This is a genomic window from Bartonella sp. AP72JLCBS, assembly GCF_042195705.1.
Classification (GTDB): Bacteria; Pseudomonadota; Alphaproteobacteria; order Rhizobiales; family Rhizobiaceae; genus Bartonella.
Genome location: NZ_JBHIOU010000003.1, coordinates 115,344 through 173,014, shown reverse-complemented (window position 1 = coordinate 173,014; position 57,671 = coordinate 115,344). Strand labels below are relative to the sequence as shown.

The 57,671-nt window shown below is 37.4% G+C and carries 42 protein-coding genes and 2 pseudogenes; 14 read left to right on the top strand and 30 right to left on the bottom strand.

From position 1 onward, the window contains the following. Window positions 1-190: 190 nt before the first annotated feature. From pgeF to lgt, 3 genes are all read right to left on the bottom strand, one after another. Window positions 191-982, bottom strand: a complete 792-nt coding sequence (gene pgeF / locus ACFILO_RS03010) for a peptidoglycan editing factor PgeF (protein WP_375677802.1) — start codon at window positions 980-982, stop codon at window positions 191-193. A 102-nt stretch (window positions 983-1,084) separates the two neighbouring features. Then, entirely contained in the window at window positions 1,085-2,164 is a 1,080-nt protein-coding gene (locus tag ACFILO_RS03005) for a class I SAM-dependent methyltransferase (RefSeq protein WP_375652300.1), read from the bottom strand. Further along, window positions 2,139-3,017: a prolipoprotein diacylglyceryl transferase gene (gene lgt / locus ACFILO_RS03000; RefSeq protein ID WP_375677801.1), complete on the bottom strand. Its 879-nt coding sequence runs from the start codon at window positions 3,015-3,017 to the stop codon at window positions 2,139-2,141. The genes ACFILO_RS03005 and lgt overlap by 26 nt, the downstream gene beginning before the upstream one ends. 304 nt (window positions 3,018-3,321) lie before the next feature. Between lgt and ACFILO_RS02995 the strand changes: the two genes are divergently transcribed. Continuing rightward, window positions 3,322-3,567, top strand: coding sequence for an accessory factor UbiK family protein (locus ACFILO_RS02995; protein WP_273791228.1), 246 nt, complete (start codon window positions 3,322-3,324; stop codon window positions 3,565-3,567). 404 nt (window positions 3,568-3,971) lie between these two features. Next, window positions 3,972-4,472, top strand: a complete 501-nt coding sequence (locus tag ACFILO_RS02990) for a YbjN domain-containing protein (RefSeq protein ID WP_375629408.1) — start codon at window positions 3,972-3,974, stop codon at window positions 4,470-4,472. A 45-nt stretch (window positions 4,473-4,517) separates the two neighbouring features. Here ACFILO_RS02990 and ACFILO_RS02985 read toward each other — a convergent pair whose 3' ends face one another. Both ACFILO_RS02985 and ACFILO_RS02980 read right to left on the bottom strand, forming a co-directional pair. Next, the gene (locus ACFILO_RS02985; protein WP_273791227.1) at window positions 4,518-5,858 is read right to left on the bottom strand and encodes an ATP-binding protein; all 1,341 of its coding nucleotides are present in this window, start codon (window positions 5,856-5,858) and stop codon (window positions 4,518-4,520) included. Between the two features lie 8 nt (window positions 5,859-5,866). Then, the gene (locus ACFILO_RS02980; protein WP_375612976.1) at window positions 5,867-6,571 is read right to left on the bottom strand and encodes a response regulator; all 705 of its coding nucleotides are present in this window, start codon (window positions 6,569-6,571) and stop codon (window positions 5,867-5,869) included. A gap of 144 nt (window positions 6,572-6,715) precedes the next feature. Here ACFILO_RS02980 and ACFILO_RS02975 point away from each other — a divergent pair, with 144 nt between their 5' ends. Beyond that, window positions 6,716-7,366 (top strand): MBL fold metallo-hydrolase, encoded by a 651-nt coding sequence (locus tag ACFILO_RS02975; RefSeq protein WP_375612975.1) that lies wholly within the window; start codon window positions 6,716-6,718, stop codon window positions 7,364-7,366. A 70-nt stretch (window positions 7,367-7,436) separates the two neighbouring features. Here the strand turns inward: ACFILO_RS02975 and ACFILO_RS02970 are convergent, their stop codons facing one another. Beyond that, window positions 7,437-8,060: a BA14K family protein gene (locus tag ACFILO_RS02970; protein ID WP_375671836.1), complete on the bottom strand. Its 624-nt coding sequence runs from the start codon at window positions 8,058-8,060 to the stop codon at window positions 7,437-7,439. A 472-nt stretch (window positions 8,061-8,532) separates the two neighbouring features. Beyond that, window positions 8,533-8,931: pseudogene (locus tag ACFILO_RS02965) on the bottom strand (sensor histidine kinase); the annotation flags it as partial. 4 nt (window positions 8,932-8,935) lie between these two features. On the opposite strand from ACFILO_RS02965, the pseudogene ACFILO_RS02960 reads away from it, so the two are divergent. Then, window positions 8,936-9,247: pseudogene (locus ACFILO_RS02960) on the top strand (MBL fold metallo-hydrolase); the annotation flags it as partial. A 69-nt stretch (window positions 9,248-9,316) separates the two neighbouring features. Here ACFILO_RS02960 and ACFILO_RS02955 read toward each other — a convergent pair. The 3 genes from ACFILO_RS02955 to ACFILO_RS02945 form a co-directional block, all read right to left on the bottom strand. Beyond that, window positions 9,317-10,102, bottom strand: coding sequence for a BA14K family protein (locus ACFILO_RS02955; protein ID WP_375612973.1), 786 nt, complete (start codon window positions 10,100-10,102; stop codon window positions 9,317-9,319). 630 nt (window positions 10,103-10,732) lie between these two features. After that, the gene (gene uvrB, locus ACFILO_RS02950; RefSeq protein ID WP_375677800.1) at window positions 10,733-13,042 is read right to left on the bottom strand and encodes an excinuclease ABC subunit UvrB; all 2,310 of its coding nucleotides are present in this window, start codon (window positions 13,040-13,042) and stop codon (window positions 10,733-10,735) included. A gap of 258 nt (window positions 13,043-13,300) precedes the next feature. Beyond that, on the bottom strand, window positions 13,301-13,615 hold the full coding sequence (locus tag ACFILO_RS02945; protein ID WP_375612971.1) for an SH3 domain-containing protein: 315 nt from the start codon (window positions 13,613-13,615) through the stop codon (window positions 13,301-13,303). A 338-nt stretch (window positions 13,616-13,953) separates the two neighbouring features. Between ACFILO_RS02945 and greA the strand changes: the two genes are divergently transcribed. Next, window positions 13,954-14,427, top strand: a complete 474-nt coding sequence (greA, locus tag ACFILO_RS02940; protein ID WP_007347010.1) for a transcription elongation factor GreA — start codon at window positions 13,954-13,956, stop codon at window positions 14,425-14,427. 17 nt (window positions 14,428-14,444) lie between these two features. Then, window positions 14,445-15,503, top strand: a complete 1,059-nt coding sequence (locus ACFILO_RS02935; RefSeq protein ID WP_375677799.1) for a glycosyltransferase family 4 protein — start codon at window positions 14,445-14,447, stop codon at window positions 15,501-15,503. 1,222 nt (window positions 15,504-16,725) lie between these two features. On the opposite strand, the gene ACFILO_RS02930 is transcribed toward ACFILO_RS02935, so the two are convergent. Beyond that, window positions 16,726-18,120, bottom strand: a complete 1,395-nt coding sequence (locus tag ACFILO_RS02930; protein WP_375677798.1) for a TrkH family potassium uptake protein — start codon at window positions 18,118-18,120, stop codon at window positions 16,726-16,728. A gap of 310 nt (window positions 18,121-18,430) precedes the next feature. Here ACFILO_RS02930 and trxB point away from each other — a divergent pair, with 310 nt between their 5' ends. Together trxB and ACFILO_RS02920 are read left to right on the top strand one after the other, a co-directional pair. Continuing rightward, window positions 18,431-19,387 carry a thioredoxin-disulfide reductase gene (trxB, locus tag ACFILO_RS02925; protein ID WP_375631666.1) on the top strand — a complete coding sequence of 319 codons (957 nt, stop codon included), beginning with the start codon at window positions 18,431-18,433 and terminating at the stop codon, window positions 19,385-19,387. A 42-nt stretch (window positions 19,388-19,429) separates the two neighbouring features. Beyond that, the gene (locus ACFILO_RS02920; RefSeq protein WP_273791217.1) at window positions 19,430-20,335 is read left to right on the top strand and encodes a LysR family transcriptional regulator; all 906 of its coding nucleotides are present in this window, start codon (window positions 19,430-19,432) and stop codon (window positions 20,333-20,335) included. A 1,162-nt stretch (window positions 20,336-21,497) separates the two neighbouring features. Here the strand turns inward: ACFILO_RS02920 and ACFILO_RS02915 are convergent. The 3 genes from ACFILO_RS02915 to carB form a co-directional block, all read right to left on the bottom strand. Further along, window positions 21,498-22,700, bottom strand: a complete 1,203-nt coding sequence (locus ACFILO_RS02915) for a pyridoxal phosphate-dependent aminotransferase (RefSeq protein WP_375612967.1) — start codon at window positions 22,698-22,700, stop codon at window positions 21,498-21,500. A gap of 322 nt (window positions 22,701-23,022) precedes the next feature. Further along, window positions 23,023-23,232 carry a cold-shock protein gene (locus ACFILO_RS02910; RefSeq protein ID WP_012754908.1) on the bottom strand — a complete coding sequence of 70 codons (210 nt, stop codon included), beginning with the start codon at window positions 23,230-23,232 and terminating at the stop codon, window positions 23,023-23,025. A 247-nt stretch (window positions 23,233-23,479) separates the two neighbouring features. Further along, the gene (gene carB, locus ACFILO_RS02905) at window positions 23,480-26,965 is read right to left on the bottom strand and encodes a carbamoyl-phosphate synthase large subunit (protein ID WP_375612966.1); all 3,486 of its coding nucleotides are present in this window, start codon (window positions 26,963-26,965) and stop codon (window positions 23,480-23,482) included. An 817-nt stretch (window positions 26,966-27,782) separates the two neighbouring features. Here carB and ACFILO_RS02900 point away from each other — a divergent pair. Continuing rightward, window positions 27,783-28,307: a methylated-DNA--[protein]-cysteine S-methyltransferase gene (locus tag ACFILO_RS02900; protein WP_375611196.1), complete on the top strand. Its 525-nt coding sequence runs from the start codon at window positions 27,783-27,785 to the stop codon at window positions 28,305-28,307. Here the strand turns inward: ACFILO_RS02900 and ACFILO_RS02895 are convergent. The 9 genes from ACFILO_RS02895 to thiC form a co-directional block, all read right to left on the bottom strand. Then, window positions 28,304-30,625 carry an ATP-binding protein gene (locus ACFILO_RS02895; RefSeq protein ID WP_375677797.1) on the bottom strand — a complete coding sequence of 774 codons (2,322 nt, stop codon included), beginning with the start codon at window positions 30,623-30,625 and terminating at the stop codon, window positions 28,304-28,306. The genes ACFILO_RS02900 and ACFILO_RS02895 overlap by 4 nt on opposite strands. A gap of 285 nt (window positions 30,626-30,910) precedes the next feature. After that, entirely contained in the window at window positions 30,911-33,538 is a 2,628-nt protein-coding gene (pepN, locus tag ACFILO_RS02890) for an aminopeptidase N (RefSeq protein ID WP_375677796.1), read from the bottom strand. A gap of 73 nt (window positions 33,539-33,611) precedes the next feature. Beyond that, window positions 33,612-34,451, bottom strand: a complete 840-nt coding sequence (locus tag ACFILO_RS02885; RefSeq protein WP_375631677.1) for a uracil-DNA glycosylase family protein — start codon at window positions 34,449-34,451, stop codon at window positions 33,612-33,614. Window positions 34,452-34,897: 446 nt separating this feature from the next. Then, complete coding sequence (locus ACFILO_RS02880) at window positions 34,898-35,656, bottom strand: hydroxymethylpyrimidine/phosphomethylpyrimidine kinase (RefSeq protein ID WP_375677812.1); 759 nt, start codon at window positions 35,654-35,656, stop codon at window positions 34,898-34,900. Continuing rightward, entirely contained in the window at window positions 35,647-36,252 is a 606-nt protein-coding gene (locus ACFILO_RS02875) for a thiamine phosphate synthase (RefSeq protein ID WP_375677795.1), read from the bottom strand. Before ACFILO_RS02875 ends, ACFILO_RS02880 begins: the two co-directional genes overlap by 10 nt. Then, a complete protein-coding gene (locus ACFILO_RS02870; protein ID WP_375677794.1) occupies window positions 36,249-37,022 on the bottom strand; it encodes a thiazole synthase in 774 nt (257 codons plus the stop codon). The genes ACFILO_RS02875 and ACFILO_RS02870 overlap by 4 nt, the downstream gene beginning before the upstream one ends. Before the next feature lie 4 nt (window positions 37,023-37,026). Next, window positions 37,027-37,224: a sulfur carrier protein ThiS gene (thiS, locus tag ACFILO_RS02865; RefSeq protein WP_273791115.1), complete on the bottom strand. Its 198-nt coding sequence runs from the start codon at window positions 37,222-37,224 to the stop codon at window positions 37,027-37,029. A gap of 3 nt (window positions 37,225-37,227) precedes the next feature. Then, a complete protein-coding gene (locus ACFILO_RS02860; RefSeq protein ID WP_375622230.1) occupies window positions 37,228-38,178 on the bottom strand; it encodes an FAD-dependent oxidoreductase in 951 nt (316 codons plus the stop codon). Continuing rightward, window positions 38,175-40,010: a phosphomethylpyrimidine synthase ThiC gene (gene thiC, locus ACFILO_RS02855; protein ID WP_375631687.1), complete on the bottom strand. Its 1,836-nt coding sequence runs from the start codon at window positions 40,008-40,010 to the stop codon at window positions 38,175-38,177. Before thiC ends, ACFILO_RS02860 begins: the two co-directional genes overlap by 4 nt. A gap of 1,799 nt (window positions 40,011-41,809) precedes the next feature. Between thiC and ACFILO_RS02850 the strand changes: the two genes are divergently transcribed. Beyond that, window positions 41,810-42,784 carry a tail fiber protein gene (locus ACFILO_RS02850; RefSeq protein ID WP_375631689.1) on the top strand — a complete coding sequence of 325 codons (975 nt, stop codon included), beginning with the start codon at window positions 41,810-41,812 and terminating at the stop codon, window positions 42,782-42,784. A gap of 1,119 nt (window positions 42,785-43,903) precedes the next feature. Here ACFILO_RS02850 and ACFILO_RS02845 read toward each other — a convergent pair. The 5 genes from ACFILO_RS02845 to ACFILO_RS02825 all read right to left on the bottom strand — a co-directional run bounded on the left by ACFILO_RS02845 (window position 43,904) and on the right by ACFILO_RS02825 (window position 50,242). Beyond that, on the bottom strand, window positions 43,904-44,737 hold the full coding sequence (locus ACFILO_RS02845) for a heme ABC transporter ATP-binding protein (protein WP_375611204.1): 834 nt from the start codon (window positions 44,735-44,737) through the stop codon (window positions 43,904-43,906). Next, on the bottom strand, window positions 44,734-45,831 hold the full coding sequence (locus ACFILO_RS02840) for a FecCD family ABC transporter permease (protein ID WP_375617630.1): 1,098 nt from the start codon (window positions 45,829-45,831) through the stop codon (window positions 44,734-44,736). Before ACFILO_RS02840 ends, ACFILO_RS02845 begins: the two co-directional genes overlap by 4 nt. Before the next feature lie 5 nt (window positions 45,832-45,836). Next, window positions 45,837-46,739 (bottom strand): hemin ABC transporter substrate-binding protein, encoded by a 903-nt coding sequence (locus tag ACFILO_RS02835; protein ID WP_375638086.1) that lies wholly within the window; start codon window positions 46,737-46,739, stop codon window positions 45,837-45,839. 18 nt (window positions 46,740-46,757) lie between these two features. After that, window positions 46,758-47,801 (bottom strand): hemin-degrading factor, encoded by a 1,044-nt coding sequence (locus tag ACFILO_RS02830; RefSeq protein ID WP_375677793.1) that lies wholly within the window; start codon window positions 47,799-47,801, stop codon window positions 46,758-46,760. 263 nt (window positions 47,802-48,064) lie between these two features. Then, window positions 48,065-50,242, bottom strand: a complete 2,178-nt coding sequence (locus ACFILO_RS02825) for a TonB-dependent hemoglobin/transferrin/lactoferrin family receptor (protein WP_375631695.1) — start codon at window positions 50,240-50,242, stop codon at window positions 48,065-48,067. A gap of 242 nt (window positions 50,243-50,484) precedes the next feature. Here ACFILO_RS02825 and ACFILO_RS02820 point away from each other — a divergent pair, with 242 nt between their 5' ends. Further along, on the top strand, window positions 50,485-51,255 hold the full coding sequence (locus tag ACFILO_RS02820; RefSeq protein WP_375631808.1) for an energy transducer TonB: 771 nt from the start codon (window positions 50,485-50,487) through the stop codon (window positions 51,253-51,255). Window positions 51,256-52,256: 1,001 nt separating this feature from the next. Here ACFILO_RS02820 and ACFILO_RS02815 read toward each other — a convergent pair. Beyond that, window positions 52,257-54,347 carry a lytic transglycosylase domain-containing protein gene (locus ACFILO_RS02815; RefSeq protein WP_375652289.1) on the bottom strand — a complete coding sequence of 697 codons (2,091 nt, stop codon included), beginning with the start codon at window positions 54,345-54,347 and terminating at the stop codon, window positions 52,257-52,259. 250 nt (window positions 54,348-54,597) lie between these two features. On the opposite strand from ACFILO_RS02815, the gene dapA reads away from it, so the two are divergent. Continuing rightward, entirely contained in the window at window positions 54,598-55,482 is an 885-nt protein-coding gene (dapA, locus tag ACFILO_RS02810; RefSeq protein WP_375612952.1) for a 4-hydroxy-tetrahydrodipicolinate synthase, read from the top strand. Between the two features lie 18 nt (window positions 55,483-55,500). Continuing rightward, a complete protein-coding gene (gene smpB / locus ACFILO_RS02805; protein ID WP_012231306.1) occupies window positions 55,501-55,977 on the top strand; it encodes an SsrA-binding protein SmpB in 477 nt (158 codons plus the stop codon). A 48-nt stretch (window positions 55,978-56,025) separates the two neighbouring features. Here smpB and ACFILO_RS02800 read toward each other — a convergent pair whose 3' ends face one another. After that, window positions 56,026-56,694 carry a uracil-DNA glycosylase gene (locus tag ACFILO_RS02800; RefSeq protein WP_375613048.1) on the bottom strand — a complete coding sequence of 223 codons (669 nt, stop codon included), beginning with the start codon at window positions 56,692-56,694 and terminating at the stop codon, window positions 56,026-56,028. Window positions 56,695-57,264: 570 nt separating this feature from the next. On the opposite strand from ACFILO_RS02800, the gene rpoZ reads away from it, so the two are divergent. Next, window positions 57,265-57,663 (top strand): DNA-directed RNA polymerase subunit omega, encoded by a 399-nt coding sequence (gene rpoZ, locus ACFILO_RS02795; RefSeq protein ID WP_273791104.1) that lies wholly within the window; start codon window positions 57,265-57,267, stop codon window positions 57,661-57,663. The last annotated feature ends 8 nt before the right edge of the window (window positions 57,664-57,671 follow it).

Here is a 57,671-nt window from a genome sequence, read left to right as displayed (position 1 = left end):
TAAAAAGAAGTATCATCTTGCCTTCAATCATTATAACCAAACATTGAAAATGATCATAGCGAAGGCTATCATATTTTATGGGCTGCTAGATAATTTCGTGAAAAAAGCAAAGTACAATGGGATTTATTTTTACATTTGGGTAAAAAGTTTAGTTTTGCAGTTTTGGTATTGTTCTCAAGCATAAAGGGGCTCATCTTTTGTTTTTCAGCATAATAGCAGAAATCTGCCGTCCGTAATCGGGTTCGTTGCGGTGTATTGCACGGCGATAGGAGAAAAAACGCTGTTCATCTTGATAGGTACAAAGCTCTACACAAGAAGCATTAACACCTGCTTCTTTGAGTTGGTTTATAATAAATGCCCATAGATTAAAATAAAAGCGATTTATTTTGTCTGTTTTTAAAAAATATTTTTGGTATTTGCTGTGGTAATCAATAAATTGGTCGTAAAATTCATTTGTTACTTCATAGTGATAGGGGCCAATACAAGGTCCAAGGACTGCTGTTATTGATTGTCTTTTGGCTCCTTGTTTTTCCATAACAGCAATTGTTTTCTCGATAATTCCATTTAAGCTTCCACGCCAGCCAGCATGAGTTGCAGCGATGACTCTAGCTTGTGGATCAGCAAACAGAATGGGTCCGCAATCTGCTGTAAGAACCCCAATAACGAGTTCTGGGGTGGTTGTAACCAGAGCATCAGCTTGAGGAGGTGCACCGATAGTTGCTTGATGAGCTACGACAACGTTACAGGAGTGTATTTGATTAACTGTGACTAAATTTTGCGCTTCAATAGAAAAATAATTGGCAATCAAAAGACGATTCTGTACAATATATTCAAGTTGATCATTTGAACCTTTCCCAACATTAAGACTATGATAAAGATTTTTTGAAATACCACCTTGACGTGTAAAAAATCCATGTTTTATTCCATGGGGGTGTAAAGTAGAAAGATTTTTTGCAAGAATGGGATGAGGAATAGATTTCATAAAAGTTCCTTATGGAGATTATTTAAAGTGAGGATGGAGATGTTCATATTTGTCAATGAATATTTCAGATAATGATGTGCTTATTGACAAAAGCGCCGATCATTAAAATTGGGGAGGTATGGAGATATTTTTATCACTGAAATGTAAAACTTTAAATAATTTTCCCATCTGATCTGGACTAGCGAGCCGTTCGATGTCTTGGCGGATTTTGTCTTGCAAAGGAGCACTTTTGCCAACTCCAAGCTGGTTTGCGCGCTCCAGTAGCCCCATTTTAAAAAGAAATTCTCCTTGCTCTAAGATTTCAGCAAAACAGCCCTGTTCAAGAGCTATGTTTTTTAAAAAAGAAAAATCAACATGGGATGTTAAATCATGTTCACCAGGGGCATCAAAAACATCACGAAATCTATGTTTTGAGAGTGCTTGCAGGGTATCGCCAAAGGCAAGCTCACAAGCACCATAGTCGATAAGTAAAGCAGAACCTGTCACTTGCACTAAATGGTGGCTGATTTGTTGCATGAATTGATGCCGTAAGGGGGCATGTTCAAAAATTGTTCCGTCAGGCACTTTAGAACAATAGGTTTGTAGACAAGAAGAGGGAAGTTTATGCGGGGCAGCAATAAAGATGAAATCTCCATTTTGATTGACTGTAATGCGGCGCTCTTTCCATTCTCCATTGACTTTAATATATTGGTTGATAGGGAGTGTATCGAGAAATTCATTAGCAATGAGGAAGAGAGGTTTTGAAGGAATTTGATTAAAATTTTCAATGCTATGGATTTGTTTTTGATAAGAGAAAAGGCGTTTTTTTTGTTCTTTTGCAAGTTTTTTGCTTATTTCGATCAGAAAAATTTCAGCAGCATTAAATGCCGTTTGAGAGAGCTTTTGGATAGTTCGCAAAATGTCATCCATCAAAGTTCCTCGTCCTGGACCTATTTCAGCGAGAATAAAAGGGTGAGGGCACCCTTGAGCTTTCCAGCTTGCAAGAGTCCAAATGCCAATCATCTCTCCAAATAATTGGCTTATTTCAGGTGCTGTAATGAAATCACCAGCATGTCCAAAAGGGGTTTGTGTGTGATAATAACCAAATTGGGGATCGGTGAGTGCCAACGTCATATATTGGCTAACAGTGATTGGTCCATTAAGGACAATAATTTCTTTAATTTTTTCTTTGAGATTGGCCATTTTCTGTCGGTTTATATTTAAAGGCGTGGAGAAGAAGATAAAACCCTACAAGAAGCATGGGAAGAGATAAAGCCATGCCATAGGTAAAACCAGTAGAATGGAAAAGAGTCGAAAACCATTCTGGATCTTCTTGAGGCGCACGGTAAATTTCAGAAATGCTGCGTGCTATTGCATAGCCTATAATAAATATCCCTGATACAGTACCGGGACGTTTTAATGCTTTGAACCAAAAAATAAGAAGACACAGGATGATGAAGAGAAGAAATCCTTCCATAAATGCTTCATAAAGTTGGCTTGGATGGCGCGGTAAATAGTAAGGATCGAGAGGAAAACAAACAGCCCAAGGATGTGTAGTAATATTGCCCCATAATTCTTGGTTGATGAAGTTGCAAATTCGTACAATGCCGATACCAATAGGAGCACCTGCAGCAATGATATCAAACATGGCTCGTATGTTAATATGATTTTTACGGGCAAACCAGATCATAGCAATGATAATACCAATAAGTCCGCCATGAAAGGACATTCCCCCATCCCATACGGCAATAATAGCACTTGGATGATTAAAATAGTAAATGGGATCCCATACAAGAACTTGTCCTAAACGCCCTCCGACAACAACACTTATGGCAGACCAGACAACAAAATCTCCGATCTTTTCTTTATCCATAGGAGGGTGGCCTCTATACCATAGAGATGTTTTTTTTAATAATTTTTGTGCATACCACCAAGCAAAAAGAATACCCAGCACGTAACCAAGTCCATACCAATGAAGTGTTACGGGACCTAGCTGGATAATAACAGGATCAAGAAAAGACGGAAAAGCAATGGCTGGACAGGCGAGATTGTTCATGAATTAAGCATTTTACATTATACGAGATGAATATGAAGTGACTCTAATGATCAGAAATGACAGATGAATACACAATGGTCAAGTCAGTAGGGAGGCTAGTCAGAAAGGGGGGGAGATTTCCACTGATTTATCGTGGTAAAAATATGGTGATAAAAGGAATATTAAAAAATCTTAAACAAAATCATTACGAAAAATCTGCACAGTATGTAAAATATAGAGTAAAAGGAACAAATTACAGTATCTAAATGTTATGAGAATACGCTATAATGCGTGCGTCAATAATTAAAATTTAAGGAAAAAGGTTATGCGTAATGGATCAAATCGTATTCTTGATGAATTAGCAAAATTAGCAACGGATGCTGCTGACGTTGCGCAAGGCATACGACGTGAAGCTGGAACAGCTTTTCGTGTGCAGGCTGAAAAGATAGCAAACAAACTTGATCTTGTTTCTCGCGAAGAGTTTGAGACTTTTAAGGAGATGGTGCTGAAAATCCATGCTGATAACGCTGATTTGAAAAGACGCCTTGATGATTTAAAAAAAGATGATTAAAAAAAAACGCAGACATAAAAAAGTAAAATAGTTTTAAAAAAAGAATCTTCAAAAAAATATCCCCAATTTTTCAATATGATGCGTGAAACTAAAAAATGCTTAATCTTGAGTCTGTTAGAGCGGAGCATTTGTTTATTTTTGATTTTTTTTGGGGGTAAAGTACATTTTTTTGAATCAGGGGGGCTGGCGCTATGAAATTGTATCAATACACTGAAAAGACTTGATGATTCGTTTTATGACTATCAGGTTGCCCTAAACAGCGCGATTGTGTTCTGGGTGTTTGTGTACTGTCGATGTTTTATGTGTATTTGTTTGGTGTAAAGGTTCTGATTGTAGCAAAATATTGTTACAGTTTAGACGGTTTATATTCTGTTGACAATGTTTTAAGATGATTGAGGATTGTGATGAGGCTTGCATTTTGCGCCACAGAAAGAAAAGAGCACCCTGTTGACTTTATCGAACAGATTGCCTGTGAATATGATTGGTCGTTTGAGCGGGATGCACAAGATGAAATTAGCGTTTGTGTGGAAGGAAAACGCGCAAACTATCGTCTTGCTTTTTCATGGATGGAAGAGCATGAAGCACTTCATTTAGCTTGTTCGTTTGATCTCTCTACTAAAAATGCTCGAACAGCTGAAATACAGCGCTTATTGCTAGCAATTAATGAAAAGTTGTTGTTGGGACATTTTGATTACTGGCAAAGGAATAATTCAGTCATTTATCGACAAGGTCTTCTTTTGGCTGGTGGGATGCATCCATCTCATATACAGGTTGAAACATTGTTGATACATGCACTTAAAGCTTGTGAAAGCCATTATGTTGCATTTCAGATGGTTGCTTTGTCGGGAGAAAGTGCTTACAAGGCACTACAATACACTTTGTTTGAAACTGTAGGGAATGCCTAAAATATGCAGTTTGTTATTTTTACAGATGGTTTGCGGAAATATTGCTCATAGGGGGACATCAAGAATAGCGCGCACTCCCCCGAGTGGGCTCTCATCTAATTGTATATTGCCACCATGGCTGCGTGCTATGTCTTGAGCAATAGAAAGACCAAGTCCTGTTCCACTTGCATCTTGATTTCGCGCTTTATCAAGTCGAAAGAATGGCTTAAAAACTTCTGTGCGCATATCTTCATGAATTCCAGGTCCATTATCATCGATTATCAATATAAAAGATTCTTGTTGAGAGTTAGCGGTTAGTTTAACAGTCGTGCCGTAACAAAATGCATTTGTTACAAGATTGCTGACTAAGCGTGTGAAAGCACGGGGACGTACTTGTATTTCTGTAGGACCTTCAATGGTGTAAGAAAATTGACGTTTGTGAAGACGAGCATCGGTGGAGAATTTTTGCATAAGAGCATTTAAATCAAAAGTCTTGACACTTTCACTTCCTTCACCACGAGCAAAAGCAAGATAATCTTCTAACATATTTTGCATGTCACTTACATCTTGCTCAAGCGGTTTAATATCAAAGTCAGTATTTACTAATGCCAGCTGAAGTTTAAAGCGTGTAAGAATGGTTCTTAAATCATGACTTACTCCTGAGAGCATCATGGTACGTTGTTCAATTTGGCGTTCAATACGTTCACGCATGCGTAAAAAAGCGATGCCTGCACGACGGACTTCATCAGCTCCTTGTGGTTGAAATCCTTTTGGTAAAGGACGACCGCGTCCAAAGCTTTCTGCTGCTTCAGCCAATTGTTGAATCGGTTTGATTTGATTGCGTAAAAAGTAAATTGCTATCAGCAATAAAACAAGAGCTGTTCCTACCATCCAGCTTAAAAAAATAGCAGTATTGGAAGCATAGGCTTGGCTGCGTGGAGCAAAGACGCGTAAGATGTTGTGACCAAGGTGGATACGGATTTCAACAAGATCAGAATCTCCTACGGTATCGATCCAGAAGGGACGGTTAATTTGGCGGGTGATTTCTTCACTTAAAAAATAGTCAAGAATTGCAAAAAATGGCTTAGGTCCTGGAGGGGGTAAGGAGGTAGGAGATAGAATAGAAATATTTAATCCCATACGTTGTTGTGCAATACGCTTGATATCTTCATAGTTATCTTGTTGGGGATATGTTTCAAGAATATCAATAATGGCTGAAATATCATGCACGACAGCCGTTGAAAGACGCTCGGTTACCATTTGCCAATGGCGTTCCATAAAGACATAAGCAATGACCGTTTGCAGAAGCACCATGGGAGCAATGATAATGATCAAAGAGCGAGCATAAAGCCGTTTAGGCATTTTTTTCGTTAACCATCGAAGAAAAAATCTTAAAGGTTTGATCATTCTTGTGCCTATTCAATAGAGAGTTTATACCCTATTCCTCGCACGGTTTGGAGCCATATAGGCAGTGCTGGGTTTTTTTCGATCTTACGACGAAGGCGGTTGATCTGCACATCAATGGCACGTTCACTTATATTGCTGTCATCGGTCGCGAATTTATGGCGCGGAATTGTATCGCCTGCATTTTCGGCAAACATGACCATCATTTCTTGTTCTTTATCTGTTAATTTAATAATTTCTCCTCCTTTTTTGAGTTCGCGTCGTGAAATTGAAAATATATAAGGACCAAAAACTATTTGCTCAATTTTAGGTTGGTGAGGGGGAAAACCACGTCGTAAAATGGCGTTGATGCGAAGGAGAAGTTCACGAGGGTCAAACGGCTTAGCCAGATAATCATCTGCCCCTGCTTCTAATCCACGGATACGATTGTCTATTTCTGATAAAGCTGTTAACATAAAGATAGGGACATCTTTTGTTTGGCGGAGTGAATGAGTGAGATCAATACCGTTTTCGCCAGGCATCATGACATCAACAATAAGAAGATCAAAATCTAAACTTGCTAACAGTCGTCTTGCTTCATTCGCATTAGCTGAAACTGAAACACGAAATCCATTTTTAATGAGAAACTGAAATAAAAGATTGCGAATACGTGTATCGTCATCAATCACAAGAAGGTGAGGGGCATCGTCACACAAAACTTGAACGTGATTGCTCATTCTTAAAAAAACCTTGATAAAAATTTAGTTTACACAAAATGCAAGTTTACATAAGTTGTATAAAGCTGTCGAGCAGCACCTTTACCTTAAAGGAAAGAAAGTTTTATTTATAAATTTAAAAAAGTTATTTTTGAAAAGGATATTATGGGTAGTCTTAATATACATATTATTCCAGTTACGACATTCCAACAAAATTGCACTTTGCTTTTTGATAGTGAAAGTAAAACGGGGGTTCTCGTTGATCCTGGTGGTGATTGGCCACGAATTCAAGACGTAATCGAAAAGAATGGTGTTATCGTTGAGGCTATTTGGATAACACATGGTCATTTTGATCATGTAGGAGCAGCAATGCAAGTGAAAGAAGCGCTTAATGTAAAAATTATCGGTTCACATCGCGATGATAAGCCTGTGATGGATGCCGTGAGCGAAAGCGCAAAAAATTATGGCATCACTGATGCTTGCATCTGTATTCCTGACCAATGGTTAGAAGATGGTGAGTGCGTTCATTTTGCTGGACATGTGTTTAAGGTTTTTCACACCCCAGGACATTCCCCTGGTCATGTTATTTATTTCAATGAAAAAGAGCGCTTAGCCCTCTTGGGTGATGTTCTCTTTCGTGGTTCTATTGGACGTACGGACTTCCCCTTCTGTTCTTATGAAAAATTGATGCAATCCCTTCGAGAAAAAGTTTTACCCTTAGGCGATGATGTTTGTTTTATCTGTGGGCATGGTCCCAAAAGTAGCATAGGCTATGAGCGCCAAAATAATCCTTTTCTTCAAGATTTTAATATATGAGCAAATAAAAAAAACGCTTTGAAGCGTTTTTTTGTGCCATTTAAGACTTTTTAGTAGGGCAGAACAGAAGTTAATTTATTGGGGCATAACAAACGTGTTCCAAACCATTACGGTCTCGGAAAGTTCCTGTTTTAGGGTTGAAAGAACGGTATTTTTTCTTGCAATAGTTAAGCCAATCAGATTCTAATGATTGTTGTACTGGCTCATATTCCACTGTTTGCGGAGCTTCATAAATTATCTGTTCCTGTGGAACCTGTTGATATACAATTTGATGCTGTGGTGCGGTTTGATAAACAACTTGTGGCTGTTCTGATTTTTTAAAAATTTTGCCGAGAAGTGCACCTGCTGCAAGAGCAAGAATGCCCATTGCTAAAGCTTCTCCTGAGTTATTTATATTAATACTACTGTGTTTTGTCTTTTTGCGCTCGACATAATGATATGTGTTGTGTTCAACATGATGGTGTTGTTGTGCTCCCCATTTATGGCTAACATAATGACGCGTGTGGGGATTATCAAAAGAGTGATGTTCACTATGAGAAAAATGGGAGCTAAAATTGTGAGACGGTAAACCAGCCTCCCTTCTCATGTCATAGTTATGATACCATGCCATATCTGCAAGCGTTGGATTTAATGGCATCAAAACGGTTGCAGTAGACATTGCTGATAATACCGCTAATCTGATCACTTTTTTCATAATGATGCTCCTTGTGTAAATTCGTATTTTTCACATCCTACACGTGTCAAACTGAATAGAGCCTGAACAATTTTGGACTTTATTGTGACAAAAAAATAAAAATTCATTTAGTTAAAACTATTATCAATACAGTAAAATAAAATCATGACAGAATTTTGATTTCAATTAATGTACTCTTCTTAAGGTTAATTAAGCAGCTTGTATTTAGAGCACCAGATTTTTTACTATTGGTTATAAATTATTCATTGATGAGTACTTTTTTATTGCTTGATACAATATGAATTGAACAATAGGTGTATGAACAAAAGTTATCGTTTTTTATTATAGGCTTATGGTGCTAAGATAGAACCTTATTTGTGTGATTGAATACAGTCCTGTTTGACTACTCTCTTGTGAGGCTAAATATTGAGTTCGATATCATATTATAACTGTATAAATATAATATATTGCGGGAACTTTTTTTGATATATGGGAAACATTCTTGTTGGGATATGGCTGTTAGTTTGACAGTATTGGCATGACAAAATGCATTTGACACAAGATTGCTGATGAGACGCGTGAAGGCACGTGGGCGTGCTTGTATTGGTGTAGGGCTTTCAATGGTGTAGGAAAATTGACGTTTGTGAAGATGCGCATCGGTAGAGAATTTTTGCATAAGAGCATTTAAATCAAAAGTTTTAACACACTCACTTTCTTCACTACGGGCAAAAGCAAGGTAATCTTCTAACATATTTTGCGTGTCGCTCACATCTTGTTCAAGCGGCTTGATATCAAAGTCAGTATTTGCTAACGCTTGCTGAAGTTTAAAACGGGTGAGAATGATTCTTAAATCATGGCTTACACCCGAAAGCATCGTGGTGCGTTGTTCGATATAGTTAGAAGATGGTGAGTGTGTGTATTTTGCTGGACATGAGTTTAGGGTTTTACATACACTGGGGCATTCCCCTGGTCATGTTATTTATTTCAATGAAAAAGAGCGCTTAGCCCTCTTGGGTGATGTTCTCTTTCGTGGTTCTATTGGACGTACGGACTTCCCCTTCTGTTCTTATGAAAAATTGATGCAATCCCTTCGAGAAAAAGTTTTACCCTTAGGCGATGATGTTTGTTTTATCTGTGGGCATGGTCCCAAAAGTAGCATAGGCTATGAGCGCCAAAATAATCCTTTTCTTCAAGATTTTAATATATGAGCAAATAAAAAACGCTTTGAAGCGTTTTTTTTTTGCCATTTAAGACTTTTTAGTAGGACGGAACAGAAGTTAATTTATTGGGGCATAACAAATGTGTTCCAAACCATTACGGTCTCGAAAGGTCCCTGTTTTAGGGTTAAAGGAACGGTATTTTTTCTTGCAATAGTTAAGCCAATCAGATTCTAATGATTGCTGGAGTGGCTCATATGCCACCGTTTGCTGCACTTGATAAACTCTTTGATTTTGCGGAACTTTTTGATAAATTACCTGATTTTGTGGTACTATTTGATAAACCACTTGTGGCTGTTCTGGTTTTTTTAAAATTGTACCAAGAATCGTACCTGTTGCAAGACCAAGAATACCCACCGCTAAAGCATCTCCTGAGTTATCTATATGAATATTACTGTGTTTTGTCTTTTTGCGCTCGACGTAATGATATGTTTTGTTTTCAACATGATGATAATGGTGGTGGTGGTGATGATGATGTTGTTGTTGTTCCGTCTTACTCTGTTTGGCTACAGACCTTTCATGTTTGGCTTTAAATCTTCTCTTGTCGTCATCAGAACTTTTGTGGAAATCATCAACAAACTTTTGGAAATCATCAGATAAAAAGCTACGTTTTTTATCAGAACAATGGGAGCGAGAAAAACCGCAAGGCAGAATATCAGCTTTCTTCCTCATTTCCCTTATCGCATCATCTGTTTCTTTACGCATCTTCCTCATCATATCATCTATTTCTCTCGAGATAGAGTCACTACGATTCCATGCCATATCCGCAAGCGTTGCATTTAGCGGCATCAAAACGGTCACAGTTGACATTGCTGATAATACCGCTAACCTGATCACTTTTTTCATAATGATGCTCCTTGTGTAAATTCGTATTTTTCACATCCTACACGTTTCAAACTGAATAGAGCCTGAACAATTTTGGGCTTTATTGTGACAAAAAAAATAAAAATTTATTTAGTTAAATCTATCGCGGAGACAGTAAAATGAAATCATAACAGAATTTTGATTTCAATTAATGTACTCTGCTTGAGGTTAATTAATAAGTTTGTATTGAGAGTCCACGATTTTTTACTATGGAATATAAACTCTTTATTTAGGGATAATTTTTTATTGTTTGGTACAATATGAATTGAACAATAGGGATATGAATAAAAGTTATCATTTTTTATCATAGGCTTATGGTTCTATGAGAAAGTCTTATTTTACTTTATTTGTGTTATAGGACAGTGTCCTATTTGAATATTTTCTTGTAAGGATAAATAATATTGAGTTAGATATCAGAGTATAACTGTATAAAGATAATATATTTTAGAAAATTTTTATAAAATGTTCTCTCTCATGTTGTTTTAGACAAATTGAAGCACCCTTGATGTTGGAGGTTGTCTATTTTTCGGATAACGCTGTTTGCTTTTGAGCTTTCGTCTTTTTTTAGAAGAACTGAAGATTATTTTATGCGGTTTGAAATTTTTTGCTCCTTCATTGATTGCGTTTTTTTCGTTTTATTGTTGCTTGATTAGGGGTGTTTTTACGAGATTTTCCTTTTTGATTTTCCAAAATACCAGTGTCCATGGTTGGTCCCATGTGTGCAAGGTTTGGTTTGGAGAAAAGACTTGGTTGTAATACGCGCTCATGGGTGGATTGTTCGCTATGATGTGTTAAGGGATTTTCCGCGAGTTCTAGTTCTATCTTTTGTAATTGTTTGATTTCATCGCGAAGGTGTGCTGCTTCTTCAAAATTAAGATCAGCAGCTGCTTCATGCATTAATTTTTCGAGGTGTTTAATATGAGATGCTAAATTGTTGCCAACCATATTTTTTTTCTCGATGACATCAGGGATATTTGTACGAATATGGTTGTTTTCATAGCCTGAATTGAGAATATCTCCGATATTTTTTTTGATACTTTTCGGTGTGATATGGTGTTCTTCATTATAGGCTATTTGTTTTTGTCGACGTCTTTGTGTCTCCTGTAAGGCTCGTTTTATGGAACCAGTGATCGTATCTGCATAGAGGATAACACGGCCATCTACGTTACGTGCAGCACGTCCGATTGTTTGTATGAGGGAAGTTTCAGAGCGCAAAAAGCCCTCTTTATCGGCATCTAGAATGGCAACAAAACCACATTCTGGAATATCTAAGCCTTCTCGGAGCAAGTTGATACCGATGAGGACATCAAAGGTGCCAAGCCGAAGATCGCGTAGAATTTCAATGCGTTCTAATGTATCAATGTCGGAATGCATATAGCGTACACGAATACCTTGTTCGTGGAGATATTCCGTTAAATCTTCGGCCATACGCTTGGTTAGGACGGTCACTAGTGTGCGGTAGCCTTTTTGAATTGTTTTACGAATTTCATTCACAACATCATCGACTTGATTTTTGGCTGGACGAACCTCTGTTGGTGGGTCAACAAGCCCTGTGGGGCGAATAACTTGTTCTGCAAAAGTACCGTGAGATTGTTCTATTTCCCACCGTCCAGGTGTTGCGGAGACAGCAATCGTTTGTGGGCGCATAGCATCCCATTCTTCAAAGCGCAAAGGACGGTTATCCATACAAGAAGGGAGGCGAAAACCATATTCTGCTAAGGTTGCTTTTCTGCGAAAATCACCTCGGTACATACCACCAATTTGGGGAATGGTTACATGGCTTTCATCGATAAAAACAAGAGCATTATTTGGAATGTATTCGAACAAGGTTGGTGGTGGTTCTCCGGGTTTTCGTCCTGTTAAATAACGTGAATAATTTTCAATTCCCGGACATGAACCGGTGGTTTCCAACATTTCCAAATCAAAAACTGTACGTTGTTCTAAACGTTGTGCTTCTAAAAGACGTCCAGCTTCGTTCAACTCATCGAGGCGTTGAACGAGTTCCATTTTGATAGATTTCATCGCTTGGTTAAGTGTTGGGCGTGGTATTACGTAGTGTGAGTTGGCATAAATTTTAATTGATTGAAGATCGCCTGTTTTTTGTCCGGTGAGAGGATCAAATTCCGTAATTGTTTCCACTTCATCGCCAAAGAGCGAAATACGCCAAGCACGATCTTCGAGGTGGGCAGGGAAAATTTCGATTGTATCCCCTCGTACACGAAAGGAACCACGAACGAAGTTGATATCTTGTCGATAATACTGTTGAGAGACTAAATCAGCCAAGAGTTTTCGTTGATTGAGTTTGTCCCCTTTTGCTATTTGGAAGGTCATAGCAGTATAAGTTTCTACTGAACCAATTCCGTAGATACAGGATACAGATGCGACAATAATGACGTCATCACGCTCTAAGACAGCACGTGTTGCAGCATGGCGCATACGGTCGATTTGTTCATTAATTGAGGATTCCTTTTCAATATAAGTGTCTGAGCGTGCAACATAGGCTTCTGGTTGATAATAGTCATAATAGGAAACAAAATATTCGACGGCATTATGGGGAAAAAAACTTTTAAATTCCCCATAAAGCTGCGCTGCTAGAGTTTTATTGGGAGCTAATATTAAAGCTGGACGCTGTGTTTTTTCAATGATATTGGCCATTGTATAGGTTTTCCCTGAGCCGGTAACACCCAAAAGCACTTGTGTACGTTCATTTTTTTGAATTCCCTCGACCAGAGTTTTAATGGCTTGAGGTTGATCTCCCGCTGGTTTAAAAGATGTTTCGAGTTGAAATGGAATACCACCTTCAGATTTTTCAGGACGAATGGGGCGGTGAGGTGTCCATAATGCACCATTCTTAAAAAGAGGATTACCTGAAGCAATAAGAGCAGAAAGAGCTTCTACTGTTGCAGTAACACCATTTTTCATTGTTGTATCCTTTGATAGAAAAGTGCTGGTGATTTTAAAGAAAATACTAATTTTTACAAATTTATTACGACAACAGCAAAACGTTATTGAACAGATTTATTTTGGTTTATTAGAGCTTTCATTAGGATATTGATCAAGTTTTTTATGAGACAAATTCTTCGAAGTATTTCTTTGGAAGGAGCATATTTGTGGTTGTTCGTGAACACTATTGCATTTTTGCCATGATGATATTCAAGAGGGCATAAGTTATTATGGCTGTTATGGAGAATAATCGGTACGTTTGGGCATTAAAGACATTGTATATGTGTGATAAAGATCATTTCCATCTTTAAATGAAAGATAACGAGATGACACCCAACCTATTTGAGTGTTATATCGGATATGGCACCAATTTCCTTCACAGTTTTTAACAAAAACTAATTCTCCCGCAGAGATTAAGCCGCAAAGTGCATACTGAGTGCTGGGACCTGTTCTAAAATTAAGATTTCTCGTAACAAAAGCATCTGCTGCCTCTGATATTGTTGTGGCTAAAAAGAAAGAGCCAAACATAAAAAAAATGACGATTTTTTTCATTTTTCTGTAAAGAATTTCTTTAGAGATTTTCTATCCTTCTCTCTTCATATCCCATATAATTTCTTTTACTAGATTATGATAAAACAGAAAAAAATACAATTCTTTCTTCTTTAGGACACTTTAAAGAGAAGAGTGAAGTTTAACGTTTTAAACACCAAAATGAGATGTTTTAATCACTATTTGTGCATGTTTTGTTTCCTTTATTTATTTTTGTATGGAAAACAGTGATACTGTACTATATAATAAAAAAGATCGTAGTTTTCGGATTCCAAAAGTAATTTTGGAAGCCGTTTTTTGTATTTTTATTAAACCTTCCGTGTAATAGAAAGGGACGGATTATGGAAAAAGTTCCGATGACTACAGCTGGTTTTGAGAGTCTTAAAGAAGAGTTGCGTTGGCGTCAACAACAGGAGCGTCCGCGAATTATTGAAGCAATTTCTGAGGCGCGTGCGCATGGTGATTTATCTGAAAATGCTGAGTATCATGCAGCTAAAGAAGCGCAAAGTCATAATGAGGGGCGTATAAATGAGCTTGAAGATTATATCGCACGAGCAGAAGTTATAGATGTCTCGCGTCTTTCAGGTGACAAAATAAAATTTGGTGCAACCATTAAACTCTTGGATGAGGATACTGAGGAAAAAAAAGTGTATCAGATCGTAGGGGATCAAGAAGCTGATGTAAAGGTTGGTAAAATCTCTATTTCTTCGCCTATCGCACGTGCACTTATTGGCAAGCAAGAAGGTGATGTGATTGAGGTGAATGCACCAGGTGGTGCGCATAATTACGAGATCATTAAGGTTCAGTACATCTAAATAACATATGGATTATTATGCGTGTATCTTTGGACGAAACTGAAATTATTGCGCCTCACTTTAAAAGGCGTTTGTCGGGAGTAACATCTACGATTATTCAGCTTATTCCACTGCAACGCGAACAGGGTGTGCGTATATCCACTTTTGGGTTTGGATTACCACAAAGTTTACCGGCTCTTGCCTTTAGGGACCTTTTCGGACTTTGGAAAAGTCCGAAAGGGAAGCCATTTCGTATTTGGCATGCACGACGCAATATTGAGATGCTTTGCGGGGTGTTTTTACGCGATGTTTTGCGAATGAAGCTTAAACTCATCTTTACTTCGGCATCTCGACGCGAACACAAGCCTTTTACCAAATGGTTGCTTCGTCGTATGGATAAAGTTATCGCTACTAGTGTATGTACGGGAACCTATCTAGAAGTGCCTCATAAGGTTATTATGCATGGAGTGGATATTAGGCGTTTTTCACCCCCCAAAATTCCTGATGATTACTTTCCAGCAACTGGGGTGCCAGGAAAATATGCGGTAGGATGTTTTGGGCGCGTGCGCTATTTAAAGGGTACTGATTTGTTTGTGGACGCGATGATAGCATTATTGCCTGACTATCCCGAATGGACAGCACTTATCGCTGGTCGGACTACAGAACAGCATTATGGTTTTGAAAAGAAATTACGACAGAAGATTGCTGAAGCTGGTTTAAACGACCGCATTATTTTTCTTGGTGAAAGGCTTGATATACCTGTGTGGTATCGCCGTTTATCACTTTATGTAACTCCGTCTCGTTTGGAAGGTTTTGGTCTGACACCATTGGAGGCAATGGCATCACAGACGGCTGTAGTGGCGAGTGATGTAGGAATTTTTAAAGAATTGGTGGTCGAGGGAACAGGAACGGTTGTTCAAGCAGGAGATGGAGCGGCTTTAACAGCAGCAATTGAACCTTATTTTGCTGATGTAGAAAAAACATTGGCAGCCGGAAAGAAAGCTTTAACCCATGTTCGTACTCACTTTCCTTTGGAAAAAGAGGCAAGCAAGATTGGAAGTGTTTACAAAGAACTGTTTGCAGAAAAAACACTTTGATTATTATATCAAAAATCTTTTTGAGGAATGATAAAAAGTATTTTTCTTAAAGGTTTTTCATAGTCATTAAGAAAACAGCTCAATGATATAAATGTTATTTTACAAAATTTATATTGTCTTTAGTAGCACGCTATAAAAAGTTCTCAAAATTTTGGATAAAATATTAAAAATGTATACGCTTGAGAGCGATATGTAGTTTATGATAAAGCATACTAGGAGAGAAGAAAGCTACTTTTATTCATTGATATTTTAGAATAAGAAAATAATGCTTTAACTCAAGTCTGGGGATTTATGCACTATCTTATACGGGGTCGTGCTGATATTGTTCGTTTTGTAAGACTTAAATAGATAGCAAAAAAAACGTTTTCTTGTCTTAAAAAGATAATGATGGTATCTCCATGGATAAAATAGTCGTACATATTTTCAATAAATTCATAATAAGATGGATTTAAGATCAATATATATATATATATATATATGATTTTTATAGATAATTTACCTTTTCAATTTGAATAAGAGCTTTGAGTACCGTAAGATTTTCTCATGTAAAATCTGTTGATATTAACAATGAGAGCTATCTTCTTGTACATCACAATTGGAAGAAGGCATGTGGTGGATAAAAACTATTGAAGACAGGGTGTAAAGAGATTTCTTATAAATTGTCTGAAATGTAGGCTGTTACGACATTAATAGAAAGAAAATAATATGGTGGTACTAATTTATATCTTATTTTTTGGTACCGACTTGCACCTTATTGTTATTTAAGTAAAAATGATGGTGCCCATTTTATATCTTTCATGAGGGCTGTCGTGAAATGGGGGTGATGAGTACTGTGAGATGTTTTTTTATAAGCTTGTGAGTTCGTAATATAATAGCATTTTTTTCTATAAGGAGGTAACTCTATTAAAGAGAAAAAACACTTTTATCAGCAAATATTCATATTTTTTGCATGAGAGATTATTCGTAAAAAAGAATGTTCTATGCGTCCACTTTATTTGATAAAGAAGATCAATAAAGTGAAGTTTTATATGTTATGGCTTTGAAAATATTGGTATTTGATTGTTTTTGTTGAATTATTTTTATATCATTGATATGATGATTTGTATGGAAATTTTAGAAAATCTTCAGTGGATTGAGTAAGGGGTGAATATTATGATGCATACTGTTCACACCTTTTTATCTTGTAAATTTTTTATCATGGTAGAATAAAATACTCTCTGCATTAGAATTGTTCACGCCAGAAAGCGGGAATAAAAAGGACGAATATTGTTATGATTTCAAGGCGTCCAGCTAACATTAGAAAACTTAAAATCCATAAAGCATGGTCGTTGATTGTAGAGAAATTACCAGTGGGGCCAATAATATCTCCAAAGCCTGGACCAACATTTGAAAGTGCGGTTAAGACCCCCGTAAAGGCAGAGGTAAAGTCAAGACCGGTTGTAAGCAAAAGTGCAGTGCCGATAACAAGGCAAAACATATAAAGACAGACAAAAAACAAAACGGCTTGAGCAACATCATTTGATATATTTGAGTGATCGTAGCGCGCTTTTACAACGACATTAGGAGAAAGAAGTTTTTCTATATTTGTTTGTGTAATACGCCAAAGAATAATGAGGCGATTGATTTTCATGCCACCAGAAGTAGAACCAGCACATCCGCCTGTAAAAGAAATAATGAAGAAAATTCCAAGCGCAAACGGTCCCCAAAGTTGATAATCTTCAGCGCTATAACCTGTGGTGCTAATAATGGATGAAAGGTGAAAAATGACATCAAGAAAAATTAAGTGGAACGCGCGATGATCATAAAACCGTAGCCATGCCGCTAAAGCAAAGCTGAAAAGGAGAACGATATGGAGAAAAACAATCACTTGTGGGTCAAGGAAGCGTTTGGAGTGTCCAGGAAGGACTAATTTAACATAAAGTACGAAAGGTAAAGCAGAAAGCAACATGAAGATTGTTGAAATAATTAAGATGGCTGGTGTATCAGAAAAATAGCCAAAAGAAGCATCATGCGTTGAAAAACCAGCTGTTGCTACTGTACTCATTGCATGGTTAATGGCATCAAATAAATTCATGCCTGCAGCAAAATAAGAAAGCATACAAGCCAATGTTAACCCAACATAAGCGATGATAATTCCGTTAGCAATTTGGTTGATGCGAGGCAATATTTTTTCAGATTTATCAGATGATTCCATATGAAAAAGTCGCACGCCACCCACACGCAGTGAAGGCAAAATTAAGAGGGCTAAACCGATAAAACCAATGCCCCCAATCCAGCATATAAGAGAACGCCATAATAAAATACTTCGCGATAAATTATCAAGATCAGAAAGGACTGTGGAGCCTGTTGTTGTAATTCCAGAAACAGATTCAAAAATGGCTCCTGCTAGAGAAATGGGAAGAGGAGAAAGATAAAGAGGTAAGGCACCTACGATGCTTCCTGTAAGCCAAAGACAAACAGTGAGCATAAAGCCAAGCCGTGCTGAAAAGCGACAAGTAGCTCCCTTAGTTGCTAAAAGAATCAGCGTTGCTAACATGGTGGTTATGGCACAAGAATAGAGAAAGCTTATCCAATTACGATTGTTGTCGTGCAAATCCACAAAAATTGGCAAAAGCATTGCTCCTCCCATGATTAAGGCAAAACGTGCACAGACATTGATAATAAATTGAAAAATGATCGTTCCCTATCTTTGTATCTCTTTTTATTATGGTTTTGTGCTCATAAGAAGTTACATTTTTCTCTTTATAGGATAAGGATTAATTCTTAACATTAGCGTGCCTTGATGAATTAGTAATCAGACCTTTTCATAAAACTTGAAAAGAAGTATACATAACATAATTAGGGCTCTTGAAAAATATTTTTTTAAAAGGCTGCATTCCGTTATCATTTATAGAATAATTAATTTATAATAAAGTGAAGGGGATTTAATGGTACAATCGCATATTCGTCTGCTGATTATTGGCTCAGGTCCGGCTGGTTATACAGCGGCGATCTATGCAGCAAGAGCAATGCTTAAGCCGGTTTTGGTGACGGGCTTGCAGCAGGGTGGACAATTAACAATTACAACTGATGTTGAGAATTATCCAGGTTTTGCAGATCCCATTCAAGGACCATGGTTGATGGAACAAATGGCAAAACAAGCTGAGAATATGGGGACAAAAATTGTCTATGATACAATTATAAAGGCTGATTTGTTGAAGTATCCTTTTGTCTTATATGGGGATTCAGGAACACAATATTCTTGTGATGCACTGATTATTGCAACAGGAGCTCAAGCGCGCTGGCTTGGTTTAGAAAGTGAACAGACCTTTATGGGCGGAGGTGTTTCCGCTTGTGCTACATGTGATGGCTTTTTTTATCGTGATAAGGACGTTATTGTCGTGGGAGGAGGAAATACGGCTGTTGAAGAAGCACTTTATTTATCGCATTTGGCTAAAAGTGTAAGCGTGGTTCACAGGCGGGGGCAGTTTCGGGCAGAAAAAATTTTACAAGATAGGTTGCTGGCTTGTAATAATGTGCGTGTTCTTTGGGATCATGTGGTTGAAGAAATTGTGGGGCTGCCAGCTCAAGATTCAAAGGGCGCTGTTGTAACAGGGGCACGTCTGAAAAATGTTAAGACAGGTCACGAGATGAAAGTGAATGCAGAGGGCATATTTATTGCCATTGGGCATGATCCTGCTGTTTCTCTGTTTGAAGGACAGCTGAAACAAAAACGAGGCGGCTATTTATGGACAGCACCCGACTCAACAGCAACAAGCATTGCTGGTGTTTTTGCTGCTGGGGATGTGACAGATGAAACATTCCGCCAAGCTGTAACAGCTGCGGGAAGAGGATGTATGGCAGCGTTGGAAGCAGAACGGTTTTTGGATATACCCAGGCGTTAGTCATTCATTGAGAACATAGAGAATATAGAGGTAGAATTAATTGTGGCGCCACCGTTGGATTGGGATAAGTTAAGGGTTTTTCACGCTGCAGCAGAAGCGGGATCTTTTACGCATGCTGCTCAAAAACTTCATTTATCTCAATCAGCCGTTTCACGACAGGTTTCGGCTTTAGAACAAGAGGTTGGGGTATCCTTATTTCAACGTCATGCGCGTGGTTTGATTCTTACAGAACAGGGAGAAACTCTTTATCGTACAGCTCATGATGTTTTGATGAAGCTTGAAAGTGTGCGTTTGCAATTAAGTGAAAGCTATGCAAAACCAACGGGGCACTTGCGTGTGACCTCGACCTTTGGGATGGGGGCAGGGTGGATTGCAGAGCGTATGCCAGAATTTCTTAGTCTTTATCCTGATATGCAGGTTCAGCTTTTGCTTTCCGATGAAGAGCTTGATTTGACAATGTGTCATGCGGATTGTGCTGTTCGCTTACATCAACCCAAACAACCTGATCTTATACAAAGAAAACTCTTTACAATTCATATGCATGTCTATGCTTCGGAAAAGTATATTGCAAATTATGGAAAGCCGGAAAAATTGTCTGATCTCGATGAGCATCGTATTATTTCGTTCGGTGAACCTGTTCCACCTTATTTGTCTGGTTTAAATTGGTTGGAAAAGGCTGGTAGAAGTGATGGATCATTGCGCGTTTCAGTTTTACAAATCAACAATATCATCTCAATAAAGAATGCGCTTATGCGTGATCTTGGGATTGCTGTGCTTCCTGATTATATCGTCAATAATGATGAGCATTTAGTGCGTCTTTTTCCTGATATGGTTGATATTCCTTCTTTTGATACTTTTTTTTGTTATCCTTATAATTTAAAGAATTTGGCAAGGTTAAATGCTTTTCGAGATTATATTTTTTTAAAAGCTCGCCAGTGGTCTTTTTAATATTAATATCTTAATTTATAAGGAATAATTAGCTGTTTTGCAACTTGAGACTCCCGTAATATTCTTTCGTTTCAAATTTGCCTATATTGAATCAATTAAAATTATTTGTTGCACATTAAAAGTGGAGGGAGTCCGTACGGGTAAATATTTTTGAAAAGAGGGATAAATGTTTTTTATGAATACTAGCAACCGTGAGGGTTATTATATATTGAAAAATGGACAATCGTGTGATGGTGTAGTTAACATTTTTACTATTTAATTAAAGAGAGTGGTACATGATGGAGACAAATTTAAAGCTATGTGTTTATTGCATAGCAGATACGCTTAAGTCTTTGTTGTGCTTTTCCTTATAAAATGACATAGAATACTATCTCTTGATTATGTTGCCTCCCAGTTTCGTTTTCTTGAGTGTTCCCTTACGAAGATCTATCAGATTGATTTTATCTCTGAGGATTTTCCAAATTTGCCGGACATATGTCCGGCTTTTTTTTTAATTTTTGAAAGAGTCCCTAGAAATTGCAATATATGGGAAGATGATAAAGAAAAAATTTCGAAACTGGTGGATATCCAACAATTTTTTTAAGAATACTAAAATTCAATGAGGAGTTTGAGAGGGGATATTCTATTGTACTGTAAAAGTCTGTCTTTTAGGGGTGTGATATAAAATATTTAAAACCTTATACATGAAGTGCTTTTTATTAGAATGTGAGGTGAATATTTAAGGCAGGTCTTGTTCATAAAGCCTATGAAGTAAATCAAGTAGTTATTAAATAGAACTTAAAGGAAACTGGATTGCTTACACAACGATGGGAGGTGGCTTCTTCTTCGTTTTAGGACGAAGAAGAAGCTGAGAAATAGAAGAGATTTTATTGTAAGGGCCTTTGATTATAAGGGCAATTGTGTTTAAAAGTGCTCGGTCTTTTTTAGAGTTATAAATTGAATGGAGAAAGTAGAATAGGCTTGTCATCTCTTATGATAATAGACCGATTCATTTATTTGATAGCTAAATTTTTTTGATCTTTATCTACAGCATCTATTTTTGTGTTTATTCATAGATATTTTTGCTGAATCGATAGATTTAGACCATGACACAGTTTCAGATATTTTCTCGGATATACTAACATTCGGCAAAAAACAATCACAAGAGATGATATTAAAAATTTTAAATTAAACTGTTGCAAAAACGCTGTATACGTATACAAGCTTTTTCAAGTAATTCTTCTGATGTTGCATAAGAAATACGAAAAGTTGATCCAAGTCCAAAAGCAGATCCTTGGACGACAGCAACAGCTTCTGTTTCTAGAAGCGCTATGGCAAAGTCTTCATCATTCGTAATACGTTGACCATTGGGTGTTTTCTTTCCAATAAGTCCGGTGCAAGAAGGATAAACATAAAAAGCACCCTCAGGCGTTGGACAGTGAATGCCAGGAGCTTGATTTAGCATGGAGACAACGAGATCACGGCGTGCTTGAAAAATACTTTTATTTTTAGCAATAAAGTCTTGTGGCCCGTTGAGTGCTTCAACCGCAGCCCATTGTGAAATGACACTTGTTCCAGATGTTTGCTGTCCTTGAATGGTATCCATGGCTTTAATTAATTCTTGTGGTCCGCCTGCATAACCGATTCTCCATCCCGTCATCGCATAGGCTTTAGAAACACCATTCATTGTGAGTGTACGCTCATAAAGCGCTGGTTCTACTTGAGCTGGAGTCACAAAGGTAAAACCCTCATATGTGAGATGTTCATATATATCATCGGAAAGGATATAAACATGAGGATATTTTACTAAAACATCTGTAAGTTTTTTCAATTCATTATGTGTATAAGCGGCACCTGATGGATTTGAAGGAGAGTTAAAGATGAACCATTTGGTTTTGGGGGTAATGGCAGCTTCTAGCTCTTGTGGTTGGAGTTTATAAGAAAATTCGGCTTTTGTTTCTAAAAAGACAGGCGTACCATCGTTGAGTGCGACCATTTCTGGATAACTAACCCAATAAGGGGATGGAATGATGACCTCATCTCCTTTATTCAAAGTTGCCATGAATGCATTAAAGAGAATTTGTTTTCCACCGGTACCAACAATAATTTGTTCTGGTTGGTAAAGAAGGTTATTTTCTCTTTTAAACTTTGCAGAAATTGCTTGGCGCAATTCTGGAATTCCTGATATGGGAGGGTATTTTGTTTCTCCCCTTCGAATAGCTTCAATAGCCGCGTTTTTGATGTTGTCTGGGGTATCAAAGTCTGGCTCTCCAGCACTTAAAGCAATAACATTGCGCCCTAATGCTTTTAAATGGCGGGCCTTTTGAGAAGCAGCAATTGTTGCAGAAGGTTTGATACGAGACAGTTTGTCGGCAATAAAAGCCATAATTTTAAATCCTTATATTATATCAACAAATGGTTATTGCTTTAAGGATATTCTATAAGAGATTATATTGTATGCAATAAAAAACTTCCAAAATACTCTTACACGGGCTTTATATTCTTCTTTTTTGAGATATTTTACAAGATAATCTCTTCGTAGATTTTATGAAAGTTTTTGAGGAAGTATAAGAGAGGTTTGATAAATTGTGCAAAGGAGATAAGCAGTCTTTTATTTTAACAAGGTAAAATAATGCTTTATAGAAAATAAAAAAATCTTCGTCTTTACAGACGAAGATTTCTAAATAAAATATTGCAGAATTTAAACTTTAAAGTGCTGCAAGGTTACCAGCGGCAAATTTTCCTGAACGACGATCTTGAAGAACATCATAAGAGATTTTTTGCCCTTCATTAAGACTGTTTAGACCTGAACGCTCGACGGCAGAAATGTGTACAAATACATCTGCACTACCATCGCTAGGCTGAATGAATCCGAAACCTTTTGTTGTATTAAACCACTTAACTGTTCCTGTAGACATAGGAAACTCCTTAGAATATATAATTATATTGAGCATTGAAGCTTTCATTTCTTCAATACGGTTGTAGATCGAAATTAGGTGGGAGAAGTTTCGTCGAAAGTGCAGATTGCACAGGAAAGAAAGTCACGTAACCGAAAATTCGATGAAACCTCTATAAAAGTTTTTAGAACAAAAAGCAAGTCTTAATCAATTTTTATATAAAGAAAAAATAAGAAAACAGTGTATATTTTGCTAAGTAGAAAAAAATTCAACTAAAATAACTTTGTAGTGAACGTACCTCAAGGTGCCTTTTTTTGAGTGCTTTGATCGCTTCTACGACGGCTTCGGCTCCAGCTATTGTTGTATAATAGGGAACATTTTGCATGAGTGCTGCATAACGTAATGATTTTGAGTCTGAGATGGCACTGGCAGTGCTAGTTGTATTAAAAATCAATTGAATTTGGCGATTACGAATAGCGTCTTCAATATGGGGGTGTCCCTCTAGAACTTTGTTAATTTTTTTTGCTTCAACGTGGTGTTCGGTGAGAAATTTTTGTGTTCCACTTGTGGCGACAACAGAAAAGCCAAGCTCAGTTAAACGTTTTACAGGATTTAAGATGCGTTTTTTATCTTCATCCCTTACAGAAACGAACAAAGTTCCCTCTTTAGGGAGTTTTACACCAGCTCCAAGTTGGGCTTTAGCAAAAGCAAGCGAAAATTCATAGTCAAGTCCCATAACTTCACCGGTTGAGCGCATTTCTGGACCAAGAAGTGTATCAACACCTGAAAAACGAGCAAAAGGAAATACTGCTTCCTTGACGGCAATATGTTGTTTTTTTTGCAAAGAAGGTAATCCACCATAAGCTTCAAGAGCATCATGAAGCGTTTCTCCTGCCATAATACGTGCAGCCATTTTAGCAATAGGGCGACCAATCGTTTTTGCAACAAATGGGACAGTACGTGAAGCACGGGGATTGACTTCTAAGACATAAATGGTGTCATCTTTTATAGCATATTGTACATTCATTAAGCCGCGAACATGAAGTGCTTGTGCTAATGCTTTGGTTTGGCGCTCTAATTCAGTAACTATTTTATTTGAGAGCGTATGGACTGGTAGAGAACATGCTGAATCACCAGAGTGGATACCAGCTTCTTCAATATGTTCCATAATACCAACGATTAGTGTTTCTTTGCCATCACATAGACAATCAACATCTACTTCAATTGCTTCTGTTAAATAGGTATCAAAGAGAAGCGGATTTTTACCAAGCAATATATTGATTTGTCCTGTTGTGTCGTTAGGATAACGGACTTTGATATCTTCTGAAATTAATTCAGGGACACTCTCAAGTAAATAATTTTGTAAGCTACGTTCATCACGAATAATTTGCATAGCACGTCCTCCTAAAACATAAGAGGGACGTACAACCAAGGGGAAGCCTAGTTCGTGGGCAATGAGGCGTGCTTGTTCAATGGAGTGGGCAATACCATTTTGAGGTTGTGTTAAATTAAGTTTAAATAACAGTTTTTGAAAGCGATCTCTATCTTCTGCTAAGTCGATAGCGTCAGGTGAAGTACCTAGGATGGGGATGTTGTGTTTTTCTAGAGCGCTTGCCAATTTCAAGGGTGTTTGTCCGCCAAATTGGACGATGACTCCAACCAAATCTCCTTTTTCCTGTTCTGCTTCTAAAATAGCGATAACGTCTTCTGTTGTTAAAGATTCAAAGTAAAGGCGATCAGAGGTATCATAGTCGGTTGAAACTGTTTCAGGATTACAGTTAATCATAATCGCTTCAAATCCTGCATCACGCAGTGCAAAAGCAGCGTGGCAGCAACAGTAATCAAATTCAATACCTTGCCCAATGCGGTTTGGTCCACCGCCTAAAATAGCAATTTTTTTGCGTTCAGAAACGTGTGCTTCCGAGTGCTCTACACCTGCAAAGGGAACTTCATATGTTGAATACATATAGGCTGTAGGAGAAGAAAATTCAGCGGCACAAGTATCAATCCGTTTGAAGACGTGTTTAACATTCAGTGATTTACGTAAAGCTGCGATATAATCGGGTTCTTTCCCTGTAAGGGAGGCTAATCGCGCATCTGAAAAGCCCATAGCTTTTAACATACGTAAATTATCTGCGTCTTGGGGTAATCCATGAATGCGGATACGCTGCTCCATTTCAATGATGGAGGCTATTTGTTCTAAAAACCACGGATCAATTTTGCTAATTTGGTGAATCTCATTTAAGGGTAAGCCTGTGCGCATGGCTTGAGCAATATAGCGTAGACGATCAGGGCTTGGTATGGCAATGGCTGAGCGTATAGAACTTTTTTCATCACCTTCAGCATGCTCTGGAATCACAATTTCATCAAGACCCGTAAGCCCTGTTTCAAGTCCACGGAGTGCTTTTTGTAACGATTCTTGAAAAGTGCGTCCAATTGCCATGACTTCTCCTACAGATTTCATCGCAGTTGTGAGGACAGGTGATGAACCGGGAAATTTTTCGAACGCAAAACGAGGAATTTTTGTCACAATATAGTCAATAGAAGGTTCAAATGATGCTGGTGTTGCACCACCCGTGATATCATTTTTTAATTCATCAAGTGTATAACCAACAGCCAGTTTAGCCGCTACTTTGGCAATGGGAAACCCCGTTGCTTTTGAGGCAAGCGCTGAAGAGCGAGAAACACGCGGATTCATTTCAATAACAATGAGGCGCCCATTTTCAGGATTGACAGCAAACTGTACATTGGATCCCCCCGTTTCAACACCAATTTCTCGCAAAACAGCAATCGAAGCATTACGCATACATTGATATTCTTTATCGGTTAAGGTGAGAGCAGGTGCTACAGTGATCGAATCACCGGTATGAATCCCCATCGGATCAATGTTTTCAATAGAACAAACGATGATACAATTGTCGTTCTTATCACGAACAACTTCCATCTCATATTCTTTCCACCCTAAAACACTTTCTTCAATTAATACTTCTGTTGTTGGTGAAGCTTCAAGCCCACGTTCAATAATTTCATAGAATTCAGAGCGGTTATAAGCGATTCCACCACCAGTTCCACCAAGGGTGAATGAAGGACGAATAATAGCTGGAAGCCCAACAACATCAAGAGCTTGAACTGCTTTTGCTGTTGCATGAGCGATATAATGTTGTTTGCGATCAGCTTCGGTATGTCGCCAGTTGCGCTCAAGTTCTTCGAGTGCTTTGTCAAGCGCAGCACCAGAAAGCTTTGCTTTAAGTTCAGCACACGTTTTTGCGTGTTGTTGGCGATTTTCTTCTTTCAGTTCTGTTGCATTGGCTAACATAGAGCGTGGCGTTTCCAAACCGATTTTTGCCATCGCTTGGCGGAATAAAGCACGATCTTCAGCTTTATCAATAGCATCAGCATTGGCTCCTATCATTTCAACATGATAGCGGTCTAAAATACCCATACGCTTTAATGATAAAGCAGTATTGAGGGCTGTTTGTCCTCCCATAGTGGGTAAAAGGGCATCGGGACGCTCGTGAGCAATAATTTTGGCAACTATTTCAGGAGTAATGGGCTCTATATAAGTTGCATCAGCTAGATCTGGATCTGTCATAATCGTGGCAGGATTAGAATTTACCAAAATAATTCGGTAACCTTCTTCTTTTAATGCTTTACAGGCTTGAGTGCCTGAATAATCAAATTCACATGCCTGACCAATGATAATAGGTCCTGCTCCGATGATAAGAATAGATTTTATATCTGTGCGTTTGGGCATGACTTTTTCCTATGACAAATATCTGTGTGCGATTGTTGCGGGCAAAATATTTTAGTTCTGAGGCTACCGTCATTTTATAAGTTAAGTGAAAAAGAAAGTAAGCATTAAAATACCTTTTCCATGCTTTTTTTCATAAAATTGAAGATAAATTTCTTTTTTGAGTTGAGTCATCTCGTCAGTTTATCAAAAGTATGACCTTTGATAAAAAATAATAACAGTGCTCCAACAAATTAGAATATTCAAGCATACTGTGGAGCATAAAAAGCCGGAACATCTTTCCAATCCATTGCCGGCATACTTTCTTTGTGTTTTATGACGTTTTTTGCTTAAGAGAGCACGCGCTTTTTCTGTTGCTTGTAAAACATAAGCTATTATTTATGGTTCGATGGGATTTCGTAAAATAAAATGGGAAGCTTATCGTGTTGTTCCGTAAAATACTGCCGTTTAGAGTTGTGATATAAGGTATGAAAATTTACCACATTAAGGTGTTTTTGTTAGAGTGTATGATAGAATTCAGAGCAGGATTTGTCTGTAGAGAGCTTATGAAATAAACCATATCAAATGGGTTCAGTTGGAATCTGTTATATAAAAAGCAAGATTGTTGATAGATCAGCTCTGGTCGAAGTTTCCGTCTTAGGGTAGGAAGAAAGTCAATCTATGTATCTTTCCATTTCATAAAAAGGTGAGAGTGTATTTTAATACAATGGCTAAGGAGATAATTTCAGAATGATTTTGTTTGTTTTTAAAAGATAGTGAATACTCTCCCTTTACTTTATGGATGATGTTCAAAACTTTTTAAAATATAAAGAAGGTTAAAATGCTGAATATTTCCCAAACGAGAGTATTCTGTCTGAAAGATGTATCAATAGGAAAGCTTTTGGTGGCTAGGTCTCAAAAAGGGATTTGTCATATAGCGTTAGGAGACACTATAGAGCAATTATTACAGGAGTTTACGATACGCTTTGGTGATGTACAACAAGTTGTAGGTGACAATACATTTAAGAGAGAAGTTGCCCATATTATAGCCATGATAGAAACACCTAAGCTGGTAAAAAAATATAATTTTCCCTTAGATATAAATGGTACAGTTTTTCAACGACAAGTATGGGCAGTATTATGTGATATACCATGTGGTGAAACAATTTCATATGAGATCTTAGCATGCCGTATTGGTATGCCGAAAGCTTTTCGTGCCGTTGCTCATGCCTGTGCACGTAACGAATTGGCTATTATCATTCCGTGTCATCGTGTTGTGCGTAAAAATGGTTTTATTTCAGGGTATCGTTGGGGGGAAAAACGGAAACAGATTTTACTACAACGGGAACAAAATGGAAAAATTTAACTTTGTGTGATGGGCATTATAATCGTTACAGTTGTTCCTTCCATTTCTTTTGAAGTAATTTCAAGTTTTCCTTTGTGGAGTTCTAGCAAGGAGCGTGAAATGGCTAATCCAAGACCTGAGCCCGTATGAGATTTAGTGAGCTGATTTTCGACTTGTTCAAAAGGTTGCCCAAGTTTTTTAATTGCTGATTGGGGAATACCAACGCCTGTATCTGTAATTTTAAAAATAAGGTTATTTTTTTTCTTGAAAGCGCAGACATCAATATTTCCGCCAGAAGGCGTAAATTTAACGGCATTAGAGATGAGATTAAGGAAAATCTGTTTCATTGCACGACCATCAACTTCAGCATGAAGTTCTGGGGTAATGTTTGTTGTAACAACAATATTTTTTTCTTGAGCTTGAGGTGTTAGTGTTCGTACTGCTTCACTAATGATGGGCTCAAGATCGGTATTTTTACAATCAAGCGTAAATCTTCCTGCTTCGATTTTTGACATATCAAGGATGTCATTGATAAGGGTTAGAAGATGGGTTCCTGAATTGTAAATATCATGCATATATTCCTTATAGCGTTGTGAACCAAGAGGACCAAAAGTCGATTGCAACATGATATCTGAAAAACCAAGAATAGCATTCAGAGGCGTGCGCAATTCATGAGACATATTGGCTAAAAATTCTGATTTAGCCTTATTAGCACTTTCGGCGCGTTCTTTTTCTGCTTTCAGACTTTTATTAAGTTTTTCAACTTCTGTTGCGCGTTGTTGAGCACTCCCTCGCGCGCGCTTGAGTTCTTGAATGAAAGAGAAAAGACGCCTTTCACTGTCTTCAAATTTTTCCTGTTGTTGTTTAAGCTCAGAAATGTCAGTACCAATACAAACCAATCCTCCATCTTGGGTTCGTCGTTCGTTAATTTTGAGCCAACAACCATCTGCCGTTTGGCGAATACTGGTTAAGTTACCAGTACCATCATCTTTAAGGGGATATTCACTGAGTGCAGGGCGTGCCATGGCTTCGACGGTTGCACGTTGGATACCTGATTGGAGAATTTGTTTAGGAATAGCGGCATATTCGCAAAATTTGCTGTTGGACATGACTAAACGTCCTTCAGCATCCCACAAGACGAAAGATTCTGAAATGTTTTCAATCGCATCACGGATACGAAGGTCGGCTTGCGCTGTTTGTTCAGCCAATTGTTGCTGTTCACTAATATCGAAGGAAATACCAACCAAATGGGGTTCTTCTTCTTCAGTAACTTCGGCACGAATGCGCATCCATACATAATGACCATCAGCATGACGCATAGGAACGTTAATATCGATATGCTTTTTTTTACCGCTCATTAATTCCTGAGCAAGGTCAAAAAAATTCGCATCATTTGGATTGATAATGGCGCTAATTTGGGAAATTGAGAGCAATGCATCTTGAGGGACATAGCCGAGCATTTCGTACATTGCTCGTGACCAGTAGACGCGTCCACTTGCCATATTCCAATCCCATAGTCCACAGCGTCCACGCATCATTGCCATATCAATACGGTTTTGAATTTTTTCTGAAACAAGATCTGTTTTGCGTGCTCGTACAATTTGGTTGTAATAAGCATAAAGAAGAGCAAGGATAACGCCACTAGTTCCAATGAACATGGTTATATTTAACGAGAGAGCTTTCCGCCATTCCATGTAAATATGTTGCATTTTTTCACTGATGAATACCCCATATTGTCCATTTTCTGTTTGCTGAAAGGAAGCGAGAGCAGGAATATCTTTTCCTATTGTAATTTTCATGATTCCAGCATGTTTTCCTAGAGCTTGTAAAGTAATGCTTTCAGAGGTAAAATTCTGTAAGGGTTTTCCTAAGACAATCTCGGAACTTGATGAAGCTAGGACATTGCCTTTTTGATCGACAATAGCAATAACAGCGCTGGTTTTTATAAAACCTTTGTTACGAAAATTAGTCAGGATATTTTGTAAATGATTATGAGAAAGAGCAGCAGCTTTTCCTTGTCGAGTGGCGGCAAGTAAGTCACGGTCGATTGTATTGGTAATATGAGAAGCTAAGAGAGCGATGGTAGAATGCGTGTTTTTATCAATTGTGTTGCGCCAATCATAGATTGATAGGAAACGGATTGCTGCTAGTATAACAAGAAATGCAAGAATTACAAATGGGAGTGAACGTCGCAGCCAAGGTTCAATAAAAAGAAGTTTTTGATAGGCAGGACCAGAAAACAGATTGGTACGCTCTGTCCGCTCCTTGCGACTTTGAGCGCTTGATTTTGAATCAGCATACACCTCCCTTGGCGCATTATATGCGTCCAATTTAGCCATCTCGCGTTCCTTTAATTCTGGAATAATGTGATTTAAAAACTGCTTCGATATTCATAGTAACCCCATCGAGTGCAATGAATCAAAACAGGAGTCTTCTGTCCAGTCTTTTTTTTAAAAAAATAATTTTACTTTTATAATTTTGGAATATGAAAAGAAAAAAGTACTTTAAACGTGATCTATAAACAGGCTTAGATTGCCTGTTTATAGATTTAATGATGATCGAATAGTTTATAGAATTTATTTAAAAAAATATTATAGCATATTGATTTAAAATAATTTTTTGTTTCAAGTAAGCAGACGGTTGATGATATCAGCAACATCGCTTGATAATTTTGGCGCAGCAGCAATCATTTTTAATTCAGTTTCAAGTTTTTGTTGTCGAATAGGTTCTAATTGTCGCCAAGAGCGCATCATTGTTAATAATCGTGAAGCAAGCTGTGGATTTTTTTTGTCAATTTCCAAAATGACTTGGCAAAGAAAATGATAAGACGCTCCATCCATCCTATTAAAGCCCGTGAGATTGTTAGAGGCAAAAACACCGATTAGGGAACGTACACGATTAGGATTATCTTGTGAAAAAAGCGGATGTTGCATGAGCTTTTGAACATTCTCGAGTGTTGATGTGCCAGCAACCATTGCTTGAATAGAAAACCATTTATCCATGACCAAAGGGTCATGCCGATAGCGGTTTTCAAAATCATTTAAGGCATTTTGTGCCTGCTCACTTTCATTAAAACGCTTCACGAGAACAGCGATACTCGCCATACGGTCAGTCATATTATCAGCTGTTGCATACTGTATAGCAGCTCGATTTGGATTGGCTTCAGCAATGGAAAGGTAATCCAGTATGATATTCTTTAATGCTCGCTTTCCAGCTTGTGCAGTGTTTGGTGAATAGGGCTCTTGGGTTTGCATTTGTCCATAGAATTTTGTTAAGAGCTCTTGATGAGTTTGTGCAAGTGAAACTAAAAACTGATTGCGGACATAATGAATACGATCTGGGTCAATATTTTTACCGATTGTATGAGCAAGCTCAACTTCACTAGGTAAATTTAAACAGAAGGCACGAAATTCAGGCTCTAAGGTTTCATCTGTTATGATCGTTTCAATCAGCTTTAGCAAAGCAGAAGGGAGTGTTGCTTTTTCTTGTGTTTTATCTTGAATGCTTTGAATCAAAGCTTGCGTCATTAAATGATTAAGAGATTGCCAGCGATTGATGTGATTGTCATCATGTTGTGCAAGAAAAATAAGTTCTCTTTCATTGAATGGAGTGTGTAGAATGATTGGTGCTGAAAAGTCTCGCAGCAGTGATAAAACGGGTTTTTCACGCAGTCCCTTTAATGTAAAGGTTTGGCTTTCCTTGGATAAAAGCATAACATCTGATTGAATATTTGTATCTGCTTCATAGGTGAGGTTTTCTCCGTTAGGTCCTAACAAGCCAAATACGATAGGGATAAGCATAGGCTTTTTTGTATTTTGTTGTGGGGTTGCGGGAATATGTTGCTTTGCATGAATTGTTAAAACACCATCGCTATAATGACTATCGATTTCTACATTGGGTGTTCCTGCCTGTTCATACCATAGCATGAATTGGGAGAAGTCTTGACCAGACACTTCAGCAAAACAGGTAATAAAATCTTCAATTGTACAAGCTTGTCCATCATGACGTTGAAAATAAAGATCAGTGCCTTTACGAAAAAGAGTAGGACCTAAAATAGTTCGTATCATGCGAACAACTTCAGCACCTTTTTCATAAACAGTTGTGGTGTAAAAATTATTAATTTGGCTATATTGACGAGGACGTACAGGATGCGCAAGAGGTCCTGCGTCTTCTGCAAATTGCGTCGCTTTTAATGCTTTTACATTTTCAATTCGCTGTAGGCTGCGTACATTTTGATCTGATGAAAATTCCTGATCACGATAAACAGTGAATCCTTCTTTTAAACAGAGTTGAAACCAATCGCGACAGGTAACACGATTACCGCTCCAATTATGGAAATATTCATGTGCAATGACACGTTCAACATTTCTATAATCCTGATCGGTTGCTGTTTCAGGATCGACAAGAACATATTTATCATTAAAAACGTTAAGGCCTTTGTTTTCCATTGCTCCCATGTTAAAGTCGGACACAGCGACAATATTGAAAACATCAAGATCATATTCGCGTCCGAAACATTGTTCATCCCAACGCATGGAACGTTTAAGAGCATCCATTGCATAGGTTGCGCGTTCGGTTTTTCCTTTTTCTACATAGATACCAAGCTCGATACGTCGTCCAGATACAGTTGTAAAATGGTCTTCTAACTTATCAAGATCTCCACCTACTAAAGCAAAGAGATAAGATGGTTTGGGATAAGGATCTTCCCAAATGGCAAAATGGCGATTATTCTCTAAAGTTCCTGTTTCCACCAGATTACCATTGGAAAGCAAGATTGGGATTGTTTGGGAATCTGCTTCAATTTTCACTCTATAGGTAGAAAGAACATCTGGGCGGTCGTAAAAATAAGTAATACGACGAAAACCTTCCGATTCGCATTGTGAGCAATAAACACCATTTGAAAGATAAAGCCCCATAAGTTGGCGGTTGCTTTCAGGATTCAGTTCCGTAACCAATTTCAATGTAAAAGGAACCGTTGGTGGCGTTGTAATTTCTAAACGTGAAGGCGTCACTTTATAAGTGTTTGGGGCTAATATCTCATCATTAATAGAAACGGAAATTAAAGTAAGATCATCACCAGAAAGAACAAGAGGTGTTAATTCTTTTGTATCGTGACGGGATTCAATAGACAATATGGCTGTAACATAGGTTTTTGTCGGTGCTAATTGGAAAGAAAGTTGTGTTTTAGGGATAACGTAAGGGGTTGGTTGGTAGTCTTCCAAACGATAAATAGATGTTATTGGCTGTTTCATAGTTTTTTCCCATTTGTATTTTAAGAGTTAAAGAAGGGTGTGTTAATTTTAGAAGCAAGATAGGATTAAAGAATTACAAAAGGTTGTCGAGGCGATTTTTTACTTCTAAGAAGTCTATCCATGTAAGCTTCTTTTGACTAGGGGTTCTAAGAAGGTAAGCAGGGTGGAAAGTTGGCATAACAGGTATTTTTATATTATCCTCGCTTTCATAGATATGCCATTTCCCTCTTGTTCGGATAATCCCATTTTGAGATCCAGTAAGAAACTGTGCAGCAACACCTCCCAGTGCTATAAGAACACGAGGACGCGCTAAATAAATGTGCCGTTCAATAAAAGGGCGGCACAAGGCAACTTCTCTTGGTGTTGGTGTACGATTTCCTGGTGGACGCCAAGGAATAGTGTTGGCAATGTAAACATTATTTCTTGTTAAGCCAATTGATGCGAGGATTTTATTAAGCAACATCCCGGCTTTTCCCACAAAAGGAATTCCTTGTATATCCTCGTCTCGTCCTGGTGCTTCGCCTATAAGCATCAGGGGGCTTCCTGCTGTTCCATCTGAAAAACAGGTATTTTTTGCTGTCAATTTTAATGAACAGCCATTAAATGCAAGGAGAGCAGATTTTAATTCATCAAGTGTCTTGGCACTTTTTGCACTCTCTATAGCTGTGGATTCATTTTGTATAGTCCTAGAGTTATGCAGCTGATGATGATCTAATTTTACGGTTGGAGATGTTTTGGGAGATGCTTGTTGATTATGAGAAATGTTCACGACAGATATTAATTTTCTCTCTGAACAAGCAGACTGCTTAAAACGATCAATAGGGAAATCCGTCAGAACGGCATCCGCACCACTTTCTTTATAAAAGTTTAAGAGTTCTTCATAGGAAATTGAGCACGGCGTTTGATTTAACATTTTACTTTTTCTAATGATCTAGCGATTATAGATCAAACAAAATTATCCTTCAAGTTTTATTAAATGTATTCGCTAGCCATTAATGTATAAGAACGCTGATAGGATTCTCTCTTTTCACAAAAAAGGCAAATCGTAAAATGCGAGTGTTCGCGATTATATACATCTTTAAATATACAATTTGTTTAAATTGCGCTATTTCAACTTTTTAAACAGACTAAACTCATTCATAATAAAAGATTTTTTTACTGAATGCAAGTGGTGTTATAATATTTGTTATCATTGTATTATATATTTAATACTTAATTAAAGTTACTTTTGTAGTATTTTATTTATAAAATAAAGTATAAATTTTTTTATTATTATATTTTTTAAATAATTTTTATTAAAAAATAAATATATTAATGAATATATAAATATTAATTTTATATGAAAAAAATACTAAGACGTTATAAACTATTTTTACAATGGGTTAAAAGCAATGTGTGGATATATTCTTTTGCTTTTTTTACCGCTGAAATGAGAGGTTCATTTAATGCTAAATGCGCTGCAATAGCGCTTGAGAGAATGCAACCTGTTCCTCGCATTGTTCCTTTTAAACGTGGAGTAGAGATATTTATGACTTCAGTTTTGTCAATGAATCTATCAATTGCAAGAGGACCTTCTGCATGTCCCCCTTTTACTAAAATAGAGCGAGCTCCCAATGACAAAAGTTTTTTTGCTTGTTGTATTGCTTGCTTATCATGAGATGCCAATGGACTGTGGCTAAGAAGAGCGAGTTCTTCTCTATTCGGTGTTAAAAGATCAACATGAGGAAGCAGTTTATCGATCATCGTGTCGATGATTGTTTCCGTTATTAGTTTTCCTCCTGATGAAGCGACAAGTACAGGGTCCAAAATAACTGGAACATGGGGATAGTCTTTGAGTACGTTACAGATTGCTGCTATAATTGCTTTTGTCCCCGTCATACCGATTTTTATTGCGCTTATTGGATTTGCTTCTAGGGCAGCACGCATTTGCGCAGCGACGAGGTCTCCACGCATTGGAATGATTTCGACAACGCGATGATCATCTTGCACGTTAACACAAGTAATTGCTAAATTTGCTTTTATTTGAAAATGTGCAGAGGTTTCTATATCACGAACAATACCAGCACCTCCTGTTGGATCAGTGCCCGCAACAATAAGAATGGAAGGTATCAACGCCATGTTTGTGTCACTTTTATCCACTGTTGTACACGCTCTTCAGGTTTTTTATGGAGGATAATATCAGTCACAACAGCAGCACTATTTGCTCCTGCTTTTAAAACACCAACTGCGCGTTCTGGTGTTAAACCACCAATACCCACCAAAGGTAAAGCACCAATCCGCTTTCTCCATTGTTTGATTTTTTCTAGTCCTTGCGGCATCCATTTCATTTTTTTTAAGATTGTCGGATAAATAGGACCAAGTGCAATATACTCAGGATTAGCAGAGAGTGCGGTATCCAATTCATGTTCATCATGTGTACTAAGACCAACTTTTATACCACTTTTACGAATTGCGTGAAGATCAGCATTGCTTAGGTCTTCTTGTCCCAGATGAATAAAATTACACTTTTCATCAATTGCTATTTCCCAATGATCATTAATAATTAATTGTGCTCCCAATTTATTGCATATGTTTTTTGCACGCTTAATATGTTGACGGATTATTTGTTGATTTTCATGTTTCATACGCAATTGTACGAGCTTGATGCCAAGAGGAAGCAAACGTTCAACCCAATCAGCGTTATCAACGATGAGGTAAAAAGGATCCAGTTTCATGAAAATACTGCTTTTCCAATGATTGGTGTTGAAGGGACTGCTACATTGCGTGCTTCGATCATGCCAGCTTTATATCCTATACGTCCTGCTTGAACAGCTTTAGAAAATGCTTCAGCCATCAAAACAGGATCAGCTGCTTTAGCAACTGCGGTATTAAGAAGGACCGCATCATAACCCAGTTCCATAGCAACAGCGGCATGTGATGGGCGCCCAATGCCGGCATCAATAACAAGAGTAGCATCAGGAAGGTAAGCACGGATAGAACGCAATCCATCAGTATTATGAGGTCCTTTGGCAGAACCAATAGGAGCACACCAAGGCATAATAACACGGCAACCAATGTCGAAAAGTTTTTCAGCAACAATGAGATCATCCGTTGTATAGGCAAAAATTTTGAAACCTTCATTGTTTAAAATTTGAGCAGCTTCGATTAAGGAAAAAATATTTGGCTGTAAGGTATCTGAATTACCGATAATTTCGAGTTTAATCCAAGCCGTTTTAAAAAGATCTCTTGCTAATTGGGCTGTGGTTACGGCCTCTTTAACAGTATAACAACCAGCAGTATTAGGAAGCACTGTTACCCCAAGTTCTTGAAGAAATTTCCAAAATTGTCCACCTTGTTTTCCACCTGCAGTTTCACGGCGCAAGGAAACAGTTACAATTTCCGTATTCGATTTATGAATAGCATCACGAAGGATTGCTGGTGAAGGATATTGCGCTGTACCTAATAGAAGACGGGAAGAGAATTGTCGTCCATAAAGATTCAGCATAATTTTAGCCTCCTTGCATTGGGCTTAAAATTTCAATTTTATCTCCTTCATGCAAGACAAATTGGCTTCGTGCATCTATGGGAACAACTTCAGCGTTAACAGCAGTTGCAAGCCAATTTCCTTCATACCCCAATTCTTCAAGCAAGAGACCGAGAGTCATAACTTCTGTTTGGACTGTTTCACCATTAACAAATATTTGCATGCTTTATTCCAATGCCAATTTCATTGCTCGTTTTGCCATTTCTGGAGACAACAGAAAACCATGTCTATAAAATCCATTAATAGAAATAAAGTTACCATCTTTATGCACAGAAGGGAAGTTATTAGGATAACATGGACGAACACCAACGCCAGATTCAATAATTTCTGCTTCAGCAAAAGCAGGATGTAAAGTATAAGCCGCGTTGAGCAGTTCCATCATTGATCTTACAGAGATTGCACCATCAAAGTCACTTTCAATCATCGTTGCACCAATCATAAAAATATTATCTTGTCGAGGTACAATGTAGAGAGGAAACCGTGGGTGAAGAAGACGAATTGGACGCGAAATTTTAATATCGGTGCAGCGCACGAGAAGCATTTCACCGCGTACGCCCCGTATATTTTTATCTTTTCCTAAACGTGCTATTCCTGTCGCATCAATAATAATATCAAAATTTTTTTCAGCCTTCTCTACATCAACAAAACAGGCTCCATTGTTGAGAAGCTTTTCTTTTAAAGCCATAAGTGCTTTGCGAGGGTCAATATGGGCTTCATTTTCATAAAAGAGCGCACAGTTAAAACGTTCAGCAAGATCTGGTTCAAGATGAGCTATTTCTGTATTATCTACGGTTTTGTGATTATGCGTACGCACAGAAAATCGTTCAAGCTCTCCTCTATCTCGTGTAGGTGCAACCACTAAAGTGCCTTTTTGTATGACAAGGTTGGGGAGCGTTTTACGCCACCATTGTATAGCTTGTACACCAAGATCTTCAACAATTTGTTCTGCACTTTCCCTTTCACAGTAAGGTGCAAGCATTCCTCCTGCATACCAACTAGCACTTCCTATAGGTGAATGAGGGGGGGCCGATACAGTAACAGAAGCACCTTTTTGCTGTAACATAAAGGCAGCTGTTAAGCCGCCTACACCTGCACCTTTGATAAGAATGTTCTTCAACTATTTACTTTCTTTTTTTGAGGAGGAACAATTTCCATATAAAGGTCGCCATTTTTCTGATATTTTTCGGCCATGGCGATCATACCTTCCCCTTTTGTTTTTCTTATTGCAGCTGCCTCACGAATATCATGGGAAATACGCATAGAACAGAATTTTGGTCCACACATGGAACAAAAATGCACCAATTTATGGGCTTCTTTAGGCATTGTCTCATCATGAAAGGCACAGGCTGTTTCTGGATCAAGAGAAAGGTTAAATTGATCGTGCCATCTAAAATCAAATCGTGCACGCGAAAGAGCATTGTCGCGCAATTGTGCTCTAGGCAAACCTTTAGCAAGGTCAGCGGCATGAGCAGCAATTTTATAAGTGATCACACCAGTTTTTACATCATTCCTATCGGGGAGTCCTAGGTGTTCTTTAGGTGTTACATAACACAACATAGCAGTTCCAAACCATCCAATCATAGCGGCACCAATTGCTGATGTAATATGGTCATAACCAGGAGCAATGTCCGTTGTAAGAGGTCCCAAAGTATAAAAAGGCGCCTCATGACAAAGATCTAATTGTTGCTCCATATTTTCTTTAATTTTGTGCATTGGGACATGCCCAGGACCTTCAATCATAACCTGTACATCCTTTTTCCAAGCAATTTTTGTCAATTCTCCCAAGGTTTTAAGCTCTGCAAATTGGGCCTCATCATTGGCATCGGCAATAGAGCCAGGGCGTAACCCATCTCCTAATGAAAGAGAGATATCATATGTTTTTGCAATATCACAAATTTCATCAAAATGTTCATAGAGAAAGCTTTCTTTGTGATGATGGAGACACCATTTTGCCATAATAGAACCGCCTCGTGAAACAATACCTGTTACACGATCAATGGTCATAGGAATAAATGGTAATCTTAATCCTGCGTGAATGGTAAAATAATCAACCCCTTGCTCTGCTTGCTCAATAAGGGTATCACGGAAAATATCCCATGTTAAGTTTTCGGCAATACCCTGTACTTTTTCGAGTGCTTGATAAAGAGGAACTGTTCCGATGGGCACAGGAGAATTTCGGATAATCCATTCACGAATATTATGAATATTTCGACCTGTTGAGAGATCCATAACTGTATCTGCTCCCCAGCGAATGGCCCAAACCATTTTATCAACTTCTTCTTCCATAGATGACGTTACTGCTGAATTGCCAATATTGGCATTAATTTTAACACGGAAATTACGCCCAATAATCATGGGTTCGCACTCTGGATGATTAATGTTTTGTGGAATAATGGCGCGTCCACAAGCAATTTCATTGCGAACAAATTCGGCAGTATAAATTTCTGGTATTGATCCAGAAAATGTTTCATTTGATGGTACATTCTGCCGTTCTTTTACTGCTAATCCTTCATTTTCTCGTATAGCCACATATTCCATTTCTTCGGTAATAATGCCTGCGCGCGCATAAGCCATTTGTGTAATTGCTTTGCCATTTTTTGCTCGTAAAATAGGACGTTTTTGTTTAAAGGCTGGTGTAAGGTTTTTATCAGAAGTCAATCCATTATCTTCAGGTTTAACTAATCGTGCAGGATAAGTTTCAGTATCATCCCGCTTAGAGAGCCAAGGCAAGCTAATTGCCGGCAAACCTTTTGTAATATCAATGATCATATCTTTATCTGTGTAGGGGCCAGAAGTATCGTAGACGTTTAAAGGTTTTTCACCACTGCCATCAGTCAGTGAAATTTCACGCAATGGTACGCGCACATCAGAAAAGAGAAGGCTCTGTTGATAAATTTTGCGTGAAGCGGGAAAGGGGCTACAACTGATTGATGGAGTATTTTTCTGCACAAACTTTTTCCTTATAGACACAGAGTTCAAAAATAGGTTGCGATGTTAGTGGGGATGTATTCAAATTATCAATCACGAGCATTCGGGTGAATAGGAATAATATTGCTTTGTAGCAAAGAAAATCCAATATAGCTCAAGAAAAGTTATTTTGAAAAAATAATACAATATCTATTCTAATATTTTTATACCTCCTCCCACTTGAAGTATTTTTGTTAATACGAATATGGTTGGCTTAAATATCTATATTGTCAATCATAAAAATATATTTTAAACGATTTTGGTGTGTTTTTAAGAGTGTAAATAGATATTATGAAGTGATAAACTATGATATTGAAGCTTTTATAAACCAGAATAAAGTTAAAAACGGATTATCAGGGAAAAGTAGATAGTTTATGGCTTTGATTGAGATTTTTTTCATATTAAAATAATAACTCAGAATACCATAAGATCCTCTCATCATATATCTTTTCGTATAAAAACACTTCCTTGCACGTCATAAGTGGGAGCGTATGGGGCAAAGCACTTGAAGAAAGGAAGCCAAATGTCATTTAATGAACATTCTAAGAGTGAGGCTGTCAAAACGTGGGAGCCAACAAAATGTATGATGGATTCCACTTGTATCATTGACGTGCGCTGTCGTAAAATGAAAGGAGTATATTTTGAGCAATATTTCTTAAAAAGTGCGTAATATGCAATATCATTATATTTTGTTTGGGGTACTTTATTCTTTATGAGGGGGATGTTCCCATTAAGAATGCGATAAACAAAAGCGTGAAACAATACCTAATCTTTATTATAAAAATAATATTGCCTTGAATTAAGAAGAACACCAATAATTGCAAGATGTTGTTTAGAATGATTTATTGTTCTTGCAAAAAAAATATACATATAATAATATATAGAGGGGGATGTGCTAAGTGTGGGAGGGGAAAAGTTGGTTATGGGGCGTTTAATAAACAAGGATATTGTTCATAAAAATTGGGGGAGGGGCTGGGTTATGCTTTTTAATTTTTTCCGGATCGGATACAACCTTCAAATTTTGTGAAGGTGTGTGATATTTAATATTTCAAAGTATTTTATTTCCAGTTTAATGAAAGTGTGGAGCAAATGTCCATATTGAATATATTCTCTGTGATACATTTAGATTGAACAAAAGCTTATTCAAAAAAACATTGGTGCTAATCTTGTGACACAATTTCAGAAATCAATTGAATAAAATAGAACAAAGTATCTGCATGTGAATAAAAACATAATGAAGCATGCAAAAAATTTGAAGCTAATTTTTAAAGTTTTAATACAAATGATAGCCAAAAGATAGAATTTCTTTGTTTAAAATATATGGTATAAAATATCGACGAGATAGATTTAAACTATTGAAAAAAAATAAAAAAAGATAATGTTTAAGTCAGAAACTTTCTATGTGGATGATAAGTTATTACATTCAGTAATGGTTATATGAAATCCATAATAAGAAAAATTTTGGAAGTATTTATAAATTTTGCAACAAGATGCAAGATTGAAAAAATAATTATATAACAACAGCAAAGCAACAAAACAAGATATTAAGTAACATCAGATGAGGTGGTTACATTATACATTAGAAGAGAAAGCATTAATACTAATGTTATGAAAAGCGTCTGGTGAATTTAGGTTATAAAATTGGAAGGAGTGAAGAGAGATAAAATGCGTAAATAAGGATGGTGCAGTGGTTATGATGTACCAATAAACAGCGGCAGCACATTTTAGTGCACAGAACGAGAAGTTGTTAGAAAAACTATGAAAATAATGGGGGATTTAAAATGTCTAATATCTATGATTGGTCTCTAAAGGCTGATGAAAATGCTTATTCAGATAGTATCATTAATTGGGCAGAAGGACAGCCGCCTAGTTCTGTTAATGATAGTGCAAGGGCGATGATGCAGCGCGTGCGCGAATATCTTGCAGATAATGGTGGATCTATTAATTCAAGCTTTATAGTAAATTTGGAAGATAAAACAACATTAATTACCTTAAAGACAGTTTCGCCTATAAAGAAATACAACAATGATATCGTCATACGTTTTAAAGCTTGTGGTGTAAATATTGGCGTGACAACAATAACTGTTAATAATATAGGAGAAAAGCTTATCTATAAAGCCACTGATACGGGGGTTATACCATTAGAAGGTGGAGAATTTCAAACAGATGGCATTTATGAAATGGTATACAATAATGGTGTTTTAATAAAAGAGCATGAGGGTTGGTATTTATTAAACCCTACACCACCAAAGATAGAAAGTTTCCCCTCTGGATTCATTGCAACATTTGCTATGCAAAATGTGCCAAATGGTTGGCTTTTATGTGATGGTAAGGCCTATAAGCGTGAAGATTATCCGCAGTTATTCGAGGCAATAGGTGATAAATGGGGAAAAGACAGCAATAAAACTTTTAAAGTTCCTGATTTTAGAGGCATGTTTTTACGCGGCTTTGATAATGGTCGGGGTTTAGATGGTGGTAGAAAGTTTGCAGATGAACAACAAGATAGCATAAAATCACATACGCATATTGGGAGTATTGAAAACGCAGGCGAGCATGCGCATAATTTTGAGTATCAAGGGGTAGGATGGCCCGTTGGTGATATTGGGAGACTCCCGAATCATTATACTTATAATACGACCCTGAAAGGGAGAACAGCTTCTGCTGGTGCACATACACACAAGGTAACTCTTTCCCATACGGGTGAGGCAGAAACGCGCCCTGTTAATACAACCGTTGTCTATGCTATAAAATCATGAGTATGTTTAAGTAATAATAATCTATACACCTTGATAATTTTGTTAACGCGGAGCAATTCCGCGTTATTTTTTACATATGAAAAGGAAATCTATATTGTTAATAGGATACTTGAGAGAGTCAAAAAACAATTTTAAAATGATTGAAAGAAAGAGTTAAGGATATAATTTATTTTATAATTATATGATAACATAGGGAAAATGTGTAAAAATCATTTAAACTGTGCCGTGAAGAGATCTGGAGATATATTTTTTCATAAGGTGTTTTGATAGGGGAAGGTAATAAAATTATTCAACCTGAGGCATAAAAAAGTACAATATTTTTAGCGTTTTTTGTGCAAAAATAGCATACCCCTGTATGAGTTAATTCATCTTATAAAGATATTTCTCACCTTGTTGTCGATTTCATTTCTTTGCATTGCCATGGTAGGAGGCTTTATCTGTAAATGATAGTTCCCCTTTGAGTGGAATCATCATTATGCTTATGAAGCAGAAGACAAACGCTATTTCTATACTCTCTCCTCATCCCTATATTCCGCATTGTTTTTGCATTAGGGGGCTTACAAAAAGCGTTATTGAGTTTATTTTAAAGTTTTTATTCAATAGGTTAATTCTTTGTGATATGCCAATAAACAATTTTTTAATAGAGAGAGAAAAGTAAAAATATCATTGTAAATCAATATTTATTTATACAAATAAGCTAAAGTATATGTATTATAAAGAAAACATTACCATTAAAGCTACAAATAAATCTTTTATGCAGGGGAGAAAGGTACTTGATTTCTATATGGTCCTTAGAAGATATAATAATACACCCGTTATTATAACAAAGGCATTTATACGCATTTCTTGAATCATTTTTATAAAGATAAAAGTGATAGAAAGAGTGGGAAAACGCATGTTTATGTTGTATAAATTTGTATGATATAACAGTTTGATAGCAAATAAAATTTCACATGTTTTTAGTTACGTAAAATCTTAAAAGATTTTAAACTGGTATTTTTTTCCAAAAATATCTTTAGGGTAATTGGTCTTCTTTTTTTATGACAGATGACAAAAAGGAGTTCATATGAAAATAAAAAAGATTCTTGAATATTTGCGTGTTTTATTTTGCTATGGACTTTAGTTTTTAGATTGAAGCCGATAGCCTAGAGATCTAATTTCATAGGAGGATGTCGTTTGAGGGAGTATAAAAGGGATATCTTCTTTAGGTAATTCAGAAACGTTTAAAGAACAATGATAAACATCGCGGAGATTTTGTGTTGTCAACACATTAGTTGCATTTCCTTCGCAATAAATCTCACCTTCCTTGAGCAAGATCATGTTATCTGCATAATGTGCCGCGAGATTGAGGTCATGAAGAACAGCAAGAACGCCGCCACCAGAATGAGCAAATTGTTTAGCAATATCCATAACGATGATTTGATGTTGAATATCGAGGCTAGCAATAGGTTCATCTAATATCATCCAGCGAGGAATCCCATTATGAACAGGTTTCCAGACTTGGCAAAGTACACGGGCAAGTTGTACTCTAGCTTGTTCTCCACCTGATAATTGGTGATAATACAGGTTGCCATAATCAGAAAGGTCAACGCACTCTAAAGCTTTCTGGATAAGATTTTGCAATTCGGCTTTGGCAATGCTAAATTGGTTTACAGAAAGGCCAAGCCCTACAACTTCATGGACTAAGAATGGAAATACGAGCGTTGTTGATTGTGGTAGTACAGCGCGCATTTTTGCCATTACATGAGTTTTTGTTTGGCATACATTATAACCATTTAAGGTTATTTTTCCACTGTAAGGAATTTCACCACTCAGAGCTTTGATAAAAGTACTTTTTCCTGATCCATTAGGACCAATAATAATGGTAAAAGCACCACTTTTAGCTTGAAGATTAATGTGTTTAAGAATCTGCTTCTTTCCGCGCTGAACACAAATATTTGTCGCTTCAATCATGAAAAGTCTGTTCCTCGTTTGCATATAAGGATCCATAGAAAGAAAGGTGCACCAAAAAGTGCTGTTACAATCCCAATCGGCAATTCTGCGGGGGCAACAATTAAGCGTGCAAACATATCAGCAAAAATAAGTAATGCTGCTCCCAAGAGAGCAGAGCAAGGAATGAGATAGCGATGATCAGGACCTATGAGCTGACGTAAAATATGAGGAACAATAATACCAATAAAACCAATACCACCACTGACAGCAACAGCACTACCGCACATAAGAGCAACAAGGGGAATAGCAATATTTTTGACGCGTTGAATATGGAAACCAATATGGCCAGCAACAGCTTCTCCAAGAGCAAGGGCATTAAGTGCTCGTGATAAAAAGGGAGAGAAAAGAAGACCAATAACGATAAAAGGGAGAACAAGCCATACTTTCAACCATGTAGCGCCCGCAAGAGAGCCCAGACTCCAAAAAGTGATATCACGCAGTTGTTGGTCATTTGCGACAAAAATCAATGTTCCGACAACAGCACTGCTTAATGCACCAAGAGCAATACCTGCAAGCAGCATGGTTGCAATAGAGGTAAAGCTGTTATGCGTTGCTATTATGTAGAGAATAATCGTTGATAAAAGTCCACCAAAAAAAGCACCTATGATAACTTTATAAGGCTCTAGAAAAGGTGCAAAAGAAACAGGAAAAGCAATGCCGACAACAATTGCTAAGACTGCTCCAAGTCCAGCACCTGCTGATACACCTACAATTCCGGGATCTGCAAGAGGATTACGAAAAAGCCCTTGCATAAGAACACCGGAGACAGCTAAAGCTGCTCCAATCAATAATCCCAAGATAACACGGGGAAGCCTTATGTCGATGAGCACGAGGTAATCACGCGTTTTACTACTTACCGAAAAATCTTGTGTAAGCATCACATGGAGGAGATCAACGAAAGAAACCTTTGCTGCACCATTCAAGAGCCCACCAAAAATACTGAAAATAAGGAATATTATTAAGCTTAATAATAAAATCTTCCCCTGTTTTGAACGGTTTATTTTTTTACCTTCTTTTTCTTTAGGTAAATGCATCCTGGATGTACCGTCTACCATTTTTATCAGCTCTTACCGTTTTGATGTGCACCATAAAGTATCTCAATAAGCTCTCTTGATGCGTCTGCAGTACGTGGACCAAATCCCAAAAAATACATAGCATCCATCTGTTTTATGGCATGATTTTTCGCTGCAGTTGTTGCTTGAATTGCCGGTATGGCTAAAATCTTATCAATGCTGGTTGATCTTGCACCATGTTTTACAAGCAAAATAACATCAGGATCTGATTTCAATAATGCTTCGCCGTTGAGAAGTTTATATCCTTTATAATCGGTGATAGCATTGATAGCGCCTGAAAGTTTGATCATACTATCAGCTGCAGTACCTGTTCCAGATGCCATGACGCGTCCATTTTGCACAGAGAAAACAAAAAGAACACGCTTTGGTGTTGTTACTTTCGCCAAACGCGCATCGTTGTCTAAAAAATTACGCTTCAATTTCTCAATTAACGCCGCGGCTTGCACTTCCCGATGAATGGCTTGACCAACGAGGCGAATCTTTTCTATCACATTTTCACGGGAGTAGTCTTCTGGTATGATCACCAGAGGTATTGATGTTTTTTTGAGAATATCAATTGTTGAAGCGGGACCACTTCCTTCAACAAGCAATATACCCTCTGGAGCAAGTGATAAAACCCCCTCAGGTGAAAGAGCACGCATATATCCAAGCACAGGAAGCTTGAGCGCTTCTTGTGGGTAGACGCTTGTACTATCACGGGCGACAAGTTGATCTTGGGCTCCCAATGCATAGACAATTTCTGTAAGTGCTCCGCCGATAGAAACAATTCGAGCATTTTCAGGAAAACGCGTTGCAGGTTCAGCAATTACTTGTTTAGAAAAACAAGTAAGAGAGAGCAGTAAACACGTAAGAAAAAGGTTTGATAACCTATGTAAAAGAGATATGAACATGTCTAACCTTATCTTATCTTAGTTACTGCTGTTTTCTTGGCATGATGGCAAACTATTCAATAAAGAACGCCAATCTTCACGTTCTTTTTGACCCTCCTTGCGTACGCCAAAAAATTGAATAACCATCTCATCATCTTTATCGAAAACTTCAAGTGAACTGACATAACCATCACGGGTAGGTTTGCGAACATGCCATACTCTAGCAATCCCGGACGTGAGTAAATGAAGGTCAAATCTTGGATCAAGAACATTAAGCCAAGGTCCCATTTGCTTAATATTTTTTACAGTCCCACTAAAAATTTGAATACACCCTTTATTCCCAACAAAACACATGATTGGCAGTTCTTGTTGTGCGACTTGGTTAAGCATTATTTCAACAGCATTTACCTGTAATTCATCGGCAAATTCATTACCAACATATTTTACAGCATGATGTCGATTAATTTTAAATTCGGAAATAATTTTGTGAAGTTGGTGTACATCTGTCATTTTCCGCCAACGATCCCGAAAACTCTCAATATCCAATTCTGTTATGTCACATTGGGCTGGGAGAGAAACGGGAAGAATGTTAAGAACAGGAGACTGATCTTCAAGAAGGAGCTTTTCAACAAGTTTATTCCACTCGTCCATATTTGTCATATCTTTAGAATAGACCTTTAAAATAGCAACGCCATGTTGATCAAAGAATTGCAGACTTTTTGTAGGTTTTCCAAGAATAACGACATCATATTCAAAACCGAACTTCCATTGTTTTGTAAAAATACGCAAATCAATTTCACCAAGTGTGATAGGAATATGTTCGTTTTGAACAATTTTTTCAAAGCGTCCCGTTATTTCGTGAACAGCATATTCATTGCGAGTTAAGACCATGACGGTTCCAAGTCGAGGTGCATTTTCCAAGAGAGTAGCAACATCGGTTTGTAGCCTTTTTGCTTTTCCAATGGTACAATAAGCCGCAATAAGCTCCGCTTCAGATATACCAATCGAAACCGCAAAATCGCGGTTTCGCATTTCTTTTTTTTCTTCACGCAAACGAAGAATCATTTCAGCTGTATGTGTCATGAATTTACCTTATGTTACTTAACTCAAAAACTAACTTTCAAATTTTACAATTCCAAGGCAATAAATTAAATTCTTTTAAGAGTTCAATCTATCACAAAATAACACTCTATCGCCAACAGCTGAGCAATCAAAAAACGATAAAACAGAAAGAATTAAAACTTTTCTACCAAATCTTTGTAATTTTAAAGATGTTGAAAATAGAAACACAATAATTAATCCTTTTATCAATACGATTTTATTGACCGAATAATTAACAGAAGTGACTAAAACTTTTGTACAAACGACACCTTAAAGTTACGACCAGGCTGGCTATAATAATCTTTTGGTGTTGAACTTTTACCTGAAGGAAGTTCAGATACATTCCAATATTTTGTATTGAAAAGATTATAAACACCGGCTCTTAGAATAGGTCCCGTTTCACCGAATGGTTTCCACCACCCTGTCATATCAACGACATGATATCCTGGAATTTTTTGGTAATCAGATTCTCCGGCTACTTTGTCACGTTTAGCTGCCAAAGTAAGGATAATATCGCTTCCCCAAACCTCTTTTGCATATCCTAATCCGATAACTGCTTTCAAAGGAGGAATCGAGTTAAGATACTCCTTTTTATCAAGATCTTTTCCTTGTGAATAAGCAAGAGCAACATTGCTATGAAAACCATTTTTAAGAACTAAATGAGCTTTTGTCTCAACACCAAAAATTTGCACGTGAAAACGATTCATGTAATGCCGACGCGCAAATCTAAATTCCTCTGATGGCCCCCTATCCTCAGTATCTATGAAATTCTTATATTGATTGAAAAAGGCATTGAAGGAACCACCGAAATTTACATTTCCATACCGTAGACCAACATCATACCCATTGCTTGTTTCTGGTTGAAGATCAGGATTCCCTTTCACGTAATAAGCAGAAGGTTTGATATAAGAGACGTAAAGTTCTGAAATACGTGGTGCACGAAAAGCCTGTGCCCACTGAGCATAGAGCGTTACTTGATTACGAACATCCCACTCCACGCGTAATTTAGGAGAAAAGCGTGAACCACTTCTTTCTGGAGGGAATTTATCAGAAATCAGTGCTTTCTCATAAGAAGGTGTTTTCTGAGGAACATATTTGTACCAATCATACCGGATTCCCGGTGTTACACGAAAACGATCATCAGCCAACCCAATTTCATCTTCAAAAACAAAACCTAAATTGTAACCATTTGTGTCTGGTGAATCTGATCGATTAGCAGGAACAAAAAGACATCCCCGAGCGTATTCTTTTATATGACAATTGTCTTTACCTAACAAATAGTGATGAAATTTAGATGACGAAACATTCATTACAAACTTTAACGTATGGTTTATAGTGCCAAAATCCACTTTTTTAAGGGCATCAGCATTGAAACCATAATTGATATTACGTAAGAAATTATCTCTCAAATAATCCCCTTTGGGAGCTGAAACACGAACACCTGTCATAACGTAACGACTTGATTGCCTTTGCCAATAAAGCTGCCCATTAAACGCATCAAGAACTGCATCACCATTACCATTATAATTATAAGAAAGAGAAAAGCGCTCACGAAGTTTATTATCCTGCTCATAAACGGAACCTGGAGCGTATCTTTTAGACGAATTTAATTCATGTGTGTTACTATTATGACCAAAACGCTCTGCGGTAAAACCAAGGCGGTGATTATCACTCAAATATTGATGAATTTTAAAAAGCAAGTTATTTTTATCAAAGTGAGAAGGGTTTTTGCGCGTGCGTTCCTCATACCCTTCTACTGTTCCCATATTTTTGCGCTCATGACCTTCTACATAAGATCCTTGAAAAAGTAAAAATGTCCGGTAATTACGCACAGCAAAAGCTTGATCGATGCGCCAGCTGTTATCAACAGAATTATAACCACCTTTTATAAGGCTTCCCCAATTCTTTTCTTCCACGATCAGGTCTTCAGGATCAAGGGTACGCAACGCAATGATTCCCCCTAAGGCACCAGAACCATAAAGACTAGAATCTGATCCCTGAATAGTATCAAACGTAGAAAGAGCATTGAAATCAAAAGTTGTGTTTCCACCTCCACCACGGAATATATCATTAAACCATGGAAGAGAAATACCATCCATTGTCGTAAGAACACGGTTTGCATCTAAACCCCGAATAACGAAACTGTTATTTTCTGAGTTATAGGATACGGAAGGATTAAGACGACTCACATCATAAACATCAGTTATTTGTCTTTCATCAATATTCTTGTTGGTCTTACGATCAGTCAGAATGGTTATTGAATTTGAAGCATCTTCTATTTTTTTTCCTTTAATAAGGATTGGTTTGAGTTCAGTGACAGCACTTCCATCTTTATTTTGTGCAAAAACAAATGAAGGTATACAGACCGATAATGCACTTAAAATTACACAGCTTTTATAGATATTTTTTCGTCTTATTTGCATAACACATCATAACCCTTTTAAACATCCCCTCTCTGTTTTGAAATTTTTTAATACAAAAAGGCTGGACTCACTGATTAAAACTTGCCAGCCAAGTAGGAATGATTTTGACAACGGCACAAAATCATTAGAAGACCATATTAAACATGACAAAATCAGTCAAGAAAAAAGTTGCAATTTCAAAATAGCCTGTTTTAATGAGATTGAACACCAATATTAAGCTTAAAATAGTGGCAGAAGAAACGATGAATTTTGCAAATACGAAACAATTATTAACTCTTTGGATTGGTGCATTTATTGGGGCTTTCTTTTTGCATGTATTATTGGCAGCACAGTTTTATTTTCAAAGTACTGGTATAAGTAATGGTTTGCTCTCGTCGGAGATTATGCTGACTTTTATGCAAGAAACTGTATATCCGGATGTTGATACAGACTTGCCAGATATTCATAGAGAGTCGGATATTAATACAGAGCAAGAAGTATTACAGTCTGATCTCCTAGAGCAGGAGTCAGAAGGATTGGAATCCGTGGATGAAATTCAATCGGAAGAACCTCAGCATATAGTAGAACAAGATGACTTAAAGCCTTTGGAAGAACCCCTACCTCAAAAAGTGGAGCATAAAGCGTTTATCAAAAAAACAATACCGATGCCAAAGGCTGTAGTAAAGCGCTCCAATGCAAAGGCGGTACGTTCTTCTTCCATCAACAAGGGCGGCGGGACAGCAGGGCTTGAAGATATGTTGTTAATGGAGTGGTTAGCAAAGGTACAGTCACAATTAGAAAGGCAAAAAAATTATATTGTGGGACAGCGCACCAATCGTACAAAAGGAACGGTGAAGTTAGAATTTATGGTGCATGAGCAGGGGAGTATTTTTTCTAGTCGTGTAGCAGTCTCTGCTGGTGACCCAGAACTTGATCGATTAGCGATGGCAGCCCTTCGACGCGTTGGTTCTTTTCCACCACCACCACCATCAAAAGTGAATAAAACAATTAGAGTATCCCTAATATTTAGCTGATTTTTTATGCGGGGCGCTTTTCTTATAATATATTGATTTATAATTTTAATGAAAGTTCAAATATAATTTATTCGAATTTTTTTGATGTTGAATCAATCAAAACCATCCGCTTACTTATGATACAAGTTGAGGAGGAGCATGGATAAAAAACTTCTAAAAAGCAGTGAATATACTTCTTATGAGTGCTCTAAATGAAAGGGCTTTTGCAACATTGGGAGTTAAGGGATGATAGAGCTATAGCTTTTATTAATTAAAGGTCTAATCGATTTTTATACCATTCATGAGAGGATTTTCGTAAGTACTTTTCAGATACACCGTTGTGAAATGGACTTAGAAACATTAAAATAAAACAATAATATAAATAAGAAAAACATACTATTTTGGGATGCTCTGTTTTGTGTGAAGGATGTGAGCTTATATGTAAAAATAAGAAAAAAAAGCAAAGCTTCATCTTCATCATTAAAAGATATTGACATATTTAAAAGTCGTAGAACCGAATGAAAAGGGAAGGGGCAGAAGAGAATTGTTTGTCTTTAAGGCTTTCTAACTCAATGAGTCTGTCTTTCTGTTATCAGAGATAATCCAAACGATATATATAATAACGTACTCTTATTTGTTATAGAAATGTTATAAGCAGGAAAAATAGTCTTAAAAGATGCTGTTTCACAAGATTTGAATATTGACTAATAAGCAACAGTAAAAGGATAAGCTATTTGTTTCACTCTTCTCTTATATTTGTAATCTCTATGATATTGTCGTCTATGTTGAGAAGAAAGGAATTATTTGTACTACCTGTTGATTTATAATGATAATTCATCATTTTGTATTTAAAATAAAAGACCCAAATAGCGTAGGGTTTTCTCATTTCGAATTTATTAATACTGAATCAATTAAAATTACTTTCTTATACGTCCTAAGAAAGTGGGTATGGTACTATTTAAAAAGGAATAAAAACACTTCTTATCAACGCTTTCAAATGCTATTTGGGAAGTTAAGGCATATTATTTCCGTCGACCAGAAAGCAAGTCGGTTTTTATATCTATTTTCCCAGTGAGTCTTGCTTTGTAGACACCATAATTTTCCATGACACGCATCACGTAATTACGTGTTTCTGTATAAGGAATACGTTCAATCCAATCAATGACGTTATCGAGAGATTGACCTCGAGGATCGCCATAACGTTTTATCCATTCATTGACTCGACGGGGACCCGCATTATAGCCAATAAGAGTTAGTATATAGGATCCATTAAAACGTTCTAATTGTTCATTGAGAAAATGAGCACCTAATGTTGCATTATAATGAGCATCACTGCTAAATTTTTTAGGAGACCATGCGATTGAGTATTTTTTTGCCAGTGCTTTTGCTGTTGTAGGAAGCAATTGGAGTATACCTTGTGCACCTGCTTTTGATATGGCTGTTGGATTAAATTCGCTTTCTTGGCGTGCAATGGCATAGATAAGCGATTTTTCTTCTACAGAAATATGAGCAGAAGCTGGTATAGCTCCCAGAGGATGAGAGAGTGCACCGACATTTTTCCCCTGAAAAACAGCCATTTTTCCAATTTTGAGGCTGGTATAATAGTCTCCATTTTTTTCTGCCATAACAGCCAGAAGAGCTAATTCACCGGGGCTTTCTATTTTTTTTCCGAGCTCTCTATAAAAAATTTTAGCAAAATCAGCATAGCCGGCTGCTTCAAGACGTTGAATTGCTTTGATCGCTTTTCGTGCACTAAAATGTTGTCGCTCAGCGGTTGTTGGTTTGGGAAAGAAAACTTTAAGCTTTTTTTGGTTGAGTCGTGCAGCGGCTAATTGACCATAGTAAGTTGCACCAAAATGAGCTGCGCGATGAAAGTATTGCTGGGCATTTTGATGTTCTTCTAGCGTTTCTGCTGTTCGTCCCATCCAGTAATATCCACGTGATGCATAAAAAGGTAAAGAAGAGAGTTGAGGAATACGTGAAAAATGCTGCATTGCCAATTTAGGGTTATGAAGAAACCGTAGTGCATACCACCCTGCATGAAACTCAGCATCGACGGCTAATGCAGATGTTATACCAGTGTGCATTGCAACAAGTTGATAAGCAATTTTTGGTTTGTTTAAATCGAGCATTTCACGAGAAAGGGCGCGTTGTTCTTTCCACAATGAATGAGGGTTCATAAGGCGGAATGCATCTTTTGATGTTTTCATCATGAGTGCTGCTGCTGCATCATATTGCTCTGTTCGTCGAAGATGGCGTATTCGAGCAAACTGAAAAAGAGGATCTTTTTGCCATGATCTCTCTACAGCTTTTAATTTTTGTGTAGCTCTAGGATCATTTTTTTCAACGGCCACAAAAGCATTAAAAAGAGATTGAGCATGGGCTAATTTTGCAACGCGTGCTGCTGAATCAAAACGATGTGCATAGAGCATAAACTGCATGCGTCTCAAATGATCAATAGGTTTTAATGCAGCGTTTGCATTTTTAAGAACAAATACTTCTTCTTTTGCATTAAGCTGTGTTTTATGCCACCATGGCGCAATAACGTGTTGAGCACGAGTGGTTTGTCCCGTTGCGATAAGTGCTTTAGCGAAGAGAGCCATCCCTTGTGCTGTTTGGGGCGGGTGATGAGAAAATTTTTGGATGATTGCGCGTGTGACGTTGGTTTCGTTAAGAAAAGCACGTTCAGCATTGCGTTGCATCGTTTCTATACCGGGCCATCCTTTTAGCATGTTGATTGCATTAAATATTTCAGAACTGGGTATATTAGCTTGGTTTGACACCCCCAGCGCCCATGTCAAAATATGACGATCAAGGCTATGTTTTTCCATTGAATTACGAAGATTTATTGTTTTTGCAATATTGTTGTTTGCTAGTGCATCTAGCCCAGTTTTCAGTTGCTGAAGTGTAGCAGTATTGTGTGATGTAGTGTGTATCTGTTGAAGAGATTCTTGAGCTTCTTTTGCGGTAAAGGGAGTAGGGCGAACCAAAGGGATTGGTACTTTCCCTTGCAAAAGGGGTGTTTGCGCGTATGCACTTGAAAATAAAATTCTTATTGCCAGTATAAGTGTAGTAAAGGTTGATACGAAAAGAGAGGTGGAAAATACACGCATAGAGAAAAGACCTTGAGACCTTGCTTTTTGTAAAAACTTAAGGATTTATAGAACACAAGCATGAAAAACGCGTTAATATAGACGGCTTATTTTAAAGAAATGTTCAACATTTAAGGAGGGACATTTTCATCTTATGGGGGCTTTTTTTGAAATTCATCTTGCTTCAATGATAGAGCAAGATTATGCTCTATTTAAAATTTATAAAAGGCGATTATAAAAAAATAAAAGCAAACATTATAGGGAGTTTATCATGCTCAAGGGAGCTATAACTGCGCTTATCACACCGTTTGATAACAAGGGCGCGATTGATGAGAAGGCGTTTTGTGATTTTGTTGAATGGCAGATCACACAAGGGATTAACGGTGTAAGCCCTGTTGGGACAACAGGTGAATCAGCAACGTTAAGTCATGAAGAACATAAGCGGATTATAGAATTGTGTGTTGAGCAGGTTGCAAAGCGTGTTCCTGTTGTTGCTGGAGCGGGATCAAATAGCACAAGCGAGGCTGTAGAGCTTGCACAATACGCGCAAAAAGCTGGTGCAGATGCAGTTTTGGTTGTCACTCCCTATTATAATAGACCAAATCAATCTGGCTTATACAAGCATTTTTCTTCCATTGCCAAAGCTGTTTCTATTCCGATTATAATTTATAATATTCCTGGTCGTTCTATTATCGATATGGCTGTAGAAACGATGAAAGACCTTTATCAAGATTTTAACAATATCATTGGTGTTAAGGATGCAACGAGCAGAATTGAGCGTGTTAGTGAACAAGGTGAAAAGTGTGGAAAAGATTTTGTACAGCTTTCCGGTGATGATTGTACGGCGTTAGGTTTTAATGCACATGGAGGTATGGGGTGTATTTCAGTTTCCTCCAATGTTGCTCCAAAGCTTTGTGCTGAACTTCAAGCCGCTTGTTTTCGTGGTGATTATAAAACAGCACGAGAATTAAATGATCGCTTGATGCCTCTTAATCGTGCTGTGTTTATTGAACCTAGTCCAGCAGGTATTAAATATGCTGCTGCAAAATTAGGATTTTGTGGTGATACTGTGCGTTCTCCTATTGTTCCATTAACAGAAAGAACAAAGAAGATTATTGATGCAGCCCTCAGTCATGCTGGTCTTTTAAAAGCATAAAATGATATTGACAAAGCCATGAATAAAAAAAAGAACGCGCCCGTACGGAAAATAATTGCTGACAATCGTAAAGCACGTTTTAATTTTGAAATCCTTAATAATCTCGAGGCTGGTCTTGTCCTTCAGGGAGCGGAAGTGAAGTCCTTACGTTCTAATCATGCCAATATTGCTGAAAGCTATGCGAGTTTTGAGAATGGGGAATTATGGTTAGTAAACAGCTATATTCCTGAATATACGCAGGCTAATCGTTTTAATCATGAACCACGACGTTTGCGCAAATTATTACTTTCAAAACGTGAGATGGCACGTTTTTTTAATGCAACGTCTCGTGAAGGAATGACACTTGTTCCTCTCAAACTTTATTTTAATGAACGAGGGCGCGTTAAGTTGGAGATCGCTCTAGCGCGGGGGAAAAAGCTTCATGATAAGCGCGAAACGGAAAAAAAACGTGATTGGGGACGTGAAAAAGCAAGACTTTTAAAAAGATATGGATGATGGATGCGATCTAGATATTCTTTATTCATAGCGCTGTTTAAAACAGTTTTAGCATTGATCTAAGTATGTTTTTGCTGCTTGAAAGATTTGGTGAAACATGGCGTCTGTCAAGCGCCCAGTATTTGTATTATAACGAGAACAGTGATAGCTCGAAAAGATGCGTAATCTGCCGATGTTATTGATTTCACCGTGTCCAAAAGGGTGAGATAAAACTTTTGCATTAAGGGCACGTATCGTTGAATAGTGCGCAATGGTGCCTAAGGTAATAACGGCTTTAAGTTTGGGAAGATTTGTTAAAAGAGGTGAGAAGAAATAGCGGCACGTGTTAATTTCTGCACCGGTGGGTTTATTTTCTGGTGGAACACAACGAACAGAGTTAACAATTGCTGCATCAATAAGTTCAAGAGTATCGTCTGCTCTTTCTTCAAAGGTTCCTTGGGCAAAACCAAACTTTTTTAAAGTTGAATAAAGTAAGTGCCCAGCATAATCACCAGTAAATGGACGTCCAGTTCGATTTGCTCCGCGTAATCCAGGAGCAAGCCCAACAATAAGAAGGCGTGTTGTATCTGGCCCTTTATAAGGAAAGAATGGGCGCACCGGTGCGTTATACCAACTTGGTTCTTTTACACGCCAGCCAGCGATAAATTGATGAAGCCTAGGACATAAATTGCAATTTTGGGGTGGTTCTGGGCAAAGTGATGTTAATTGGCTATTCATGGTGTTAGGCATCAATCGTTTTTCTATTTTTTTGAGTCTTTATATAGCGTATATGACGGGTTATGTTTTGATAAACAATCTATAATGAATATAAATAAACTTTTTTAGAAGAAAGTTTAATATAAACTTATTGCTCATTATTGTGTAAAGAGAGATCATCTTTCAGTAATTTATTCGATGAATAAGAGTGCGATACACATGATGTTCAAAGAAAAAAGTTTTCTCTTTAGATAAAGATATTATCATAAAAAGTATGTATAAGGCTGCTGTTATTGCAAAGGGTTTAAACAGCAGGTATTCCTTTTAAAAGGATAAGGACTCCAGACAAGTATTTTGTCAAGAAAGACCTCCCTTCGTTTGAAGTCAATCTATTGGAATGCTTTTAAAAGAAATTTTGATAACAAGCATGAATAGGTTATACATTTTTATAAATTTTCCAAGAATTTTTTTAAATAAGTTCTTTAATCAAAAAATATAAAAGTTTGTGTTGTTTTTCTTGTGTTTTATTTTGATTATTGTATATACTCCTCTATCCGCTATTAAATTTTTTTATTTGAGAAAGAGGCATAAATGGCCCGCGTAACGGTAGAAGATTGTATTGATAAAGTTGACAACCGCTTTGAATTGGTACTTTTAGCAGGTCATCGGGCGCGTCAGATTTCACAAGGAGCGCAGATTACGGTTGATCGTGATAATGATAAAAATCCAGTTGTTGCTTTGCGTGAAATAGCAGAAGAAACATTGTCGCCTGCTGATTTAAAGGAAGACCTTATTCATTCGTTGCAAAAGCATGTGGAAGTAGATGAGCCAGAAATGGCAAGTGAATTTATTACCCATTCAGGTGAAGCTGAAAGTGTTTTTAATACGTCGTCGCAAGAAGAAGGTACTTCATTTGATCATATGTCAGAAGAAGAGCTTTTAGCGGGTATTGAAGGTTTGGTTGTTCCAGAAAAAAGTGACGATTATTAATTGCAGCA

What these genes read in the sequence shown, in the direction of transcription:
- ACFILO_RS02990 (WP_375629408.1), top strand. Translation starts at nt 3,972, where the DNA reads ATGAGGCTTGCATTTTGCGCCACAGAAAGAAAAGAGCACCCTGTTGAC.
- ACFILO_RS02980 (WP_375612976.1), bottom strand. Translation starts at nt 6,571, where the DNA reads ATGAGCAATCACGTTCAAGTTTTGTGTGACGATGCCCCTCACCTTCTT.
- ACFILO_RS02835 (WP_375638086.1), bottom strand. Translation starts at nt 46,739, where the DNA reads ATGTTCATATCTCTTTTACATAGGTTATCAAACCTTTTTCTTACGTGT.
- ACFILO_RS02915 (WP_375612967.1), bottom strand. Translation starts at nt 22,700, where the DNA reads ATGGCTTTTATTGCCGACAAACTGTCTCGTATCAAACCTTCTGCAACA.
- ACFILO_RS02850 (WP_375631689.1), top strand. Translation starts at nt 41,810, where the DNA reads ATGTCTAATATCTATGATTGGTCTCTAAAGGCTGATGAAAATGCTTAT.
- ACFILO_RS03005 (WP_375652300.1), bottom strand. Translation starts at nt 2,164, where the DNA reads ATGGCCAATCTCAAAGAAAAAATTAAAGAAATTATTGTCCTTAATGGA.
- ACFILO_RS02985 (WP_273791227.1), bottom strand. Translation starts at nt 5,858, where the DNA reads ATGATCAAACCTTTAAGATTTTTTCTTCGATGGTTAACGAAAAAAATG.
- ACFILO_RS02930 (WP_375677798.1), bottom strand. Translation starts at nt 18,120, where the DNA reads ATGCTTTTGCCAATTTTTGTGGATTTGCACGACAACAATCGTAATTGG.
- thiS (WP_273791115.1), bottom strand. Translation starts at nt 37,224, where the DNA reads ATGCAAATATTTGTTAATGGTGAAACAGTCCAAACAGAAGTTATGACT.
- pgeF (WP_375677802.1), bottom strand. Translation starts at nt 982, where the DNA reads ATGAAATCTATTCCTCATCCCATTCTTGCAAAAAATCTTTCTACTTTA.
- ACFILO_RS02845 (WP_375611204.1), bottom strand. Translation starts at nt 44,737, where the DNA reads ATGATTGAAGCGACAAATATTTGTGTTCAGCGCGGAAAGAAGCAGATT.
- ACFILO_RS02800 (WP_375613048.1), bottom strand. Translation starts at nt 56,694, where the DNA reads ATGAATAGCCAATTAACATCACTTTGCCCAGAACCACCCCAAAATTGC.
- dapA (WP_375612952.1), top strand. Translation starts at nt 54,598, where the DNA reads ATGCTCAAGGGAGCTATAACTGCGCTTATCACACCGTTTGATAACAAG.
- uvrB (WP_375677800.1), bottom strand. Translation starts at nt 13,042, where the DNA reads ATGAAAAATGGTGTTACTGCAACAGTAGAAGCTCTTTCTGCTCTTATT.
- rpoZ (WP_273791104.1), top strand. Translation starts at nt 57,265, where the DNA reads ATGGCCCGCGTAACGGTAGAAGATTGTATTGATAAAGTTGACAACCGC.
- smpB (WP_012231306.1), top strand. Translation starts at nt 55,501, where the DNA reads ATGAATAAAAAAAAGAACGCGCCCGTACGGAAAATAATTGCTGACAAT.
- ACFILO_RS02945 (WP_375612971.1), bottom strand. Translation starts at nt 13,615, where the DNA reads ATGAAAAAAATCGTCATTTTTTTTATGTTTGGCTCTTTCTTTTTAGCC.
- ACFILO_RS02935 (WP_375677799.1), top strand. Translation starts at nt 14,445, where the DNA reads ATGCGTGTATCTTTGGACGAAACTGAAATTATTGCGCCTCACTTTAAA.
- ACFILO_RS02970 (WP_375671836.1), bottom strand. Translation starts at nt 8,060, where the DNA reads ATGAAAAAAGTGATCAGATTAGCGGTATTATCAGCAATGTCTACTGCA.
- ACFILO_RS02825 (WP_375631695.1), bottom strand. Translation starts at nt 50,242, where the DNA reads ATGCAAATAAGACGAAAAAATATCTATAAAAGCTGTGTAATTTTAAGT.
- ACFILO_RS02895 (WP_375677797.1), bottom strand. Translation starts at nt 30,625, where the DNA reads ATGGCTAAATTGGACGCATATAATGCGCCAAGGGAGGTGTATGCTGAT.
- ACFILO_RS02955 (WP_375612973.1), bottom strand. Translation starts at nt 10,102, where the DNA reads ATGAAAAAAGTGATCAGGTTAGCGGTATTATCAGCAATGTCAACTGTG.
- ACFILO_RS02870 (WP_375677794.1), bottom strand. Translation starts at nt 37,022, where the DNA reads ATGCTGAATCTTTATGGACGACAATTCTCTTCCCGTCTTCTATTAGGT.
- ACFILO_RS02875 (WP_375677795.1), bottom strand. Translation starts at nt 36,252, where the DNA reads ATGAAACTGGATCCTTTTTACCTCATCGTTGATAACGCTGATTGGGTT.
- ACFILO_RS02840 (WP_375617630.1), bottom strand. Translation starts at nt 45,831, where the DNA reads ATGGTAGACGGTACATCCAGGATGCATTTACCTAAAGAAAAAGAAGGT.
- carB (WP_375612966.1), bottom strand. Translation starts at nt 26,965, where the DNA reads ATGCCCAAACGCACAGATATAAAATCTATTCTTATCATCGGAGCAGGA.
- ACFILO_RS02900 (WP_375611196.1), top strand. Translation starts at nt 27,783, where the DNA reads ATGCTGAATATTTCCCAAACGAGAGTATTCTGTCTGAAAGATGTATCA.
- ACFILO_RS02815 (WP_375652289.1), bottom strand. Translation starts at nt 54,347, where the DNA reads ATGCGTGTATTTTCCACCTCTCTTTTCGTATCAACCTTTACTACACTT.
- ACFILO_RS02830 (WP_375677793.1), bottom strand. Translation starts at nt 47,801, where the DNA reads ATGACACATACAGCTGAAATGATTCTTCGTTTGCGTGAAGAAAAAAAA.
- ACFILO_RS02910 (WP_012754908.1), bottom strand. Translation starts at nt 23,232, where the DNA reads ATGTCTACAGGAACAGTTAAGTGGTTTAATACAACAAAAGGTTTCGGA.
- greA (WP_007347010.1), top strand. Translation starts at nt 13,954, where the DNA reads ATGGAAAAAGTTCCGATGACTACAGCTGGTTTTGAGAGTCTTAAAGAA.
- trxB (WP_375631666.1), top strand. Translation starts at nt 18,431, where the DNA reads ATGGTACAATCGCATATTCGTCTGCTGATTATTGGCTCAGGTCCGGCT.
- pepN (WP_375677796.1), bottom strand. Translation starts at nt 33,538, where the DNA reads ATGAAACAGCCAATAACATCTATTTATCGTTTGGAAGACTACCAACCA.
- ACFILO_RS02975 (WP_375612975.1), top strand. Translation starts at nt 6,716, where the DNA reads ATGGGTAGTCTTAATATACATATTATTCCAGTTACGACATTCCAACAA.
- ACFILO_RS02885 (WP_375631677.1), bottom strand. Translation starts at nt 34,451, where the DNA reads ATGTTAAATCAAACGCCGTGCTCAATTTCCTATGAAGAACTCTTAAAC.
- lgt (WP_375677801.1), bottom strand. Translation starts at nt 3,017, where the DNA reads ATGAACAATCTCGCCTGTCCAGCCATTGCTTTTCCGTCTTTTCTTGAT.
- ACFILO_RS02880 (WP_375677812.1), bottom strand. Translation starts at nt 35,656, where the DNA reads ATGGCGTTGATACCTTCCATTCTTATTGTTGCGGGCACTGATCCAACA.
- ACFILO_RS02820 (WP_375631808.1), top strand. Translation starts at nt 50,485, where the DNA reads ATGAATTTTGCAAATACGAAACAATTATTAACTCTTTGGATTGGTGCA.
- ACFILO_RS02995 (WP_273791228.1), top strand. Translation starts at nt 3,322, where the DNA reads ATGCGTAATGGATCAAATCGTATTCTTGATGAATTAGCAAAATTAGCA.